At 69.5% G+C, this 57,671-nt stretch carries 40 protein-coding genes and 4 pseudogenes (2 of these 44 only partly in view); 15 read left to right on the top strand and 29 right to left on the bottom strand.

Annotated elements, in window-relative coordinates:
• Positions 1-867 carry the final stretch of an N-methyl-L-proline N-demethylase HpbA gene (gene hpbA / locus JCM7685_RS15870; RefSeq protein WP_074970103.1) on the top strand. 1,170 nt of this gene lie to the left of the window's left edge, so 867 of the gene's 2,037 nt are visible here — the last part of the coding sequence; the start codon falls outside the window, past its left edge; its stop codon occupies positions 865-867.
• 497 nt (positions 868-1,364) lie between these two features.
• Positions 1,365-1,832: pseudogene (locus JCM7685_RS19680) on the top strand (IS21 family transposase); the annotation flags it as partial.
• Here JCM7685_RS19680 and JCM7685_RS15860 read toward each other — a convergent pair.
• The 3 genes and pseudogenes from JCM7685_RS15860 to JCM7685_RS15850 form a co-directional block, all read right to left on the bottom strand.
• Positions 1,826-2,530: pseudogene (locus tag JCM7685_RS15860) on the bottom strand (IS3 family transposase); the annotation flags it as partial. The pseudogenes JCM7685_RS19680 and JCM7685_RS15860 sit on opposite strands and share 7 nt — an antisense overlap.
• A gap of 22 nt (positions 2,531-2,552) precedes the next feature.
• Entirely contained in the window at positions 2,553-3,026 is a 474-nt protein-coding gene (locus JCM7685_RS15855) for a hypothetical protein (protein WP_074967419.1), read from the bottom strand.
• Positions 3,027-3,293: 267 nt separating this feature from the next.
• Positions 3,294-4,922: an acyl-CoA dehydrogenase family protein gene (locus JCM7685_RS15850; protein ID WP_074967421.1), complete on the bottom strand. Its 1,629-nt coding sequence runs from the start codon at positions 4,920-4,922 to the stop codon at positions 3,294-3,296.
• A 537-nt stretch (positions 4,923-5,459) separates the two neighbouring features.
• Here JCM7685_RS15850 and JCM7685_RS15840 point away from each other — a divergent pair.
• The 4 genes from JCM7685_RS15840 to JCM7685_RS15825 all read left to right on the top strand — a co-directional run bounded on the left by JCM7685_RS15840 (position 5,460) and on the right by JCM7685_RS15825 (position 11,198).
• A complete protein-coding gene (locus tag JCM7685_RS15840) occupies positions 5,460-7,745 on the top strand; it encodes a FepA family TonB-dependent siderophore receptor (protein ID WP_074967426.1) in 2,286 nt (761 codons plus the stop codon).
• Between the two features lie 75 nt (positions 7,746-7,820).
• Entirely contained in the window at positions 7,821-8,540 is a 720-nt protein-coding gene (locus JCM7685_RS15835; RefSeq protein WP_074967428.1) for a response regulator, read from the top strand.
• Positions 8,537-9,859, top strand: coding sequence for an ATP-binding protein (locus JCM7685_RS15830; protein ID WP_074967430.1), 1,323 nt, complete (start codon positions 8,537-8,539; stop codon positions 9,857-9,859). Before JCM7685_RS15835 ends, JCM7685_RS15830 begins: the two co-directional genes overlap by 4 nt.
• A gap of 112 nt (positions 9,860-9,971) precedes the next feature.
• A complete protein-coding gene (locus JCM7685_RS15825; protein ID WP_074967528.1) occupies positions 9,972-11,198 on the top strand; it encodes an NAD(P)/FAD-dependent oxidoreductase in 1,227 nt (408 codons plus the stop codon).
• On the opposite strand, the gene JCM7685_RS15820 is transcribed toward JCM7685_RS15825, so the two are convergent.
• The 7 genes from JCM7685_RS15820 to JCM7685_RS15790 form a co-directional block, all read right to left on the bottom strand.
• On the bottom strand, positions 11,195-13,261 hold the full coding sequence (locus tag JCM7685_RS15820) for a 3'-5' exonuclease (RefSeq protein ID WP_074967432.1): 2,067 nt from the start codon (positions 13,259-13,261) through the stop codon (positions 11,195-11,197). The genes JCM7685_RS15825 and JCM7685_RS15820 overlap by 4 nt on opposite strands.
• Positions 13,258-13,623 carry a response regulator transcription factor gene (locus JCM7685_RS15815; protein WP_074967434.1) on the bottom strand — a complete coding sequence of 122 codons (366 nt, stop codon included), beginning with the start codon at positions 13,621-13,623 and terminating at the stop codon, positions 13,258-13,260. Before JCM7685_RS15815 ends, JCM7685_RS15820 begins: the two co-directional genes overlap by 4 nt.
• Positions 13,595-16,306 (bottom strand): sensor histidine kinase, encoded by a 2,712-nt coding sequence (locus JCM7685_RS15810; RefSeq protein WP_074967436.1) that lies wholly within the window; start codon positions 16,304-16,306, stop codon positions 13,595-13,597. Before JCM7685_RS15810 ends, JCM7685_RS15815 begins: the two co-directional genes overlap by 29 nt.
• Positions 16,303-16,512 carry a hypothetical protein gene (locus JCM7685_RS15805; RefSeq protein WP_074967439.1) on the bottom strand — a complete coding sequence of 70 codons (210 nt, stop codon included), beginning with the start codon at positions 16,510-16,512 and terminating at the stop codon, positions 16,303-16,305. The genes JCM7685_RS15810 and JCM7685_RS15805 overlap by 4 nt, the downstream gene beginning before the upstream one ends.
• Positions 16,509-17,957: a putative nucleotidyltransferase substrate binding domain-containing protein gene (locus JCM7685_RS15800; RefSeq protein ID WP_244532096.1), complete on the bottom strand. Its 1,449-nt coding sequence runs from the start codon at positions 17,955-17,957 to the stop codon at positions 16,509-16,511. Before JCM7685_RS15800 ends, JCM7685_RS15805 begins: the two co-directional genes overlap by 4 nt.
• A 108-nt stretch (positions 17,958-18,065) precedes the next feature.
• Positions 18,066-18,311, bottom strand: a complete 246-nt coding sequence (locus tag JCM7685_RS15795; RefSeq protein ID WP_139218081.1) for a hypothetical protein — start codon at positions 18,309-18,311, stop codon at positions 18,066-18,068.
• A gap of 15 nt (positions 18,312-18,326) precedes the next feature.
• Entirely contained in the window at positions 18,327-19,874 is a 1,548-nt protein-coding gene (locus JCM7685_RS15790) for a S8 family serine peptidase (RefSeq protein ID WP_074967442.1), read from the bottom strand.
• Between the two features lie 263 nt (positions 19,875-20,137).
• On the opposite strand from JCM7685_RS15790, the gene minC reads away from it, so the two are divergent.
• From minC to minE, 3 genes are read left to right on the top strand one after another with little or no spacing between them, the layout of a single operon-like run.
• On the top strand, positions 20,138-20,881 hold the full coding sequence (gene minC / locus JCM7685_RS15785) for a septum site-determining protein MinC (protein WP_074967444.1): 744 nt from the start codon (positions 20,138-20,140) through the stop codon (positions 20,879-20,881).
• Positions 20,882-20,903: 22 nt separating this feature from the next.
• Entirely contained in the window at positions 20,904-21,725 is an 822-nt protein-coding gene (minD, locus tag JCM7685_RS15780; protein ID WP_074967446.1) for a septum site-determining protein MinD, read from the top strand.
• 1 nt (position 21,726) lies between these two features.
• Positions 21,727-21,987 (top strand): cell division topological specificity factor MinE, encoded by a 261-nt coding sequence (gene minE / locus JCM7685_RS15775; RefSeq protein WP_074967448.1) that lies wholly within the window; start codon positions 21,727-21,729, stop codon positions 21,985-21,987.
• A gap of 103 nt (positions 21,988-22,090) precedes the next feature.
• Here minE and JCM7685_RS15770 read toward each other — a convergent pair whose 3' ends face one another.
• A complete protein-coding gene (locus JCM7685_RS15770) occupies positions 22,091-23,170 on the bottom strand; it encodes a PLP-dependent cysteine synthase family protein (protein WP_074967532.1) in 1,080 nt (359 codons plus the stop codon).
• A 529-nt stretch (positions 23,171-23,699) separates the two neighbouring features.
• Between JCM7685_RS15770 and JCM7685_RS15765 the strand changes: the two genes are divergently transcribed.
• On the top strand, positions 23,700-24,776 hold the full coding sequence (locus tag JCM7685_RS15765) for a glycosyltransferase family 61 protein (protein WP_074967450.1): 1,077 nt from the start codon (positions 23,700-23,702) through the stop codon (positions 24,774-24,776).
• Between the two features lie 302 nt (positions 24,777-25,078).
• On the opposite strand, the gene JCM7685_RS20570 is transcribed toward JCM7685_RS15765, so the two are convergent.
• The 10 genes and pseudogenes from JCM7685_RS20570 to JCM7685_RS15715 all read right to left on the bottom strand — a co-directional run bounded on the left by JCM7685_RS20570 (position 25,079) and on the right by JCM7685_RS15715 (position 44,829).
• On the bottom strand, positions 25,079-26,980 hold the full coding sequence (locus tag JCM7685_RS20570; RefSeq protein ID WP_074967451.1) for a serine/threonine-protein kinase: 1,902 nt from the start codon (positions 26,978-26,980) through the stop codon (positions 25,079-25,081).
• Positions 26,981-26,982: 2 nt separating this feature from the next.
• The gene (locus tag JCM7685_RS15755) at positions 26,983-27,747 is read right to left on the bottom strand and encodes a PP2C family protein-serine/threonine phosphatase (RefSeq protein WP_074967453.1); all 765 of its coding nucleotides are present in this window, start codon (positions 27,745-27,747) and stop codon (positions 26,983-26,985) included.
• Positions 27,716-28,420 (bottom strand): type VI secretion system-associated protein TagF, encoded by a 705-nt coding sequence (gene tagF, locus JCM7685_RS15750; protein WP_100526136.1) that lies wholly within the window; start codon positions 28,418-28,420, stop codon positions 27,716-27,718. The genes JCM7685_RS15755 and tagF overlap by 32 nt, the downstream gene beginning before the upstream one ends.
• A complete protein-coding gene (tssM, locus tag JCM7685_RS15745; RefSeq protein ID WP_083412689.1) occupies positions 28,399-32,022 on the bottom strand; it encodes a type VI secretion system membrane subunit TssM in 3,624 nt (1,207 codons plus the stop codon). Before tssM ends, tagF begins: the two co-directional genes overlap by 22 nt.
• Positions 32,019-33,695, bottom strand: coding sequence for a type VI secretion system protein TssL, long form (tssL, locus tag JCM7685_RS15740; protein WP_074967457.1), 1,677 nt, complete (start codon positions 33,693-33,695; stop codon positions 32,019-32,021). Before tssL ends, tssM begins: the two co-directional genes overlap by 4 nt.
• Positions 33,695-35,028 (bottom strand): annotated as a pseudogene (tssK, locus tag JCM7685_RS15735) (type VI secretion system baseplate subunit TssK). Before tssK ends, tssL begins: the two are co-directional and overlap by 1 nt.
• Positions 35,029-35,107: 79 nt before the next feature.
• Complete coding sequence (locus tag JCM7685_RS15730; protein WP_139218082.1) at positions 35,108-41,326, bottom strand: hypothetical protein; 6,219 nt, start codon at positions 41,324-41,326, stop codon at positions 35,108-35,110.
• Between the two features lie 112 nt (positions 41,327-41,438).
• Positions 41,439-43,583, bottom strand: coding sequence for a peptidoglycan DD-metalloendopeptidase family protein (locus tag JCM7685_RS15725; protein ID WP_074967463.1), 2,145 nt, complete (start codon positions 43,581-43,583; stop codon positions 41,439-41,441).
• Positions 43,584-43,586: 3 nt separating this feature from the next.
• Positions 43,587-44,339: a hypothetical protein gene (locus tag JCM7685_RS15720; protein WP_100526134.1), complete on the bottom strand. Its 753-nt coding sequence runs from the start codon at positions 44,337-44,339 to the stop codon at positions 43,587-43,589.
• Between the two features lie 7 nt (positions 44,340-44,346).
• Positions 44,347-44,829: a DUF1036 domain-containing protein gene (locus JCM7685_RS15715; protein ID WP_231964732.1), complete on the bottom strand. Its 483-nt coding sequence runs from the start codon at positions 44,827-44,829 to the stop codon at positions 44,347-44,349.
• Here JCM7685_RS15715 and JCM7685_RS15710 point away from each other — a divergent pair.
• From JCM7685_RS15710 to JCM7685_RS15690, 5 genes are read left to right on the top strand one after another with little or no spacing between them, the layout of a single operon-like run.
• The gene (locus tag JCM7685_RS15710; RefSeq protein WP_083412690.1) at positions 44,828-45,322 is read left to right on the top strand and encodes a hypothetical protein; all 495 of its coding nucleotides are present in this window, start codon (positions 44,828-44,830) and stop codon (positions 45,320-45,322) included. The genes JCM7685_RS15715 and JCM7685_RS15710 overlap by 2 nt on opposite strands.
• The gene (locus tag JCM7685_RS15705; protein ID WP_074967467.1) at positions 45,323-45,949 is read left to right on the top strand and encodes a MotA/TolQ/ExbB proton channel family protein; all 627 of its coding nucleotides are present in this window, start codon (positions 45,323-45,325) and stop codon (positions 45,947-45,949) included.
• A gap of 3 nt (positions 45,950-45,952) precedes the next feature.
• The gene (locus tag JCM7685_RS15700; RefSeq protein WP_074967469.1) at positions 45,953-46,435 is read left to right on the top strand and encodes an ExbD/TolR family protein; all 483 of its coding nucleotides are present in this window, start codon (positions 45,953-45,955) and stop codon (positions 46,433-46,435) included.
• Positions 46,432-46,827 carry an ExbD/TolR family protein gene (locus tag JCM7685_RS15695; RefSeq protein ID WP_074967471.1) on the top strand — a complete coding sequence of 132 codons (396 nt, stop codon included), beginning with the start codon at positions 46,432-46,434 and terminating at the stop codon, positions 46,825-46,827. The genes JCM7685_RS15700 and JCM7685_RS15695 overlap by 4 nt, the downstream gene beginning before the upstream one ends.
• On the top strand, positions 46,824-47,834 hold the full coding sequence (locus tag JCM7685_RS15690; RefSeq protein WP_074967473.1) for a hypothetical protein: 1,011 nt from the start codon (positions 46,824-46,826) through the stop codon (positions 47,832-47,834). The genes JCM7685_RS15695 and JCM7685_RS15690 overlap by 4 nt, the downstream gene beginning before the upstream one ends.
• On the opposite strand, the pseudogene tssH reads toward JCM7685_RS15690, so the two are convergent.
• The 8 genes and pseudogenes from tssH to JCM7685_RS15650 all read right to left on the bottom strand — a co-directional run.
• Positions 47,813-50,448: pseudogene (gene tssH, locus JCM7685_RS15685) on the bottom strand (type VI secretion system ATPase TssH). The gene JCM7685_RS15690 and the pseudogene tssH sit on opposite strands and share 22 nt — an antisense overlap.
• Complete coding sequence (gene tssG / locus JCM7685_RS15680; RefSeq protein WP_074967477.1) at positions 50,448-51,428, bottom strand: type VI secretion system baseplate subunit TssG; 981 nt, start codon at positions 51,426-51,428, stop codon at positions 50,448-50,450. The pseudogene tssH and the gene tssG overlap by 1 nt, the downstream one beginning before the upstream one ends.
• Entirely contained in the window at positions 51,425-53,326 is a 1,902-nt protein-coding gene (gene tssF / locus JCM7685_RS15675; protein ID WP_074967479.1) for a type VI secretion system baseplate subunit TssF, read from the bottom strand. The genes tssG and tssF overlap by 4 nt, the downstream gene beginning before the upstream one ends.
• Entirely contained in the window at positions 53,323-53,847 is a 525-nt protein-coding gene (tssE, locus tag JCM7685_RS15670; RefSeq protein WP_074967481.1) for a type VI secretion system baseplate subunit TssE, read from the bottom strand. Before tssE ends, tssF begins: the two co-directional genes overlap by 4 nt.
• A 149-nt stretch (positions 53,848-53,996) precedes the next feature.
• Complete coding sequence (locus tag JCM7685_RS15665) at positions 53,997-54,494, bottom strand: Hcp family type VI secretion system effector (protein WP_074967483.1); 498 nt, start codon at positions 54,492-54,494, stop codon at positions 53,997-53,999.
• Between the two features lie 37 nt (positions 54,495-54,531).
• Positions 54,532-56,016 carry a type VI secretion system contractile sheath large subunit gene (tssC, locus tag JCM7685_RS15660; protein WP_074967485.1) on the bottom strand — a complete coding sequence of 495 codons (1,485 nt, stop codon included), beginning with the start codon at positions 56,014-56,016 and terminating at the stop codon, positions 54,532-54,534.
• Positions 56,016-56,534 (bottom strand): type VI secretion system contractile sheath small subunit, encoded by a 519-nt coding sequence (gene tssB, locus JCM7685_RS15655; RefSeq protein ID WP_018001533.1) that lies wholly within the window; start codon positions 56,532-56,534, stop codon positions 56,016-56,018. Before tssB ends, tssC begins: the two co-directional genes overlap by 1 nt.
• 67 nt (positions 56,535-56,601) lie before the next feature.
• Positions 56,602-57,671, bottom strand: partial view of a type VI secretion system protein TssA gene (locus JCM7685_RS15650; RefSeq protein WP_074967487.1) — the 3' portion only. Its footprint extends 259 nt past the window's final position; the window shows 1,070 of its 1,329 coding nt (coding positions 260-1,329); its start codon lies beyond the right edge, outside the window; it ends in the stop codon at positions 56,602-56,604.

Raw genomic sequence — 57,671 nt, 5'->3', positions numbered from 1 at the left:
GTCGGCGCCGGTCCCGCGGGCATGGAAGCCGCCCGTGTCGCCGCCGAGCGCGGCCACGCGGTGACGGTCTTCGAGGCCGCCGACCAGCCCGGCGGCCAGATCCGCCTGACCGCGCAGGACGAGCGCCGGCGCGAGATGATCTCGATCATCGCCTGGCGCATGGCGCAATGCGAAAAGCATGGCGTGGCGTTCCGCTTCAACACCTTCGCCGATGCGGCCGATGTGCTGGCCACCGATCCCGACGCGGTCATCGTCGCCACCGGCGGCCTGCCGCATGTCGAGGTGCTTGAGCAGGGCAACGATCTGGTCTGCTCGGCCTGGGACATCCTCGCCGGCGACGTGAAGCCGGGCCGCAACGTGCTGATCTTCGACGACGCGGGCGATCATGCGGCGCTGCAGGCCGCCGACCTGATCTCCGCCACCGGCGCCCAGGTCGAGATCGTGACTCCGGACCGCAGCTTCTCGCCCGAGGTGATGGCGATGAACCTGGTGCCCTATATGCGCAACCTGCAAAAGCGCGACACCACCTTCACCGTGACCTGGCGGCTGCAATCGGTAGCGCGCGAGGGCAACCAGCTGCGCGCGACCTTGGGCAGCGATTATGGCGCCTTCACGCGTGAGCGGATCGTGGACCAGGTGGTGGTCAACCACGGCACCCGGCCGCTGGACGAGTTGTATTTCGACCTGAAGCCGCTGTCCTCGAACCTGGGCGAGGTGGATTACGAGGCCCTGACCACCGGCGGGTTGCAAGAGGTCCGCAAGAACCCCGAAGGGCGCTTTTGCCTCTACCGCATCGGCGACGCGGTGGCCGCCCGCAACACCCATGCCGCGATCTACGACGCGCTGCGGCTGGTCAAGGATCTGTAAACCAGTTTGCATGAGGGCGGTAGCGGATGAAGATTGCGCTCTCCGAACCGCAAGCCGAACCATCTCGTCCGGCCCTGTTTCACCGCACGCCTTCAGGCCGAGCTTGCCCTTTCGCCTGCCGAGGTCAGCCGCTGGGTTGCCTGACGGGGATGTCCACGAGCCGGTGCAGAGCGCCGCCGCCGCCACGGCAAGGCGACGGCACGGCCAAGGTCTTCTGCCGTCGGCAGCCCGCTTCTGCTGAAGGGCCTGAAGGGGGATGTCGCGATTATTCTCGATCCGAACGCCTTCGACCGGACCGCTGAGTAAAACTGCAAGAACCGCTCTGTGGCGATGACGCGAGGCTCCCGCAAATTGGTGATCTGCGTGTTGACCGGCGTGGAATAAGGACCCCACCGACCGGGGGTTGGGTCCATTGTGCTTCCGAGGATTATCGGAGGCCGAGCGCGGGATGCTGATCGTGGAGAGTGAGCCAGTGAGGCGCCACTGGTTCGAGCCCACTGGCGAACGCAAAAATCAGGCGGCTGCATTTTACCGAGGGCAAGGGGATCAAGACGATCTGCCGCGACCTGAAGCTGTCGAAGAAGGTGGTGCGCAAGGTGGTCCGCACCGGGATAACGGAGTTCACCTGCAGCCGGACGGTTCAGCCACACCAGAAGCTGGGCGCCTGGCTTGAGGAACTGAGCCGGCTGTTGGCGATCAATGCGGCTCGTGGGCGCCGGGAACGCCTGACGCTGATCCAGATCTACGAGGAACTGCGCGGCCTTGGCTATGAAGGCGGGTATGATGCGGTCCGCCGCTATGCCTCGGTCTGGGCGCGCACTCAAAGCTCCGGTGCCGCGTCCGCCTTCGTGCCGCTGAGTTTTGCCCCCGGCGAAGCCTATCAGTTCGACTGGAGCCACGAGGTTGTCCTGATCGATGGGGCGACCACCACGATCAAGGTGGCGCATGTTCGCCTGTGCCACAGCCACCCCTCGCGGGTCCAGATGTAGCTAATGTCACCTGCCCATTTCTGGTTCGGCCCGGCCGCACGGAAGTCGCGGTCTAGCAGGTTCGGGGCGATGTTGAATGTATGATCGCTGTCTGTGGTCGCCTTGAACTTGCGCGTTCTTTCAACGGCGATCCCGTTTTCGCGCATCAGGCGACCGACGCGCCGGTGCCCCACATCGACACCGGCCTCTTTCAGTTCCTCGGTCATTCGTGGGCGGCCATAGCTGCCCAGGCTCAGGCGCGATTGTTCCTTGATATGCGCCAGAATGACCGTGTCCATGCGCTGCCTGCGGCTGGCAGGTCGGCTGCGGAAGGCCCGCAACCCACGCGGGCTGACATTCATGATCCGACACAGTCGCTCGATGGGAAAGGCCCCAAGTTGCTCTTCGACGAACCTGAGCCTCATGGCTTTTGGCTGGCGAAGAACTGGTGGCTTTTTTAGAATGTCCCTCTCCTCCTTGAGGATGCGGTTCTCGCGCCGAAGCTGTTCGTTCTCCCGCGCAAGCTCGCGATCCTCGGGCGAGACCACATCCGTGTCGCGGTGCGCTGTCACCCACTTGTTCAGCGTCGAAAGCCCAACGCCCAAATCATCCGCAACCTGCCGGCGTGTCAGCCCGCTGGTCAGCGCAATTCGCACTGCATCCTTGCGAAATTCATCCGTTCTTCCCGTGCCCATAGTTCGTCTCCCTTGCTGCACATTATGCTATCAAAGGAGCGGCACCAAACCGCGACAGGTCCAGCGGGAAGGCCGTCGCGGACCGAGCGGCGCAACGATCACCAGACCGATTCCGAGGCCGGGCCGAGCCAGGGAAATTCTCCCTGCACCTGCCCGCGATCTCGTCGGCATGGGCTTCCGAGACGATGCTGACGAGCCGGACACTGCCGTGCAGCTTTTCCAGCTGGGCGCGATCTTCGATCTTCAGGCGGTCGAACCCGCTGATCGCGTTTCGTGCTTCCAGGATGCGCCTGATGCGTCGACGGATCCGATGCCGGTCGACGATACGGATCATCGGCGCGTTCTCTGTCTCCGGCTCTGTGCGCTCCCAGGCTTCATCGGCAAAAGAGTCCATGCCGCGCAGTTTGCCCAGATGCCGGAGGAATCGGTCCTCGAGCGAGGCGAGCGTTTCTGCGGGATCGAAGGTTCGGACGAGAAGGAACGGGATGCGGGACATGGGCGGGGCTTCTTTCGGCAAGGCTCGGCCATCGACCGGGAGTCAGCCGGCCGTGCGGTGAGGCAGGATAGCCGCCGCAGACAGCAGCGTAGTAAGCTGGATACATGGTCGAGGCCAATGGCACCGGCAGCGCCGAGCAGCGGAGGCAGGACGGTCTTGAGGACCACGCCGGACAGTTGGGTTTTCATAGCACCTCACAGGTTTGCAACCATAGCGTGCTTTTGAGTGATAATCGGAGTTATGTTATCAGAAATCCAATCGCGCCTTTCAGGCTTTGCCTGAAAACCCCGCTGCCAACGCACTTTCGGCGGCCCCGAGAGGAAAGGCTCCGGGAAAGCGGCCGCGCTGGCCGGTCAGGCGGGTGCGCACAAAGGCTTCGGCCACTGCAGCCCCACCAGCGCCCAGCAATTCCGCGGCCGCAAGCAGCAGAGCGCTTTGCTCGACAAACCAGCGCGCCTCGGGCTCGGGCACGCTGCCTGGCCAGCGGTCGCGATGTGCCGACAACTCCGCATCGTAAGCGGCATCCAGGCCACGGGCAGCGTCGAGCCTGGCGGCCAGCGCCTCGGCCGCACGCTGTTCGCGGGCCAGCGTGCGCAGCGCGTCCAGGCAGATCACATTGCCCGACCCCTCCCAGATGCCGTTCAGCGGCGCCTCCCGATACAAGAGCGGCAGCGGCGTGTCCTCGACATAGCCCATGCCCCCCAGCACCTCCATCGCCTCGGCGATCACCAGCGGGCACAGCTTGTTCGACAGATACTTGGCCAGCGCCACACCGATGCGGGAGAAGGCGCGATCCTCGTCGCTGTGGCCGTCGAAGGCATGAGCGACGCCGAAACCCAGCGCCAGACAGCCGTGCCAGTCCAGCACCAGATCGGCCAAGACCGCGCGCATCAGCGGCTGGTCGATCAGCCGCCGCTGGAAGGCGCTGCGATGCGCGACCCAGTGATGCGCCTCGCGCAGGGCGGCGCGCATCAGCCCGGCAGGCGCCACCGCCGTGTCCAGCCGGGTGTGATGCACCATCTCGACGATGGTGCGGATGCCGTCGCCTTCGCCGCCCAGCTGCCAGGCCAGGGCGCGGACATATTCGATCTCGGCCGAGGCATTGGCGCGATTGCCCAGCTTGTCCTTGAGCCGCTGGATGCGGATGCCGTTGCGCCCCTCCTCCAGCCAGCGCGGCACCAGGAAGCAGGTCAAGCCACGGTCGGTCTGCGCCAGGGTCAGGAAGCCGTCCGACATCGGCGCCGAGCAGAACCACTTGTGCCCGGTCAGCCGCCAAGCCTCGCCGTCGCGCTGCGCCCGGGTGGTATTCGCGCGCACGTCCGAGCCGCCCTGCTTTTCCGTCATCGCCATGCCCAAGGTGACGCCAGACTTCCGCGCCATGGCCCGGACCGAGGGGTCGTAGTCGCGCGACAGCATCGCCCCGCGCCAGTCCCCCGGCAGTTCGGCGCCGGCGATCACCGGCATCGCCGCATGGGTCATGGTCAGCGGGCAGCAATGACCGGGTTCGACCTGGCTGGCCAGATAGACCATGGCGGCATGGGACTGGTGGCCTCCCGGCTGCCCCTCCCAGGCGATGCAGTGATAGCCCGCGCCGGCCGACAGCCGCATGAAGCGGTGATAGGCGGGATGAAAGCGCACCTCGTCCAGGCGGCGCCCGCCGCTGTCGAACAGGCACAGTTCGGGCGGGTTGCGATTGGCGTCGCGGGCGGCCCCGCGCAGGTCGGCCCGGCCCAGGGCAGCGCCGTAACCGGCAAGCGCCTCCAGCCCCGCGCCGCTGGCCGCCAGAGCCCGGCGCAGCGCAGGATCGTCGCGCCAGAGGTCACGATCGCCCGGCGGTTCGGGCTGGTTCAGCACCTCATGCGTCTCCAGATCGGCGGTAGCCTTCAGCGGCGTCATGGCGGCTCCTCCGTGCTGCCCGGGGGAAAGTGTAGCCGCGACCGAAGACCCGCGCGAGTCTTCTGCACGCACGGCAAAGGGCCGGCGGCCTCCGGCCAAGTCAAAGCCGCATCCAGCAGCCCGAACGTCTCGCCACCCGCCAGGTTGACGACAATGCCGCGGATGGCCCGCCGCAGCGCGGTCCCGCGCCTGCGCCCGGAAGTATGCCGAAAGCCCGCCTGCCCAGCAAAAGCGAACGGCCGCAGCGGTTGAAGCTGCCCCATCTCCGGATCAGGCGTCTCCCGACATGCTTCTTTTGTGTCCAAATATCCCACGGGGGTCCGGGGGTGTGAAACCCCCGGCGCCAAGATCGCCGGCCGACCGACGCGCCAGGCAGCGGCGCAAGGCTGATCCCTGCCCCGCCCGCCCGACGGCTCTGCGACATTTTGCGACAAAAGAATCCCGCCCGTCGCATTGATGGGTCGGTTCACAAATGATTGAAGGACACAGCCCGCGCTCAGCCAGCCATCCCCGATCCCACTCCACAGGAACAATGCGATGGCGACGCCTTTCCCGCGCCCGGCCACGGGCACCGCACTCTGTCTGCTGATGTCGCTGCCGGTCTTTGCCGGCGGGGCGCTGGCCCAGGAAACCCCCACCGACGAGACCGTCGTGCTCGAGACCGTGGTGATCTCGGCCGAGGAACAGGCCAAGCAGGCGCTCGGCACCTCGACCGTGACGGCCGAGGACATCGAGAAATCCCCTCCGGTCAACGACATCTCCGAGATCGTGCGCAAGATGCCCGGCGTGAACCTGACCGGCGCCACCGCCAGCGGCCAGCGGGGCAACCAGCGCCAGATCGACATTCGCGGCATGGGACCGGAAAACACCCTGATCCTGATCGACGGCAAACCGGTCATGTCGCGCAACTCGGTCCGCATGAGCCGCAACGGCGAACGGGATTCGCGCGGCGATTCGAACTGGGTCCCGGCCGAGATGATCGAGCGCATCGAGGTGCTGCGCGGCCCGGCGGCGGCGCGCTATGGCTCGGGCTCGTCGGGCGGGGTGGTCAATATCATCACCAAGCGCCCCGACACCTTCTCGGCCCAGGTGGGCATGCATTACAATTCGCCCGAAAGCCGCAAGGAAGGCGACTCGGTGCGCTCTAACTTCATGCTGGCCGGTCCCGTGGGTGAAAACCTGACCTTCCGGCTGTTCGGCAACTATAACAAGACCGACGGCGACGCCCCCGACATCAACCGCGTTCCGCTGCTGGACGATGCCGGCAACCCGATCCTGGACGACGACGGCAATCCGGAATACGGCAACCTCGCGGGCCGCGAAGGCGTGGTGAACAAGGATCTGGGCGGCTTGCTGAGCTGGCAGGTCGCGCCCGGCCATGTCGTCGACTTCGAGGCGAGCTTCTCGCGCCAGGGCAATATCTACGCCGGCGACACCATGTTCGGCAGCGTGAAAGAGGATCAGGACGGCGTCAACCTGATCGGCACCGAGACCAACCGCATGTATCGCCGCGCCCTGTCCGTGACCCATCGCGGCGAGTATGATTTCGGCGAGTCGTTCAGCTATCTGCAATGGGAAAACACCCGCAACGCCCGGCTTTGCGAAGGCACGGCCGGCTCTGTGGAAGGGTCGATCACCAATTGCGTCGATACCGATGGCGACGGTGAAAACGACGCGATGGCGTTCAGCACCATCACGCTGGACAATATCACCGCCAAGAGCGAATGGATCCTGCCGATGCAACTGGCAGGCCGGGACAGCCGCGTGACCTTCGGCGCCGAATATCGCGGCGAGTTCATGGAGGACGGCGTCTCGATCCGCGGCTCGCTGGACCCGGACCTGGGCGGCGATATCGGTGTCGATCCCGACGGCGCCAACCGCGACCCCAAGACCGACCAGCAGACCATCGGTCTTTATGCCGAGGCGAACATCCAGTGGAACGACAAGCTGACGCTGACCCCCGGCCTGCGCTTCGACTATAACGACAATTTCGGCAGCGCCTGGTCGCCCAGCCTGAACGCGACCTATGCCTTCAACGACGAATGGACGATGAAGCTGGGCATCGCGCGGGCCTTCAAGGCGCCGAACCTGTATCAGCTGAACCCGAACTACGTCTATGTCACCCGCGGCCGCGGCTGCCCCTTCGTGGACGGCGTGCAGCTCACCGGCCCATGCTACGTCCTGGGCAACCCGGATCTGGAGGCCGAGCGCAGCCTGAACAAGGAGATCGGCATCGCCTATCAAGGCCGGAACGACATCGCCGCCAGCCTGACCTGGTTCCACAACGACTACGACAACCGTATTGGTTCCGGCCAGATCCAGCACAACCCCGGTGCCACCGAAAACCGCCTGTTCCGCTGGGAAAACCAGAAGAACGCGATCATCTCGGGGATCGAGGGCAATTTCTCGACCCCGCTGGGCGAACGCTTCGCCTTCAACACCAACTTCACCAAGATGATCAAGTCCGAGGACGAGAACGGCCAGCCGCTGAGCCTGGTGCCGGATTATACGATCAACGCCTCGCTCGACTGGTATGCGACGCCGGATCTGACCCTGACGCTGGGGGCGACCCATTACGGCAAGATCGAGCCGGCGACGATCAGCAACAGCATGGGCGAAGCGATCGAGGATCCCGAAACCCGCGGCGGCTATACGCTGGTCAATCTGGGGGCGAACTGGGCGATGAACGACAAGGTCCGGCTGTCGGCCGGGGTGACCAACCTCTTCGACAAACAGCTGCTTCGCACCAACACCAGCGACGGCACCAACACCTTCAACGAACCCGGCCGCGCCTTCTATATTGGGCTGACCTCGACCTTCTGATAAGGTCTGGCCGATCCGAAAATCCCGGCGGCGGCGCGGATCCCGCGTCGCCGTCTTCCGCATCCACCGAGGCCGATGACCGACGCCATCGAACCCCGCATCCTGATCGTGGACGACGCCCGCGACATCCGCGAACCGCTGGGGCAATACCTGCGCCGCAGCGGCTTCCGCATCCGTCTGGCCGCCGATGCCGCCGAGGCGCGCCGCGCCGTCGAGGATGAGCCGGTGCACCTTGCCATCCTCGACGTGATGATGCCGGGCGAGGACGGGCTCAGCCTCTGCCGCGACCTGGTGCGCAACCGCCGGCTGCCGGTGATCCTGCTGACCGCGCGCGCCGCGCAGGAGGACCGCGTCGAGGGGCTGGACCTCGGTGCCGACGACTATGTCACCAAGCCCTTCGACCCGCGTGAGCTTCTGGCCCGCATCCATGCGGTGCTGCGCCGGGTGCCGCCGGAACGGCCCGCGCCGCCGCAATCGCGCCGCCGCTTCGCCGGGCTGGTGCACGACCCAGGCCGGGCCGCCGTCACCCTGCCCTCGGGGCAGGAGGTGGCGCTGACCTCGGGCGAGAACCGGCTGCTGGCGCTGCTGCTGGACCACCCCGGCCAGGTGCTGTCGCGGATGCGGCTGCTCGACCTGCTCTCGGGACGCGAGGCCCGGGCCTATGACCGCGCGGTGGACAATACCGTCAGCCGGCTGCGCCACAAGATCGAGCCGGACCCGCGCGCGCCCCGGCTGATCGTCACCGAATGGGGCGGCGGCTACCGGCTGGCCGCCGATGTCGAGCCGCCGGCATGACCCGGCTGTGGCCCGGCGGGCTCGCCGCGCGCTTTTCGCTGCTGCTGGTCGCGGCGCTTCTGGGCGCCAACCTGGTCGCGGCCTGGGTGATCGCGCGCGAGGGCTCGGCCTTCGACCGCGCGATCCGGCTGCAGGGCGACGCCCACCGCCTGCACGCCCTGGTCTCGGCGCTGGAGGCCGCCGACCCCGAGACGGTCGAGATGCTGCCGCGCGCCAGCAGCACCGGCTTCACCCGCTTCTCGGTCGACGCCGCGCCGCTGGCCCTGCCCCAGACCACGCGGTTGCCGATGCACGAGACCGACCTCTCCGTGGAACTGCCGGGGCATGAAATCCGCATCCACGAAAGCGGGCACGATCCCGACGACCGGCGGGCGCCGCTGATGCTGGTGTCGGTGCGGCTGGACCGCGGCGCGGCGGCGGGACGCTGGCTGAACGCGCTGGCCTATCCGCTGCCGGTGCAAAGCGCCTGGCAGTGGAAGCAGGGCTTCTTCGCGCCGCTGCTGGCCTCGCTCTTCGGCACGCTGGCGGTGGCGCTGGTCTTCGTGCGCCGGATGACGCGACCCCTGCGCGCCCTGGCCGAGGCGGCGCGGGCGGCCGGACGCGGCGACCGCAGCGCGCGGGTGACCGAATCCGGCGCGGGCGAGTTGCGCGAGGCGGCCCTGGCCTTCAACGACATGCAGCGCCGCATCGGCGGCTTCGAGGCCGAACGCATGCGGATGCTGGCGGCGCTGGCCCATGACATGCGGACCCCGATCACCGGGCTGCGCATCCGCGCCGAGATGCTGGAAGACGACAGCCAGCGCGGCGACATGATCCGGGTGCTGGACGAAATGGCGGTGATGGCGGACGGGCTGATGCATGCGGGTTCGGCCCGGCGCGGGACCGAGCCGATGCAGCCGGTCGATCTGGACGCGGCGCTGGCGCGGCTCTGCGCCGATTGCGGCGCCGGCTACAGCGGCTCCGGGCCGCTGGTCATGCCGCTGCGCCCGGTCGCCATGACCCGCGCGATCCGCAACCTGCTCGAGAATGCCGCCCGCTATGCCGGCCCGGCCCGCCTGACCCTGCGCCGCGACGCCCAGGCCGCGCTGATCCGCGTCGAGGACGACGGCCCCGGCATTCCCGAGGCGCTGCTGGCGCGCGTCACCGAACCTTTCGTGCGCGGCGAGGACAGCCGCAGCGCCCGCACCGGCGGCGCCGGCCTGGGCCTGGCGATCGCCCAGGACGTGATCCATGCCCACGGCGGCACGCTTGCCCTGTGCAACCGTCCCGAGGGCGGGCTGCGCATCGAGATCCGCCTGCCCCTGCACGGCCCCGGCTGAAACCGCCGGCCTGCCGCAAAACCCGCTTGCGGCGGCACATCGAAAGCGCGATCACCACCCTGTCATGGCTTCTTTGCTCTCCCAATACCCCGGGGTCCGGGGCAGCGCCCCGGTGCCAGCCGATGCCACCGTGATCGGCGCCGGCGTGGTCGGACTGTCCATCGCCATCGCCTTGCAGAGGCGCGGCCTCGCGGTTACCGTCCTCGACCGCGAAGGCCCGGCGGCGGGCGCCTCGGCCGGAAATGCCGGCGCCTTCGCCTTCACCGACATCCTGCCGCTGGCCTCGCCCGGCATCCTGCGCAAGGCGCCGCGCTGGCTTCTCGATCCGCTGGGCCCGCTCAGCGTGCCGCCGGCCTATGCGCTGCGGATCGCGCCCTGGATGTTCCGCTTCTGGCGGGCCTGTTCGCCGGCGCGGGTCGCGCATTCCACCGCCGCGCAAACCGCGCTGATGGACCTGTCGCGGGCCGAGCTGGAGCCTTTCCTGCAGGCCACCGGCACCGCCGGCATGCTGCGCAAGGACGGCAATCTCCAGGTCTACGAATCCCTGGCCGAGTTCCGCGCCGCCCTGCCCGGCTGGCAGGCGCGGGCCGATCACGGCATCGCCTTCCAGCACCTGGACCCCGAGGGCATGGCGCAGATCCAGCCCGGCCTGTCGCCGCGTTTCGTCAAGGGCACCTTCACCCCCGGCTGGTATTCCATCGCCGATCCCCGGCTCTACACGCTGGCGCTGGCCGAGCATTTCCGCGCCCGCGGCGGCATCCTGGAACGCGTCGAGGTCCGCAGCCTGCGCCCGACCGGGACGGGCGTGCAGATCGACGACGACCGCCATGCCGGCCATGTCGTCCTAGCCGCCGGCGCCTTCTCGCATCGCCTCGCCCGCACTCTGGGCGAGCGCATCCCGCTGGAAACCGAACGCGGCTACAACACTACCCTGCCGCCCGACGCCTTCGACCTGCGCATGCAGATCACCTTCGGCGGCCATGGTTTCGTCGTCACCCGGCTTGCGACCGGCATCCGCGTCGGCGGCGCGGTCGAGCTGGGCGGGCTGGACCTGCCGCCGAATTTCGCGCGCGCCGAGGCGATGCTGCAAAAGGCCCAGGCCTTCCTGCCCGGCCTGCGGCCGCAGGGCGGCACGCAATGGATGGGCTTCCGCCCCTCGCTGCCCGATTCGCTGCCAGCCATCGGCCGGGCCCGGGCCACGCCGCGGGTGATCCATGCCTTCGGCCACGGCCACCTTGGGTTGACGCAATCGGCCGGCACCGCCCGGCTGGTCGCCGATCTCGTGACCGGGCAAGCGCCGGCCATCGACCCGGCGCCCTTCCTGCCGCAAAGGTTCTAATAGCGCAGCCGGGCGTAATAGGATTGTTCGGCCGCGGCCCGGGCCTCGCCCAGGGTGGCGATGCCGCGCTGGCGCAGCAGCGGCAGCAGGGCCAGGAACACCTGCGCCGTGGCCAAAGCGTCGCCGGCGGCGTTGTGGCGGGCGGCGATCTCGACCCCCAGCCGGGCGGCGATGGCTTCCAGCGACTGGCTGGGCTCGTGCGGCTGGGCGATGCTGGCCAGCAGCAGCGTGTCCAGCACCGGCTGGTCGAAGCGCAGCCCGGTCGCCTGTTCCTTGAGTTGCAGGAAACGCATGTCGAAGGCGACGTTGTGGCCGACCAGCACGGTGTCGGCGGCATAGGCGTGAAAGGCGGGCAGCACCTGGGCGATGCGGGGCTGGCCGCGCACCATCTCGGGGCGGATGCCGTGATAGGGGATCGAGGCCTCGGGGATCGAGCGTCCGGGATCGACAAGCTGGTCGAAACCCTCGCCGCGCAGGATCTTGCCGTTCAGAACCCGGACCGCGCCGATCTGGATGATCTCGTCGCCGCCGGCGGGGTCGAGGCCGGTCGTCTCGGTATCGAAGACGGTATAGGCCAGCGTCTCCAGCGGGCTGTCGTCCAGCGCGTGGCTGGCGGCCCCAGCGGCGAAAAGGTCGAAGTCATAGAACTCGGGCCGCGGATCGCCTGCCGCCTCGCGCTCGCCCGAGGCCAGGGGCAGCAGGAAGCGATAGAAGGACAGCCCGCGCGCGCGGTCGTGTTCTAGCCACAACTCGCCGCCATGGCGCTCGGCCACGGCGCGGGCCGAGGTGCCCGCCTGCCCCTCGGCTGGGGCCGCGCCCATCGGCCATGCCAGGTCCAAATGCGCCCAGCCGGGCGTCGCCGCCGGGGCAAGGCGCAGGGTCAGCGCCGCCGGGCCGCGTTCCGCCGCCATCTCGCCCAGGGCGCGCACCAGCGCGAAACTGTCCACGCTGAGCCACAGCTCGCCCGGCGGGTCCTCGACCGCGACCGACGCCTGCGAATGCGCGCGGATATGGCCGGCAGCGGCGGCCAGCAGGTCGGCGCCCAGCATGTCCTGCAAGGGCCAGCGCGCCCGCATGTCCTGCGCCGCATCCGCCGTCAGCGCCTCCAGCCGCGCCGACATCGCCTGCACCTCGTCGCGCACGATCTGGTGGAAGCTGTCGCGCTCGGCCGGCTCCAGGTCGGGATAATCCAGCATGTCCAGCGCCGTCTGCATGTTCGCGAGCGAGGCGCGGCTGGCCTCGGTCAGCCCCGTCAGCCGCTGGTCGCGGCGCGACCGCGCCGCCTGTTCCCGGGTGATGTCGTCCAGCAGCAGCACATAGCCGGTCAGCGCCGCATCGTTCCGCACCGGCGCCAGCACCACCTGCAACAGGTTGCCCGCGCCCGTGGCGGTGACGAAACGGGCCGAGACGGCGGCCTCGCCGCGCGCGATATGGCGCTCGACCGTCTCGCGCGCGTGGTCGATCAGCGCGCGGTCGATGACGGCATGGATCGAGCGGCCCAGCCCGACCAGATCCGCCCCGCCGGCGATCTGCGGCGCGTCGGAGAGGCGCTGGAACAGCGCCCGAGCGCGTTCGTTGTAAAGCAGGATGCGGCCGTCCAGATTGCAGACCACGACGCTTTGCTGCAATTCCGCCATCAGCGCGCCAAGCTGGTCGCGTTCCTGCGCGACCTTGCGGCTGGCCTCGGCCACCAGCCGCTCCATGTCGGCGCGCAATTCGCGGCCCTGCCCGGCCAGCCGGTTCACCGCCTGCGCCAGCGGGCCGGGATCGTCCAGAAGCGGCGCGGCCGGATTGCCGGCAAGATTCCTGACCGCGTCGGCGATGCGCCGGGGCGCCCGCACCAGCCGCGCATGCAGCCGCGCGGCCAGCCATGCCGCCGCCGCCGCGCCAAGCGCCAGCCAGCCCGCCAGCAGCGCCCCGCCTTGCGCCAAGGCCTGCATCAGCCCCGCGCGCGCCTCGGGCGGCAGGCCGGCGCGCCACAGCAGCAGCCCCAGCCCGGCCCATGCCGCCAGCGCCAGCCCAGGCAGGGCGGCGGCCAGCAACAGGCCCCGGTCGGGCTTCATGCCAGCATCTCGCGGATGCGGGCGATCAACTCGCGGGTGGAAAACGGCTTGGTGACATAGGCGTCGGCCCCCGCGCCCAGGCCGCGCGCGATGTCGGTTTCGCGGCCCTTGGCGGTCAGCATCAGGATCGGCGTGTCGGCGACGGCGGGATCGGCGCGGACCGCCTCGCAGACCTCGAAGCCGGTCATGCCGGGCATGGCGCCGTCCAGCAGCACCAGCGCCGGGCGCTCGGCCCGGATCGCGGCCAGCGCCTGGGTGCCGTCGGGCGCGGTCAGCACCTCGTAGCCCTCGCGCTTGAGCATGAAGGACAGCGTCAGGACGATGTTCGGCTCGTCATCCGCGATCAGCACCCGTGTCACCATCGACCCCCTCCATGTCGCGGCGGACCGGCAGGCTGAAGGCGAAACACGCCCCCTGGCCCGGCGCGGACTCCAGCCACATCCTCCCGCCCAGATTATCCACGATCTGCTTGCTGATAGGAAGCCCGAGGCCGGTGCCCGGCGGCCGCGTGGCCGCGTCGCCGGCCTGGCGGAACTTCTCGAACACCGCCGCCTGCTCACGCGCCGGCACGCCGGGACCGTTGTCGGACACCCGCACCACCAGCGCCCCGCCCTCTTGCCGCAGCGAGACCCGCACCCGTCCGTCCTGCGCCGGCACGAATTTCGCGGCATTGGACAGCAGGTTGACCATGACCTGCACCAGCCGGTCGGGATCGCCCATGATCGGCGGCGCCGTTTCCGGCAGATCCAGATCGACCGCCGCGCCGCGTTCGCGGAACAGGCCCATGCTGCTGTTCACCGCGCCGCGCATCAGCGCCGGCAGGTCCACCTGGGTGTTGTGCCAGTCGGCCATGCCGGCCTCGATCTTGGCCAGGTCGAGGACCTGGTTCACCAGCCGGCTCAGCCGCTCGCTTTCCGACAGGATGATGCCCGTGAACTGCTGCCTCTGGGCCTCGTCCATCTCGGGCGTGTCCAGGATCAGCTCGGCCAGGGCGCGGATCGTGGTCAGCGGCGTGCGCAGCTCATGCGTGACCGAGGACATGAAATCGTCCTTGAGCTGGTCGAGGCTTTTCAGCTTTTCATTGGCCGCGCGCAACTCGGCCGTGGCCTCTTCCAGCTCGCGGGCATAGACGCGGACCTGCGAGGCCTCGTCAAGGATCTCCAGCACGTCGGCGGTGCTGAGCGGTTCCTCCTGCGCGACCGAGGCGACCATGACCCGGGCCGAGGCGGTGCCGATGGCGCCGGCGATCTGGCGCTCGACCCGGTCCACCAGCCGCGCGTCGGGGGTCAGGCCGCCGGTTTCGCGCGCGTGCTCGGCCAGCAGCGCCTCGGCCCGGGCGGGACCGAGGAAGCGGGTGGCAAGGCGGCGCAGGTCCTGGGTCCGCGCCCGGCCGCGCCAGAAGACCGGGCTGTCCTTGCCGCGCTGGAACACGTCCACGAACAGCAGCGCCTGGCTGGCCTCGCGGACCGAGGGGCGGGTGGCCAGCGATACGGCGACGTAAAGCCCGATATTGACCAGCAGGCTCCAGAACAGCGAATGGGTCAACTCGTCGAAGCCGGTCAGGCCGAACAGGTGGTAAGGCGCGAGGAAGGACAGGCCGAAGGGACCGTCCAGGAAGCCTGCCGCGATCCAGCCCGATTTCGCGACCGAGGGCAGCATCAGCGTCCAGGCCCAGACCAGCGCCCCGCCGATCAGCCCGGCAAAGGCCCCGGCCCGGGTGCCGCCCTGCCAATACATCCCGCCCAGCAGCGCCGGCGCGAATTGCGCCACGGCGGCGAAGCTGATCAGGCCGATGGACACCAGCGCATAGGCCTCGCCGGCGATGCGGAAATACAGGTATCCCAGCAGCAGCACGACCAGGATGGCGCCGCGGCGGATGTTCAGCAAGAGCCGGGTCAGGTCCTGCCCCTCGCCCAGCCGGCCCGAGCGCAGCAGCGCCGGCATCACCAGATCGTTGCAGACCATGGTCGAGACCGCGACGGTTTCCACCACGATCATGCCGGTCGCGGCCGAAAGCCCGCCGATATAGACGAACAGCGCCAGCCCGGGCGCGCCCTGCGTCAGCGGGAGGGTCATCACATAGCTTTCCGCCCCGGCGCCGCCGTCGCCCATCAGCAGCATGCCCCCCACGGCGATGGGCAGCACGAAGACGTTGATCGCCAGCAGATAGGCCGGGAATATCCACGAGGCGCGCAGGATATGCCGCTCGTTCACGCATTCGACGACCATTATCTGGAACTGGCGCGGCAGCAGCAGCACCGACAGCGCCGAAAGCAGCGTCAGCGCGAACCATTGCGCGCCGGCAAAGCCGGTGAAGCCCTGCCCGCCCAGGCTGAGCAGCCCGCCGATTTCCGGGTGCGCCTGCGCGCGCGACCAGATGTCGCCCATGCCCGCGAACAGGCCCCAGGTCACGAAGACGCCCACCGCCAGGAAGGCCGCCAGCTTCACCGCCGACTCGAATGCGATGGCCGCGACCATGCCCTCGTGCCGCTCGGACAGGTCCAGGTGGCGGGTGCCGAAGACCACGGCGAAACCCGCCAGCGACAGCGCCATGTAAAGCGTGCCGTCGCGCCACCAGCCGCCGCCCGGACCGCCGGGCTGGCCGGTCAGCACCTCGTATCCGACCGAGACCGCCTTCAGCTGCAAGGCGATATAGGGCAGGATGCCGACCACGGTGATGAGCGTGACCAGCGCGGCCAGCGACGGGCTTTTGCCATAGCGGCTGGCGATGAAATCCGCGATCGAGGTGATGCGATAGCTTTGCGCGATCCGCACCATCTTGCGCAGCACCAGCCAGGCCAGCAGCATGGCCAGCATCGGCCCCAGATAGATCGGCAGGAACCAGACCCCGGCCGAGGCCGCCCGCCCGACGCTGCCGAAATAGGTCCAGGCCGAGCAATAGACGCCCCAGGACAGCGCATAGACCAGCCCGTTCGCGGTCAGCGAGCGGCCCTGCCCCGCCCGCCGGTCGCCATGCGCCGCCACCGCGACCAGCAGCAGCAGGTAGCCGAAGGATACCGCAAGGACGACGGCCGGCGGGATCATTCGTCCTTGCCTCCGCCGCGCGAGGCCAGGGCCAGCGCCGCGATCAGCGCCGCCCAGACCCCGAACAGCGCCACCGGCAACAGCGGCAGGCCCAGCACGGTCAGCGGCTTGTCGAGGACCAGCAGCAGCGGAAAGTTCAAGGCCAGCACGCCCGCGCCGCAAAGCGCGACCAGCAGCTGCGCGGGCGGACCGTCGCGGCGTCTCATAGCGCGTCCAGCCGGTAATGCTGTGCCAGCCAGCGCTTGAAATCGCGCACGATGTTCAGGGAATCGCGCAGCGCCTGCCGGTCCAGCGTGCCCAGATCGACCGGCCGGATGCTGTTGTCCGGCGCCCGCCCCGCCGCGATCTGGGACAGGTTCGAGGCAAGCTTCAGCCCCATCATGCAATGCAGCGCATCGGTCAGGTCGCGCGCCAGACCCGCGTCGATGCGGCCGGCACCCGCAAGCAGCCGCAGCCGCTCGGCCGTGGGCTGCGCGGGGATGCCGTATTGCAGCGCCAGCGCGCGGGTGCCGTGGACGACCGGGAAGATGCCCAGCTTCTTGAGGTCGATCTCGGCCGCCTCGGGGCCGCGCAGCCCCGGCAGCCGGCGCCACCAGCCGCCTTCCGAGCCGCTGCCGAACTGCTGGATCGCGGCGGCGAAGCGGGCGTAATAGCTATCCCCGCCGGTCAGGACGCGGCGCAGCCGGTCTTGCACCTGGCCGAGCAGCGCCTCGTCCCCTGCCACCGACGCGGCGTCAAGGAAGATCGCCAGGTTCATCGGCCCCTCGGGGTCGCTGCCGTGGACCCAGTCGTAAAGCACGGCGCCGAAACCCTCGACGCTTTGGCACCATAGCGGCCGGCTCAGCATGATGCCGCCGGGACAGGGCGGGTAGCCGAAGCCGATCAGCGCCTCGGTGAAGGCCGCGGTGATGCGGTCGAGGCCGGGGAAGTCGAAGCCGTCGCGCAGGATCAGCGCATTGTCCTGGTCGGTGCGGATGATCTGTTCCGAGCGCCCTTCGCTGCCCATGACGATCAGGCAGGAATTGGCGCGCAGCGGCTCGGGCGCCAGCAAGTCCCACAGCCGGCGAAAGATCTGCCGGTTCAGCCCGCCGACCAGCCCGGCGATGATCTCGATGCGCACGCCGTCGCCGTGCAGGACACGGATCAGCCCCTCGACCTGACCGGCGGGCCGCGCCAGTTCCACGACCGTGCCGGCCTGCGCCACCTCGGCCGAGATCAGATGCGAATGGTTCGCCACGAACCCCATCAGGTCGAGCTGGCTGAGGATGCCCACCACCTGCCCGCCGTCCCGCACCAGCACCCGGTGGATGCGATGGCGCAGCATCAAGAGCATGGCGTCGTAAAGCGCGTCGTCGGCCCCGACCGACCAGGGCTCGAAATGCGTGAACTCGCCCACCGTCAGCGCCGAGGGCGGCCGGTCGCGGGTCAGCGCGCCGACAAGGTCGGTGGCGGTGAAGATGCCCAGCCGTGCGCCGTCGCGGACCAGCGCATCGGTGATGCCCTGCGCGGACAGGTCGCGGCACAGCGTAACCAGATCGGTTCCGGCATCGGTGAAATGCGGCTTGCGCAGCACCGCGTCGCGCACCCGCGCGGCCATCAGCGACACCATTTCCCGCTGCGCGCGCGGCGGCGCGCTGTCGGCACTCGTCACTTTCGCCCCCTCCCGTCACCGAACGGTCCGGCCGATGTTAGGCGGGGGAATGGCCGTGCGGCAAGCGTCGGGATGACGCGGGGGTTTCCGGCGCGGCGGGGCGCGCGGTCAGCGCATCGCCTTGTAGGGCGGGTTCAGGCGGAACACCTTTTCGCGTGACAGCCGCCAATGCGCCAGGGCGCCGGTGCATTTCTCGACCTCGCGCCGGGGGCCTGTGACGCGAATCGTGCCGGGAATCACCTCCTCGGCCGGAAGCGGCTTCAACTGGTCGAGGACCTGGGCCGTTTCCTCGCGCGAGGGGTCGCGGTCGTCGGAATAGACCAGCACGAAGCATTCATTCCGTTTGCGTTCCATGTTCATCGCCAAAACCTATTCGATCAGTCCAGCGCCTTCATAGTCCTTGCCGAATCCGATCGGCTTCGCATGTTCACTCGCCATCCGTATGATGTCGTCCGAGCGTTGCTGGTTCCGTTCGGCCGACATCAGCGCCGGGTTTCGCGACAGCAGCCGGGCGATCAGCCCGCTCACCGCCGGGCAGGCCATCGAGGTGCCGTCCATCACCCCCTGCGCATTGGCATCGACCCAAGATATAATACCGACGCCCGGCCCGATAAAGTCCACTTCGGGGCCGATATTGCTGAATCGGGCAAAGAAGCGCTCGCCGACCGGCCTGGGCTTGGCGGCGACGTTGCGCCCGGTGATCGCCCCTTCGGGCCAGGCGTCCAGCACGCCCCCGGCCGAAACGCCCAGCACCGCCGCCGAGCGCGCCGGATAGGACACCGGCGCCATGCCGTCGTTGCCCGTCGCCGCCACGCAGACCACGCCCATGGCCCGCGCCCGCCGCACCTCGCGCGAGATCGAGATCGGTTCCGAGGACTGGCCCAGGCTCATGTTGACGATGTCGCAGCCGTCCTCGACCGCCTGGCGGATGGCGCGGGCGATGGCGAATTCGCTGGCGCCGCCGTCGCCCTTTTCGAAGACGCGATAGGCGTGCAGCCGGACCTCGGGCGCGATGCGGGCGACGATGCCGGCGACATGGGTGCCGTGGCCGGTGCCGTTGCCGAACCATTCGTCCGCCGGCTCGGTCCCGGTGGTGTTCAGCCCGCCGGCCAGGTCCAGCCCGGGGGCGGGGTCGGTGCCGGTGTCGATCACCGCCACCCGGACCCCCTTGCCGTCGCCCCGGCGGGCAGGCGCCACCATGCGCGCCAGCGCATCGGGGAAATCGGCGGCGATGGGGGTCAGGGACAGCACCACCTCGGTCTCGCCCTCGGCCGCGACCGGCACGTCCTCGACGCCTCCGGGCCAATAGCCGGCCAGCGGCGCGCAGATGATAGCGTCGATGCTGGCCTGCCCGGCCGGTAGCGCGGTGCTGAATCGGCCCTGCGCGTCGGTCCTGACCTCGGAAATGCCGAAGCCCCGGCGCCGGTTCAGAACCACGACCACCGGCGCATCCGCCACCGGCCGGCCGCTTTCGACATCGACGCAGCGCAGCGCCAGCGTTTTCTCCGACCGGAAGGCCGCGGGCTTGGCCTGCTGGCGGATGATGTTCACCTGGCCGAAACGCAGCGGATACAACCGCAGCTCGGGCCGGATGCGGAGCCCGGGATAGGCGCGTTGCAGCACGAAGGCCTGTTCGGGCGTCATCCTGACCAGCGAGGCCTCGTCCTCGCCGATGGAATCGAGCAGCCGGATGCGGCCTGCCTCGGTCTCCAGGATGCGCAGCGGCGGCCGGGTCGGCGACAGGTCGCCCCGTTCCGCACCATGGGCGGCGCTGCTGGCGACGGCGCGGCCGCCGCCGCGGCCGCCGAAAAGCCGGCGGTGCATGCTGCGGAACAGCCGGAAGCTCGAAGTCTCCATGCCGTCGTTGAAGACGTTGTCCTCGGGGACGACGACGTATTTCCTGGTCTTTCTTGGCATGGCGCCGATTCCCCTTCCTGCCCGCGCGCGGACCCGCACCGGTTCAGGGTGACGGCACAAGCGCGGCCGAGGCAAGGGGGAAGAGCGGCCCGGCCCTGCCGGATTCCCGCCCAGACCCGTGCCCGGCCGGCGTGTCTCTGCCGAAATCGGGCGGCGCGGCAGAACCTGCATGGACGCAGGCGCCGCGACGTATTAGGAAGGCAGCTCTAAGCGCCCCGGACTAAGGGCGCAGCCAGAATCGACCAGAAACCGAGCAGATCAGAATGCACCCCGGCAAGAGCGCGACGCAGAAGGTCGCGACCCTGAAGCCTTTACAGATCCGCGGCCGCTCGTTCACGGCGGTGGCGCTGCATCTGGTCGGCCGGCCGGATGCCGGCTTCTTCGACGCGCTGGATGCGCGGCTGGCGCAGGTGCCGCTGTTCTTCGACAACGCGCCGCTGGTCATCGACCTGGAACAGGCCGAGGGGCTGGACGGCGTGGACGCGATCCTGCGGCTGGCGGACGGCCTGCGCGCGCGCAACCTGTCGGTCTTCGGCGTGCAAAGCGGCACGGCGGCGCAGGCCGAGGCCGCGGCGGCTGCGGGGCTGATCTCGCTGCCTGGCGGGCGCGACGCGGCACTGGAGCGCGTCTCGCGCCAGGGCAGCCGGCCGGAACCGCCGCCGGTGCGCGAGGTCCCGCAGGCCACGAAAATGGTGACGCAGCCGGTGCGCTCGGGACAGATGATCTTCGCCGACCGCGGCGACCTGGTGGTCGTCGGCTCGGTCAGCTCGGGCGCCGAGGTCATCGCCACCGGCAACATCCACATCTACGGCCGGCTGCGCGGCCGGGCGCTGGCCGGCGTCAACGGCGACACCTCGGCCCGCATCTTCTGCCACGCGCTCGACGCCGAGCTGCTGGCCATCGCCGGCCTCTATCGCACCAGCGAGAATCTGGGCCCCGACACCCCCCGCGACAATGTGCAGGTCTGGCTGGACGGCGAGAAACTGTGCATCGAATCGCTGAAATGACCCTGATCGAAAGGAAACGCTCGTGAGCAAGGTTATCGTTGTCACCTCGGGCAAGGGCGGCGTCGGCAAGACGACCTCCTCGGCCGCCATCGCGGCGGGCCTCGCCATGCGTGGACACAAGACGGTCGTGATCGATTTCGACGTGGGCCTGCGCAACCTCGACATGATCATGGGCTGCGAACGCCGGGTGGTCTTCGACTTCATCAACGTGATCCAGGGCGACGCCAAGCTGAAGCAGGCGCTGATCAAGGACCGGCGGCTGGAGAATCTCCACGTCCTGCCGACCTCGCAGACCCGCGACAAGGACGCGCTGACCACCGAGGGCGTCAAGGCGGTGCTGGACGAGCTGCGCGAGGAATTCGACTATATCGTCTGCGACAGCCCGGCAGGGATCGAGCGCGGCGCGCATCTGGCGATGTATTACGCCGACGAGGCGGTGGTGGTCACCAACCCCGAAGTGTCCTCGGTGCGCGACAGCGACCGGGTGCTGGGGCTGTTGAACTCCAAGACCTTCCTCGCCGAAAAGGGCGACGGCAGCGCGGTCAAGGCGCAGCTTCTGCTGACCCGCTTCGACCAGGCCCGCTCGGCCAATGGCGAGATGATGGGCGTGCAGGACGTGCTGGAAATCCTCGCCATCCCGCTGCTGGGCATCATCCCGGAAAGCAGCTCGGTGCTGAAGGCCTCGAACGAGGGCACGCCGGTGTCGCTGGACGAGAGATCGCCCGCCGGCAAGGCCTATATGGACGCCGTCGGCCGGCTGGTCGGCGAACAGATCGAGATGCGGGTCAACCCCGGAGAACAGCGGCGCGGCTTCTTCCAGCGGCTGCTGGGACGGACGGCCTGAGATGTTCGGTTTCTCGCTCCGCCCGCGCAAACCCAGTTCGGCGCAGACCGCCAAGGAGCGGCTGCAGATCCTGCTCGCGCATGAACGCACCAGCAACTCCGGCCCGGACTTCCTGCCGCTCCTGCAGCGCGACATCCTCGAGGTGGTGCGCCGCCACATGGACGTCGATCGCGATGCCGTCGACATCAAGCTGGAACGCAGCGACGACCTGTCGAGCCTGGAAATCAACATCGAGTTTCCCGGCGCCCGCAAGGCGTCCTGAGTCCAGGGCTTCTTTTGTGCCCAAATATCCTGGGGGGAGCGCCTGACGCACCCCGTCGAGGGGTGCATCAGGCGCGGGGGGCAAAGCCCCCCGTCCCGCCGCCTCAACCCATCCGATAGCCCGGCGTCGAATGCGACAGCGCCGTCTCGGCCTCGTCCATGCCCTCGGGAATGTCCTGAAACAGCGGTGTCGACAGGTACCGCTCGCCGGTATCGGGCAGCATGGCCAGGATCACCGTGCCCGGTCCGGCCTGTTCGGCGATCCGCATCGCCACCGCGAAGGTCGAGCCGCCCGAGATCCCGGTCAGGATGCCCTCGCGCGCGGCCAGCTTGCGCGCCCATTCCATGCCCTCGGCGCCCGGCACCGGGATCAGCTGGTCATAACCGCCACTGTCCAGCGCCTCCTGCAGCACCAGCGGGATGAAGTCCGGAGTCCAGCCCTGGATCGGATGCGGCTCGAAGGCTGGGTGACTGACGGCGGGCGAGCCGTCGGCCGTCCGCTCCTGCGCGATGCCGCTCGCCACCAGCGCGGCATTGGCCGGCTCGGTCAGGACGATCTTCGTATCGGGCCGCTCACGGCGCAACACGCGGGCCAGCCCGGCCGCAGTGCCGCCGGTGCCATAGCCGGTCACCACGTAATCCAGCCTATCGCCCTGGAAATCGCCCAGGATCTCCTGCGCGGTGGTGGCTTCGTGGATGTCGGCATTGGCCGGGGTCTCGAACTGATGCGCCAGGAACCAGCCGTGCTGTTTCGCCAGCTCCACCGCCTTGTTGTACATGCCCACGCCCTTTTCGGCCTTGGGCGTCAGCACCACCTTGGCGCCCAGCATCCGCATCAGCCGCCGCCGCTCGACCGAAAAGCTCTCGGCCATGGTCACCACCAGCGGATAGCCCTTCTGCGCACAGACCATCGCCAGGCCGATGCCGGTGTTGCCGCTGGTCGCCTCGACCACGGTCTGGCCGGGCTTCAAGGCGCCCGAGCGCTCCGCCGCCTCGATGATGTTCAGCGCCAGCCGGTCCTTGACAGAGGCGGCGGGGTTGAAGAACTCGGCCTTGACGTAAATCCGCACCCCCTCGGGCCCGAGGTGGTTGATGCGGACGACCGGCGTGTCGCCGACCGTGTCGAGGATGCTGTCGTAAAGCCGGCCGCGTCCGGCGGTCCTGCGGATACCCTGTTCTGCCATGTCCATGCCCTCCATCTGCGACCCAGGCGTCTGATGCGGTCAGCCTAGCGCAATCGGAACCCGATGCGACCCCGGAATCGCCGGCGCCGCCCCGGCGACGTCCAGGGACGCCGGCCATGGGTCCATGCCGGATCCAGGGAAAACATCCCGCACCGGCCGCCGCCCGCGGAAAGCCGACCCGGCCCACGACCCGCAGCAAGATCAAGGCCGGGTCCGGCGATTCCGAAGCTCAAGGAAATGTGAGCAGAGAGCCGCCACCGTAACCGCGGGGACACGGAACGGCCCCGCGCCGGGAAAACAGGAATCCTGGTTACCCGGCCGGCGCGCCGGGCGGGATGCGGGTTTCGTTCCTGATTTGTGCTGCCCGGCGGAACCATTTCCCGACCTTGCCGCTATTCCGGTTCCCGGACGGAACATTGGTCACCGCCGCCCAAGCCCGTGATGCACCGCTGCCGGCCGCTGTGGCTTGCCAGACGCGGGGCGCGCATGGTCAGACGAAAGGGAAAGGTTACAGATCAACGAGTTCACCATGATCAGCGCCCCCCTTCCCGACAGCGGATGGTCCCGTGACATCCTGCATCTGCGCGAGGCCACCGTCTGCCCGGCCGAGACGCATCAGGACAGCCCCGGCCTCTGGTGCGGCGGCGACGTGCCTCAGGCGGCGACCTGGCGCGACGGCCTGCGGGTCACGCAACCGCTGGCCGCCGCCCCCGTCCCCACCGCGCGCCTGCCGGGACGACACCTGTGGGGCGGGGTCTATTTCGGCCATTTCGGGCATTTCCTGGTCGAGACGCTGTCCCGTCTCTGGGCCGCGAAAACCTCCGGCGCCGAAAGCGTGATCTTCACTCCCCGACACAGCCGGCTACGCGATTTCGTCGCTTACCAGCAAGAGCTGATCGCGCTGACGCTGCCCGACCTGCCGGTCCGGATCCTGCGCGCGCCGACCGAGGTCGAAGACCTTCTGGTCCCCGGCCAGGGCTTCGGGCTGGGCGAAATCTCGGCCGGGACGCCGGCGTTCCGCGCCTTCATCCGCGAGGCGTTCCGCGACATCCCGGCGGGCGGCATCGAGAACGTCTACATCTCGCGCACCCGCTTCAGCGGCAAGGGCGGCATCATCAACGAGCAGCTGGTCGAGGACAACCTCGCCGCCCAGGGCTATACCGCCATCTACCCGGAAAAGCTGTCGATCCGCGAACAGCTGTCGATCTTCAAGGGCGCCCGCCGCATCGTCGGGCTGGACAGCTCGGCCTTCCACATGCTGGGCTTCGTCGCCGCGCCCTGGCAGCAGGCCTGCATCCTGCTGCGGCGCAACCACCCGGCCTGGCAGCATATCGCCGCCCATCTGGCCGGTTTCACCGGCCGCGCGCCCGAGGTCGTGGACGCGCTCGTCGCCGACTGGATGCCCGAGCGCCAGAAGACCCCCAATCACACCACCTGGGGCGAGATCGACCAGCCGCGCCTGGCCAGGCGCCTGGCCGAACTGGGCTTCATCGCCGACGAGACGCGGTGGCGTGACGCCGATGCCGACGCACTCGCCGACGCCTTGCAGCGGGCCGAACAGCGCAGCCAGGAACCGCTGGTGCGCCGGCCCGTGGTCCGGGGCTGAAGCGATCTGCATCTGACTATAATCGCGTCGGGCAGCCATGAAGACGTTCCAGCATTTGGCGGGGAAGAGATCCCATGCGATCCTCGGACGGGCAGGATCGCAATCAGGCAGGTCAGGGAAACACCTACGATTCCCAATTCACGCAAATGCCTGGGCAGGTTGCTAAAAAACGCCGCGCATCCATTCGGGACAGGAAAAAGAAAGATCCGCCTTCGGCCGATCTGTCCCCTTTTCCAACCGAATTCGTTCGGATCCAGAGCGACCTCCGCCACTAGGTCCAGCGGCCTTCCCGCCGGACCCGCTCAGGGTGCGGCGATGGGCAAGACTGCCGCCGCGGGCGCCGCGCCCGAAGCGCGCAATTCGTCCAGCACCGCCGGCAGGATCTGCGCCGCCGGCACGCCCGAGGGCGAGGCCGCCGCCGCCGCCAGCGGCGTATCCGTGGCCAGGGCGATCAGCAGATAGGGGTGCTGCCCCTGCCCGTCCTGCGCCAGCGCAAAGCCGAAGCGCCGCACCGGTTCCGCCGCCGCATCCAGCTGCGAGGACAGGTCGTAGACCTCGCCCGAGGGCGGCACGATCAGCAGCCACAGGTTGCGGCCCTGGCCCGCATCGACCGTGCCGCGGACCTGCAGCTGCGCATCGGCGGCATTGGCCGCGGCTTCCAGCAGAACCGGCGGTGCCGGGCGGCCCGCGATCTCGCGCAGGAAGTCGAGGACCGGGCATTGCGCCGCGCCGACCTCGCTGTGCTGGACCGAGGGGCTGACCCCGAAGCGCGTGCCATAGGCCGCAACCACCGAGTCCGGGCGCAGGTCGTCGCGGCCGAGAAACTGGAGCTGACCGGCGTTCGGACCTGCCGCGATGCGCTCGGCCAAGGCGCAGCCCGGCAGCGGCTGCTCGGCCAGGAAGCCCTCGCGGGTCGAGGTGTCGCGAGGCGGCAACTCGGCACGGGCCGGTTCGGCGGCGGCCGAGGGCTCGGCCGCGGGCGGGCCCGGGTTCATCAGCACCCAACCGAGGACCGCGATCCCCGCCGACAGCACCGCCGCACCGCCGATCAGCGGCCAGTGCCGCCGCACCGGGGCGGTCTCGGCCGGCGCAGCGGGGGCCGGCGACGGCGCCGGGCCACCGAAGGGGCTGGCCGATTCCCCCGGCCCGGCCAGGCCCGAGCCGATGCCGAAACTGCCGGTGGGGCCCTCTTCGGCCGGCGCATCCGGCACCGCCTGCTGCCACAGCGGCAGCCGATAGCGCGACGGGATCAGCGAGGGGTCGTCCAGCATCCGCAGCACCGCGCCCATGTCCGGCGGCCTCCGGGCCGGATCGGGCTCGAGCATGTGCTGCAACAGCGGGAACAGCCGGTGCGAAATGCCGTCCAGGTCCGGGATCTGCTGCCGCGCCGCCGAAGCCGAGACCACGGAATCGCCCATGTCCAGCGCCTTGCCGCGCGCCACCGCCGCGATCAGCAGCCCCAGCCCATAGACATCGGTGGGCGGCCCGATCTCGCCGCCCCAATGGCCCAGCTGCTCGGGGGCGATATACTTGAACTTGCCGGCGAAACGCCCCGCCAGCCCGTCGCCCAGCTCGGTCGAGCGGGCGATGCCGAAATCGATCAGCACCGCTTCGTCGATGCGGTCGTCGCGCAGGATGACGTTGTCGGGGGACAGGTCGCGATGGGTCACCCCGCGCTCATGCGCGCGCATCAGCCCGGCGCCGACGCGGCGCATCAGGGCCAGTGTTTCGGCCTCGGGCAGCGGACCGCCGCATTTCAGCCGCTCGCCCAGGTGCCGGCCCTCGACGAATTCCATGATCAGGCAATAGCGGCCCAGGCCGGGGTCGAGGATGAAATTGTGATAGCGCACGATCGAATCGTCGCGCAGCTGCACCAGAACGCGGGCCTCGCGCCGGAACATGTCCAGCACCGCCTGATCGCCCGCCAGCCCGGGCAGGATGACCTTGACCGCCACCGGGTCGCCGGTGAAGACGTTCTCGGCGCGATAGACCTCGCCCATGCCGCCGGCGCTGACGAGGTCGAGGATGCGGTAATTGTTGTTGATCAGCGTGCCGCGCTCGACCAGCAGCAGCTCGGGGGCGGCAGCGCCCGCGCCGGCGACGACGGTCGGGTCGGCTGGCGCCATCACCGTCGGTTCGGGCGCAGCCTCGCCCTGCGCGGCCCGTGGCGTCGGCGTTTCGGGGCCTGGTTCGGTGTCCGGCATGGTCAGCCCATGTCCTCGGCCGGGGCCGGAACCGCGGCGCAATCGACCACCACCACGCTGACATTGTCGCGCGCGCCCCGGGCCAGCGTCTCGCCGATCAGCCCCGAGGCGACGCTGGCGGCGCGGCCGGCCTGGCCCAGGAACTGCGCGATCTCGCCGTCCTGGAAATGTTCGGTCAACCCGTCCGAGCAGATCAGGAAGCGGTCGCGGTCCTGGGCCAGGCCGGTCACCACCTCGGGTTCGGCATGGTCGCCGACGCCGATGGCGCGGGTGATGACATTGCGGCGCGACGAGGCGCGGGCCTCGGCCTCGGTCATGCGGCCGGCGGCGATCAGCAGCGCCACCTCGCTGTGGTCGCGGGTCAGCCGCGTCAGCCGGCCGTCGCGCAGCAGATAGACTCGGCTGTCGCCGGCCCAGACGCAGGCCAGTTCGGTTTCGTGCAGCAGCAGCGCCGCCACCGTCGAGCCGGCGCCGCGGGCGCCGTTGCGGCCTGCGTGGTCCAGGATGCGGCGATTGGCGCGGTCGATGCGGGCGATGACGCGGGCGCGCTGGTCCTGGGCGCTGACCGCGACGCCGGTCGAGGCCAGTTCCTCGACGATGATGCCGCTGGCGACCTCGCCCGCCGCATGGCCGCCCATGCCGTCGGCAACGGCCCAGAGCCCGAACTCGGGCAGGGCGATGACGCTGTCCTCGTTCTGGTCGCGCAGGCGACCGCAGTCGGTCAGCGCCGCGAAATCATAGTGAAAGCCGGGCCGGTCGCCGTTCATGCCTCGACCTCGCGGGCGGCGCCATGGGCGATGAGCCAGCCCAGCTCGGCGGGGTGGGCCAGCCCTGGCAGCAGAGCACGCCCGAGGGTCCGGCCTCGCCCTCGCCGAACCACCAATAGCTGCGCGCGGCCGTGGCGTGGGCGTGGTCGGCGACAGCCAGCTGCCCCAGCAATTGCTGGGGCGGCAGCGCCGGGTTGCCGGCCCAGAAGCCGGGCCAGTCCGGCGCCGGCGTGCCGGGCGCGGGCAGGTCCAGCGCCTGCGCCGCCTCGCGCGGCTCGAAACCGTCCGCCGCCAGCAGCGCGGCCAGCGCCTGCCCCGCGGCGCGGTGGAAATCCTGCGCCGTGTCCAGAACCGGCGGCGTCCCGCCCGCCTGCGCCAGGGCCAGCGGAAAGCGCCGGCCGCTGCGGTCGCGCGACGGCGCCATGACGCCGCGCAGCGCCTGGCCCGCCCCGATCAGCGCCGGGCCGATCCAGAACCCCACCACAGGCGCCGCGTCGAAGCGTGCCTGCCAGTCCGGCCCGGCCGCGTCGCGCCATAGCCCCAGACTCGCCTGCGCCCAGTCCGCAAAGGCGGGCCATGCCTCGGCCAGTCCGGCCGAAATGAAATCGCCGAAGCCCGGATGCTTGCCGTAAAGCCCTGCCGCGCCGGCACTCAGTCGATGCTCTGCGGGCATTGGAAATCCTTGATCTCGGCCATGGTGAAGGGGTTCGCCACCGCGTTGATGGTGAAGTCGTAGGTGATGTTGCGCCCGCCCAGCATGAAGGTGGCGCGCAGCGTGTCGCCGCGCTGCTCCTTGTAGCGGGCGGCGGCCAGGAACTGCATGAAGGTCCAGGAGCTGCCCTCGAACCGCAGCACCGAGTCGCGTTCCAACGGCGGCGACAGTTGCAGGATCGTGGACTTGCCCGCCCCCGGCCAGACCACGGTGCGCGGCATCGAGCCGGTCGCGGTCTCGACCACGGTGTCGTTGATCGCCAGGATCGCCGAGCGCACGGTCGGATGCGCATCGACCTGGGCTACGGTGATCTCGACCGAAGGGCTGGTGCCGCCGCCGGCGAAAAAGGCGCGGCGGATGCGCTCGGCCCGCTCGAACTGGCGCAGGGTGGCGGTCGAAAGGCGCTGCGTGATCTCCTTGTCGGCGCGCCAGGTCAGGCCCTCGGGCGTGCGCTCGACATAGGGCTCCAGGTATTCGGTGAAATACTTGTCCATCTCGCCCCCCGGGCCGAAGAAGCGGGCGAAATTGTCGATGGACAGGCTGCGCGCGCCGCTGCCGAAGGGATAGGCCGGCGCGATGGTGTCGCGGCACATGAAGGTAATGCGGTCGGTCAGCGCCCGGTTCATCACCTCGATGGAGGCATCCGAGGCGCCCGAGCGAAAATCGCCCTCGGCCTTGGTCACCATGCGCGCCAGCGGGTCGGGCAGCTGCGAATTGTACTGCGTCAGCGAATTCAGCAGTGTCGGCAGCGCGGCCGCCGACTGGTCGGGGTTGTGCTCGGCCAGGCGCAGGTTTTCCCAGACCGCGCCCAGGTTGCCCAGCAGCGTGTCGATGGGCCGCTTGCCCGGCTCGCCCGCAACCAGAAGCTGCCAGTTCTCGAAGGCTTTCGCGATGGCCTCGATGGGGGCGGTGACGCTGTTCTGCTTCTCTTCGGCCGCGGCCCCGGCACGGCGCGCGCCCTTGCCCTGCTTCTGCATCGCGGCGTCCATCAGGATGCGCTGCACGCCCGTGCTGCGCGACTGCGCGCGCGAGGCGATCTGCTTGCCGATGGCATCGGCCATGCCGCCGCCGCCGCTGTCGCCGGCCGCCGCATCAGATGCCGGCAACTCGCCGTCCAGCTGCTCGTATTCGCGGGTCAGCTGGGTCTGGTCGGCGATCGACTTGACCAGTTCCAGGATGGGCGAGTTCTGCGCCTGCGCCGCCGTCCCCAGCGCCGCATATTGCGGCTTGTCCGCCACCATCGAGGCCAGTGTCAGGTTGTCCAGAACCGTGTTCCAGGCGGCGATGAATTCGCCGCGGTAACGATCCAGCAGGTCGCGGTCCAGCCGCGCCAGCCGGCCCTCGATCTCGTTGGAATTGGCGTAATCGCCCAGCACCCACTGGTCGCGGCGCAATTCCTCGCCCACCACGGCGAGCTGGTCGTAGAAATAGCTCCAGAAACCTTCGTAGGTATAAAGCCCCGGCACGGTCATGGCCGCGATGTCGCTGCCGTCGCGGGCGGCAAAGACCTGCGTCGCGGCATTGCCGCCCGCCGCCTGCACCAGCGCCCAGTCGGTCAGGCCGGCGGCGACGGCGCCGTCCTTGATGATGGCATAGGCCTGTTCGTCCAGCGGCAGCTGCGAGATCGCCGCCCGCGCCTTCTCCACCGTGGTCTGGTCCAGCGTCACCAGCAGGTCGCGGCGGTCGTCCAGCGCCAGCATGGCCTTCAGGTGCCCGGAAAGCTGGTCGATCATCTCAAGGCCCGCGCGGCCCGGATAATCCTGTCGCCAGCTTTGCGCGAACCAGGCCTCGATGGCCGGGTCGTCGGTCGTCTCGCCCTGCTTGCCGAGCAGCAGATAGACCTTCAGCGCGCGATAGATCTCGGTCATCTCGCCCGAGGCGATGATCTCGGGCATCCGCCGTTCCAGGTCCAGGATCAGCCGCGGGCGCAGCATCCGTTCCAGCGCGTTCGAGTAGCTGTCGGTCGCGACCTTGTTCAGCCGGTCGCGCTGGGACAGGCCGAAGCCTTCCCACAGACTGGGTTCCTCGCTGTCGCCATAGCCGGCGGGCATCGAGGCAAGGTCGTTCAGCAGCGGCAGCACCGGCGTCAGGTCCGGGTCGTCGATCACGTCGCGCTGCAATTCCTCGGCGGCGGCGCGGCGCCAGTTGGTGGTCTCGGCCTCGGCGGTGCGGACCAGTTCGCGATTCTTCCAGTAGCTGACGCCGATGGCGGTGCCGGCGCCCAGCGTCAGAACCGCGATGGCCGCCAGGGCCACGCTGCGCAGCACGAAGGCGCGGCGCACCGCCTTGCGGTCATGCGAGACCCAGCCCTGTTCCGGGAACACCACCCCGCGCAGCAGGTCGTGGATGAAGAAGCTTTTGCCGCGCCCCGACATGAAGCCCGAGCCGATGCCCATGCCCGGCTCTTGGATCGCGCCCAGCACCTGGTCGATGGGCGTGCCCTCTTGCGTGCCCGAGGTGAAGTAGAAGCCGCGCAGGATGGCGTTGGTCTTGTAGCGTGTCGGCTCGAACACCTTGCGCAGGAAGGCGGCGACGCTGTCGCGCAACAGGGCCATCTGTCCCGGCAAGCCGAAGATGGCGATGCGGGCGACGCCGTCGGGTTCCTCGGACAGCCGGTCGATGATCTCGTCCGACAGGCGCGAGACCAGGCGGTCGAACTCGGCCGGCACGGCTTCGTGGGTGATCGCCTTGCGGTCGGCGGTCTGGAAGGTCACGCCCCAGACCAGCTTGCGGCGGTTCAGGCTGAAGCTGCTGAAATATTCGCGGAAACCGGCGATCAGGTCGGCCTTGGTGAACATCACATAGACCGGGAAGTCGATCTTCAGATGCTCATGCAGTTCCGCCAGCCGGGCGCGCACCGTCTCGGCATGGGATTGCAGCGTGGCGGCGTCCTGCTGCATCATGTCCTCGACCGAGAAGGACAGGATCACGCCGTTGATCGGCCGGTTCGGGCGGGTGCGCTTCAAGAGGTCCAGGAAGGCGTCCCAGCTGGCCTTGTCGGCCACCTTGTCGCTGTCCTGCGTGGTATAGCGCCCGGCGGTATCGATCAGTACCGCATCCTCGGCAAACCAGAAATCCATGTTCCTTGTGCCGCCGAAGCCGCTGATCGCCTGGGTCTGCGCCAGCGGGAAATCCAGGCCGGAATTCGCCAGCGCCGTGGTCTTGCCGGCGCCGGGCGGGCCGATGATGACATACCAGGGCAGGTCGTAAAGCGAGGCCGCGCCGCCGGATTTCTTCAGCACCGCCAGGGCTTCGGACATCTTCTCGGCCAGCGCCTTGCCGTCGCCCTCGGGCTCGGGCGGGACCAGCGCCTGCTCGATGGCGCGGGCGGCGCGAACGCGGCGGCGCCAGCGCACCAGCAGCACCGTCAGCGTCGCGGCCAGGATCAGCCCGACGACCAGACCCCGCCAGAAGACCGAGGCCAAGGGCCCCCAGCCGGTCATCGGCCCGCCGATCCAGACCGCCGCGCACAGCGCCGCGATGCCCAGCAGGGTGACGGTCCAGCGCCACCAGCCATGCTTGCTCCAGCGCGGGGTCGGGACATAGATGCCTAGCAGTCTCAATTCGCGGCCTCCTGCGGGGCGGGGGCATCATAGGTGCCTTCGCGCGCCAGCATGATCTCGACCCGGCGGTTGGCGTCCCGGCCCTCGGGCTTGGCATTGTCGGCGACAGGATCGTCCTCGCCCCTTCCCTCGGTCGTCACGCGGGCTGGGTCTTTCAGCAGAGGTTTCAGCACCTCGGCCACGCCCTCGGCCCGGGCGGCCGAGATCTGGTAATTGTCCTTGAACCGGCCCCGGCCCGAAACGGGCACGTTGTCGGTATGGCCCTCGATCAGGATCGGGCCGGGTTCGGCATTCAGCACCTCGGCGATGCGGGTGGCCAGGTCGGCGAAGCCCGGTTTCACCGTGACCGAGCCCAGGTCGAACAGCTGCAGATTGCCGACGCGGATGGCGATATAGTCGCCCTTGGCCTCGACGCCGACGCGGCCGTCCGCGATCTCGGCCGCGAAGGCGTCGCGGATGCGTTGCAGCTGCGGGATCTCGGCGACATAGACCGCGCCCGGGGTGCGGTCGATCTGGATCGCCGGCGCGTCCAGCGCCACGCCGCGCAGATCCTCGGCCGCGACGGCGGCGTCGCGGTTGATCAGCGTCAGCAGCGTGGCAAAGGCGGCGACCAGCGCCACGGCGGCGATGCCCGCCACCGCCGGCACCGGGATGGCGCCGAAGCGGCGCGCCCTGCCCTGCACCACCGGCGTCCACATCACGGAAATATCCTCGTCCGGGCGCGGATTCACGCGGCGCAGGCTTTCATAGATGGCGCTGCGGATGCGCGACAGCTCGGCCGCGCCGTTCGGCATGGTGCGGAACTGGCCCTCGAAGCCCAGGGACAGGCAGACCAGCATCAGCTCTAGCAGGTTGTAGTTCTGCGCCGAGGCGTAAAGCGCCTTCTCGGCCTCTTGAAAGAAACCGACGCCGGAATCGCGCTTGTGGAAGAAACGCGCCACCATGGAATATTGCTGCCAGTTGCCGCGGTCGGCGCCGGGCAGGTTCTGCACGATGTCGTCCGCCGTGCCGGACAGCGCGTATTTCGCCACCAGCGCCTCATGCGGGTTGACGCCGTGCGACAGCGCATTGCGCTCGAACCGGTCGATCTCGCGCGTGACATGCTCCATCAGCGGCGCGACCTGCAATTCGACCAGGCCGGTGCGCAGCCGGCCCAGCAGGATCAGCAGCGGCGCGGCCGAGGCGATCAGCGGGTTCGCCGAACTGGCCGCGCCCAGGTCGCGCACCTGCATCGCCTGCGCCTGCGGGATGCGCGGGGCGACGCGGTTCTGCGGCGCCTGCTGCGTGGCGATGTCGGGAAAGAAGCCGCGCTGGTCCGGCCCCGCCGCCCGCCCGATCTGCGAGGGGTCGGCCGGACCGAAGGGGCTGTGTCCGCCCTGCCCCGGCGGCTGCCAGCCGCCCGGATAGCCCTGATGGCCCTGCGGCGCCGGCGGCTGGGACGGGCGCGCGGGGCCGCCGATCCAGGTCTGGCCCTCGGCCGGCGGGCTGCCCCAGCCCGGATTGCCGCCCGGCGGCTGACCGAAGGGCGAGGCCGAGCCACCCTGCACCGGCCCGCCGATGGCGGTGCGGCCGTCGTCGGGACCCGGCGCCGGCCGCGCCCAGTCCTGCGGCCTCTGACCGGGCAGAGGGCCGCCGAAGACCGTCTTGTCGCCGTCGTCGTCCTTGCCCGCCATCACGACCTCTCGGGCACCGCCCACAGTTCCAGTTTCAGGTTCGGCCAGTCACCGGCGAAATGCATGCCGATGGCCGTCGCGGTCGAGAACTCGCGCCACAGCGGCGAGTTGCGCTCTAGCCGGAAATAGACGTTCGAGGACAGCACCCGGATCTGCCGCGGCGGGTTCGGCAGGTGCTGCAGCGCGATGCCGGGCAGGTTGTTGTTGACGATTTCCGACATGCGGGTGTTCGGCCCGACCTTGCACAGTTCGGGGAACTGCATCTGCACCTGCGACAGCGGCTTGGCGCTTTCCACCTCGATGATGAATGTGGCCTCGCGGAACAGGTTGCGGTCGGCGACGGCCGCCAGGTAGGAGTTCTGCCGCACCTGCTGCAAGGGCAGCCGGATCGCCCGGCCGACGTCGCGCGACAGCAGGCGCTGGATGTCGGCCACGATCTCGCCGAAACTTTCCTTGGGGTTTTCGTGGTCATAGGCCGGGTAATCCGGCGCATGGCGGCTGGCGCTGTCGAAGCTGGCCAACTCGCCCGCCAGCGAGACCAGCTCGCGGTAAAGCTGCTCGGGATGCACGGCCAGCGTCCGCGACAGGTGGCGCAACACGCCGATCTGGCGGTTCAGCGCCATCAGCATCAGATAGTCGCTGGCCTGCAAGCCCCCCCGGCCGAGGGGTCGGTGGCATAGCGCGACAGGCTTTCCAGCCGCGCCTCGATCCAGCCGATGACGCGGGTCAGATAGCCCATGACCTGCGGATGCGCGCCGATGACCAGCGAAGGTGGCGGAAAGGTCTCGTCCAGCGTCACCACGCCGTCGCGCACCTCGGCCACGCGGGCCAGGCGGATGTTCTGGTAGCCGGGGCGCGGGGTCTTGCGGATCGCGATCTCAAGCCGCGGCACGGCCAGTTCCAGCACCTGCTCGATCCGCGCCGAGGAGGCGCTGTCGCTGACCGTCTCGGTGACGATGCCCCAGCGGGTCGTCGCGCCCTCGTCCTCATAGGGGGCGGCGTCGCGCATGTTGGGGCTGCTGTCGGGCAGGGTCAGCCAGACGAATTGCCCGGCCGCGTCGTCCGGCACGCGCACCGGCACCGGCAGCGGCCCGGTGCCCGGCGCGTCGAAGGGCGTGCCGTCGGGCATGATCCCGGCCACGGCGCGCAGCGCGATCATGCCCTGCTGCGCCTGGTCGCGGTCCAGCACCAGCTCGCCCACGCCCCAGGGATAGGGGGTGATCAGCCGGGTTCGGGCCTGGACCAGATGCTCGTGATAGCGGTCGGCCTGCTGCAGATGCTGGGGCTGCAGGAACAGCCCCTCTTTCCAGGCGACCTTGCTGAACCAGGACATGCGTCAGCGAACTCCCGTTCCTTGTTGTCTTGCTTGCGGCGGCGCGGCCAAGCTAGCCGCGCGCCCGGCCCGAGGCCAGTCAGAATTGCCAGCGGAACTGACCCGAGACGCCCACGCTGTCCAGCTGGTCGCCGAAACGGGCGTCGATCCGCGCGCCGGTGCTGACCTGGCGCCCGCGCGCTTTCGGTCCCAGCACCTTGATCCAGTTCGCGCCGACGCTGATCTCGCCGTAGGAGCCCAGGTTCTCGGTGGTCAGCGTCTCGGTGTTTTCCTCGGAGGCGAAGAGCGAGATCGTCGGATCGGCGAAATCCTTGTACCAGGTGCCGGTCGCAAAGGCGTAGAGCGCCGAATTGCGTCCGTTGTCGACAAAGGTCTTGGCCAGGGTGGCGCCGGCGAAGCCGATCTTGCGCGTGCTGTCCTTGAAGACCAGGGTATAATCCTCGTCGAAGCGGATCGAATCCGTGGACAGCTTGGACCAGGCGAAGCCCATGGTCGGCAAGACCGCCCAACCGCTGTCGCCGATCGGGATGCCGTAGCTGATCGAACCGCTGAGCGTCTGCGCGTCGCTGGAGAAATCGGTCTCGTCCAGGCCCAGCCCGGTATAGCCGGGCAGCGGGTCGTTCGAGATGGTGAAATCCGTCCGCTCCAGCCGGTATTGCAGGTCGGCCTGGAACCGGCCCTTGGTGGCGGTGGCATAGATGCCGGCGTAGCGCTGCTCGAAATCGGTCGAGGTGTAGGAGGTCAGGATCGAGGTCAGGTCCAGCGCGTTCCTGGGGTCGATGGCATAGACCGGCTGGCTGGTCGAGCCGCGGTTGATGCCCCCCAGCGCCCCGAAGGCCATGTTCCAGCCGCCGAAACGGTCGTCGAAACAGGCCAGGTCGGTGCCGACCTGGACGCCGTAGTAATCGGCATGGACCTCGGTCTCGACATTGCTGACGCCGTTGTCGGTCTTGCCGCTGGCATTGGCATGACCGCCGATGACGCGGCCCCAGCTGCCGATGCCGCAGGGCTTTTCCGGGTCGTCATAGGCCAGCGAGGTGACGAAGGGGCTGGTCGGACGGTTCACCACCGAGCCGATCAGCGACTGCACCAGCGCCACGTTGCCGAAGATCGCGCCCATGGCCGGGTTCAGCTGGCTGACCAGTTCCAGGTCGCCGGTGCCGTTGTTGGGATCGGCGCGCTGGACCGAATAGACGATGCGTTCGGACCCGGCCGGCAGATCGCTGCGGGTATAGCGGAAATCGTTCTGGCTGCCGAAGCTTTCGTCCACGTCGATCAGCGTCACCCGCGCCCCGCGCTGGGGCAGGGTGTCGCGGTCGGCCAGGTCGAACTCCAGATGATAGATGCCGCGCGCCGCGCCGCCCAGCACCGTGATGCGGTCCGCGGTCATGGTGCGCAGGTTCAGGTCCAGCCGATAGGTGCCCTCGCCTTCAAGACCGCCCACGCGCAGCACGCCCGAGGTGCGGCCGTCGCCCATGTCCACGGTGCCGTTGTTGGTGACGGTGCCGGTGACCCGGGCCTGGTCGCCCGCGACATCGACCCGGCCGTGGTTCAGCATCGCGCCGTCCAGCATGCCGGCCAGGGCCAGGGTGGTGCCCTGGGTCACCACGGTGCGGCCGGCCGTAACCTGGCTGCCGGCACCCAGCGCATAATCGGTGTTCAACCGGAAATCCCGGCCGATGCGGGCGCCGTCGCGCAGCTCCAGCGTGCCGCCGTCATAGATCAGGTCGCCGGTCACGGTCCCGCCCAGCACCGTTTGCCCGTTGCTCAGCAGCGAGCCTTCCAGCGTTCCCGCCTGGCTCAGGGCGCCACGGTTTTCCATGTCGCCTTGCAGCACGCCGTTCAGGAAGAAGCGGCCCCCCGCCCGGTTCAGAACGCCGCCGGCCGCGACAAGCCGGCTGCCGGCCACCAGCCGGGCGGTGGCGCCGGATTCGTTGCGCAGCCCGCCCTCGACCGCGGCGGTGCCGCGGCTGACGAAATCGCCCGATTCGTTGATCAGCCCGCCGGCGATGGTGCCGCCGCCCGCCAGCGTCAGGTCGGCGCGGTTGGTGACGGTGCCGCCGATGCGGCCCGCCCAGTTGGCGCTGCCGGTGTTCAGGACGCCGCCCGTGATGGTCCCGGTCCCGCGCAGCGTGCCGGCATTGACCAGCGCACCGCCCAGCATGCCATCCACCTGCAGGTCGCCGGTTTCCAGGTTCTGCGCGGCGGCCGGGGCGCCGTCGGGATCGGCCATGTTCAGCCGGGTCCCGGCGCCGATGGCGGCGGTGCCGGCGTTCAGGAACTCATGCACCGCCAGCCTGCCGTCCACGGCCAGCGTGCCGCCTTCGAAGTTGCGCAGCGAGTCGACGCTGCCGCCCAAGGTGACGATGCCCTGGTTCTCCAGCGTGCCGGCGATACTGCCTTGCCCGGTCAGCGTGCCGAGGTTGCCGATATCGCCGTTCACCCGGCCGCGGTCCAGCGCGACCCGGCCCGAGGCGCGGTTCAGCAGATCGGCCTCCAGACGGCCGGCAAGCGCCAGCCGCGCCTCGTTCTGCACGGTCGAGTCCGAGCGCAGCACGCCTCTCCTTTCGTCGATGCTGATCAGATCGCGGTTGATGAGCTGGCCGATGCTCAGGTCGCGGCGGGTAGTGATGGTGCCGGTATTGACCAGTTGCCCGGTCACCCGGCCGCCGCCGTTCAGCGTGCCGGCATTGGCGATGTTGCCCTCGACCACCCCGCCGTCCAGCGTGATGCTGGCCGAGTCGCGGTTGTCCAGATCGCCCGCCAGCGTGCCCGCGATGACTAGGCGGCCGGCGTTGTTGAGCAGGGCGCTGTCCGTGGTCAGCCGTTGGCCCGAGGCGACGACCGCCAGCGCGTCATTGACCAGCGCGCCGACGCGCAAATCGCCCCGCAGACCCAGCGAGCCGGTGTTCTCCAGCCGGTCGACCCGGCCGGCGATGACCACATTGCCGGCATTGGCCAGGGTGCCCTCGATGGTGCCGGTCCCGGTCAGCAGGCCGCTGTTCGCCAGCCGTCCCGCCAGCGTGCCGCCCTCCAGCGTGGTCTTGCCGGCATTGGTCAGCGTGCCCTCGATCCGCCCGGCCAGCGTCGCGCGGTCGTTGTTGACGATGGTGCCGTCGCCTTGCAGCGTGCTGCCCGCCGCCACGTCCAGCACCTCGTCGTTGACCAGCCCGCCCACGCGCAGGGTGCCGCTGCTGGTCAGCGTGCCCGTGTTGGTGACGCTGCCCGTCACCCGGCCGCCCAGGCTGGCGGTGCCGGCGTTCGCAAGCGTGCCGTCGATGGTGCCGCTGCCGGTCAGCCGGCCGGCGCTGGTGACCGCGCCGGCGACGGTGCCGCCCGACAGGGTGGTGGTGCCGGTGTTGTCCAGCCCGCCCTCCAGCCGGCCGGCGACCAGAAGCTGGTTGGCGTTCCGCACCGCCGTATCCGATTGCAGGGTGCTGCCCGAGGCGACCTCGACCCGGCCCGCGTTCGTCAGCGAGGCGGTGCTGAGCGTGCCCTGCGACACCAGCCGCCCGCCGGCGGCATTGGTCGCGCCCGCCGCCAGCCGGCCGCCCAGCGTGGCGGTGCCGCTGTTGGTCAGCGCGCCCGAGATGGTGCCGCTGCCGGTGATCTCTCCGGCATTGGCGACCGCGCCGGTCACCGTGCCGCCGTTCAGCGTCAGCCGCCCCGGCGCATTGTTCTGAAGCGCGGCGTCCAGCTGGCCCGCGACCGCGATGCGGTCGTTGTTCTGCACCGTCGCGGTCGAGCGCAGCACGCCGCCCGCGGCGATGTCGACGATCTCGTCATTGGTCAGCCCGGCCACGGTCAGCGTGCCGCTCTGGTTGATGGTGCCGGTATTGGCGACCGTCCCCGCCACCTGCCCGGTCATCGCCAGGGTGCCGCTGTTCGCCACCGCGCCGGTGACGGTGCCGTTGCCCTGCAACCCGCCGCTGTTGGTCACCGACCCGGCCAGCGTGCCGCCCGACAGCACCGTGGTGCCCGAATTGTCCAGATCCGCCGCCACCTGGCCCGAGACGTTCAGCGTCGCCTCGTTCTCGACCGCGGTGGCCGAGGTCAGGGTGCCGGCGACGGTCATCACGCCGTCGTCCCGGTTCGCCACGCGCTGCGCCGTGGCCGAGGTGCCGGCGTCGATGGTGAAGTCGCCCTCGTTGGTCAGCGCGCCGACATTGTTCAGCGCCCCGCTGGAATCGGCGTCGGTGGTGATGTGGAAATCGCCGCGGTTGCCGATGTCGTGCCCGCGCACGTCCAGCGCGGCCGAGACCGTCACATCGCCGCTGGTGTCGTTGGTCAGGTTGCCGTCCAGGAAGGAATCCTGGTCATAGGTCAGCGTCGTGCGGTTCAGCAGGTCGCCGATCACGTTGACGTTGTTCATCACGCCGCCCTCGTTGGCGAACAGATCGGCGACGATGGTCATGGCCGAGGGGTTGCCGCTGGTATTGGTGCCGTCCAGCCGGCCCGAGTTGGTGAAGATGCCGTCCACGGTCAGCGTCACGTCGCCGGCACTGCCGTCGAGCGTCAGCTGGTTGCGGTTGGTCAGGTCTCCGTTCACCTGCGACGAGGAATTGACCAGCAAGGTGCCGAGATTGGTCAGGTTGGCGTTCACCTGGGCCCCGTCCAGCGTCACCGTGCCGCCGGCATCGTTCTGGATGCCCGCCGCGCCGTTCACCGTCACCGTCCCGGCGACGTTCAGCGCACCGCTGTTGTCGATCCGCTCTTCCGCGGTCAGCTGTTCGCCGGCGCCGACATCGGCGGTGCCGCCGTTCTCCAGCCGGCCGACCGCCAGGTCTCCGGTCAGGTTCAGCGTGCGGCTGTTGACCAGCGCACCGCCCACGGTGCCGTTGGCGTTCAGGATGCCGTTGTTCTGCAGCGAGCCGGTGACGGTGCCGCCGTCCAGGGCGGTGGTGCCGCCGACACCGTTGAGCATGTTGCCGTCCAGCGTGCCGTTGATGGTGGCATTGCCGCGGTTCACCAGCCGCTGCGCGGCGGTCATGGTATGGCCGGCGCCGATGGTCATGCTGCCGCCATAGGTGGTGGTGAACTGGTCCACGCGCACGTCGCCCGCCGTGGTGACGGACCCGCTGTTGTCGAAGACGCCCGCGACCTGCCCGGCGATCGCCATGCCGCCGGCGTTGGTGACACCGCCCGCGATGGCGCCGTTCGCCCCCATCGTCACTGTGCCGCTGGCCGCGTTGTCCAGCCCGCCCTCGAGCCGGCCGTTCACGCCCAGCTGGCTGTTGTTCACCAGCGGGCCGTCGGTGCTGCGCAGCCGGTCGCCGGCATTCACCGTGACCCGGTTGTCGTTGATCAGCGTGCCGACGGTCAGATCGCCGCCGGTGAGGACGCGGCCGGTGTTCCGGATCTCGCCCGAGACCGTGCCGCTGCCCCGAAGCGTGCCCGCGTTCGCGACGTCGCCGTCCAGCGTGCCGCCGACCATGGTCAGGGTGGCACTGGCGGCGTTGTCCACGTTTCCGCGCAGCTCGCCCAAGAGTTCGATGCTGCCCTGGTTTGCCACATTGTTGGTGACGTCCAGCCTATTGCCCTGCCGCACCACAACACCGGCATCAAGATGGTTGGTGAGGTCGCGCACGGCGCTGTCCCCCACGATCTGGGTGTTTCCGTGGTTGTCAAGCAGACCCCGCACCTGACCGTACAAGCCCAGGTAGCTGTTGTTGGTCAAGGTGCCTTCCAGCACACCGCCAAGGCCGAGCGTCCCGTTGTTGACGATATTGCCGGTCCGGGCGCCGTTGTGGAACACCAACCCCTCATTGATCAGGTCGCCCGTCGCGGTGGCGTTCCAGCGCAGCCGCAGCGTGGCGCTTTCGGCGACTGCGACGGCGCCGGCGTGATGGCGCGACAGCGAGACCTCGCCCTGCCCCTGGATTTCGAGATCGCCGTCGATGGCCGAGTCGATGGTGAACAGCAGCCCGTTTTCGGCCGCCAGCCGCAGCGTCGTGGATCCGGCGCTCAGCGTGTTTCCATAGAGCCGGAAATTGCCGCCGCTCAGCCTCAATTCGCCCGCCATGACGGTGCCGTAGATGCGAAGCTGATGCGTCTCATCCGCGTCGCCCTCGATGATCCCGGTCTCGGTCCCGGGCAGCGCGCCGTGATCGCCGTCCTCGTCCAGCCAGATGGGACTCGACGAGGACCAGCCCATGCCGAGACGGTCGACGTCCAGGGTCATGTCGGCCCTGGCCCCGCCGGGCAGCATCGGCACACCCGCCAGCGAGATCAGCGCGGTGGTGGCGAAAAGGCGGGATCTGGCGAAACGCCGCATCGGCAAGAGGAAAACTGGCAGCATCTGAATTCACTTTTGCAAAGGGCTGGAAAACGCGAAACCTATGCCGACAGGGTTACTTTGGCCCACCGGTGCTATACAAGTCCCCAGCGTCCGCGCCGGCCGTTTTTCGCGCTCAACCCCGGCTTTCGCGCCGCATCCGGTCCATTTCGGCGACGAAGGCGCGCAGTTCGGCGGTCAGCGGACGCTCGGGCATCGCCAGCATCGGTGCGCCGCCGCCCGGGCCGGTCATCTTGCGCTCGGCCCAGTCGCAGAGCTGCGCCACCGACCAGCGCCGCAGGAAGGGGTTGGCCGAGACCACCGCTCCGCCCATGACCGCCTCGACCGATTGCGCGGGATCCGACCGCAGCGCCAGATCGGCGCCGGCCGGACCCAGGAAATGCGCCAGATACAGCCGCCCGGCTGAAATCCGGTGGCCGCGGGCGCGCAGGAAGGCCTCGTTTTCCTGCGCCAGGTGCCGGACCATCTGCCGCGACAGCGCCGCGTCCAGCCGCAGGTCCAGCAGTTCGCGCGACGACAGGGCCGCCACCAGGTCGGGACGATAGCTGCGCATCATCCGCAGCCAGGTGCCTTCGATGAACTGCCCCAGCCCGGTCGCGGTCGAGCGCGGGTTCCTGGCCGCCGCGTCGCCGCCGCTTTCGACCCGGATGATATGGCCGATCAGCGTCTCGATGGATTCCGAGGCCAGCACCTCGCCCCCGCCGCCAAGCATGGGCAGCGGATCGACCGGCTTGCCGTCCTGCAAAAGCTGGAAGGCCAGTCCCGGCTCGCTGCGGCCGGGGGGCAGGCCGGCCCGGCCGATGACCGCGCCGCGGACCACGTCCCCGCCCCGGACGAGATCGGCCGCGACCGGCCCGAGGCCCAGGTAGCGGCTGACGAGACCGCCCGCATGGGTGATCTCCACCGTGTCCTTTTCCAGCGCCGTCACCCGGCCCGGGGCCACGGCCAGCACCGGGCTGCCCTGCGGCGCGGTCCAGGCCACCTGGCCACGCCCGGCACCGGCATCGCCCGGCACGAAGCGCTGCGACAAAACGCCGCCCACCGGCTGCAGCAGCCCCGCCGCATCGGCCTGCCGCACCCGCGCGCCAGGGGCGTGGCACGCGAACCCCTCGGGCGCCGGCACGACATAGCAGGGCTTGTCGCCGGAAGGGCCGCTGACGCCGACGAACAGGACCGCCCCCGGGCGGGCGGCGGCGGCATCGGCATAGATCAAGGTCAGGCGGTCCTGGGGATCGGCGAAACTGTCCAGGTCGAAGACCTGCGCCATCAGCGCCAGCGCCTCGCCGATGACCTCGGGCGGTACGTCGCTGCGCAGGGCCGCGGAATAGATCACGTCCAGAAGCCGCTGCCGGCCCTGCGGCGCCGCGCCCTCGGCTCGGGCGATGGCATCCTGCATCAGCGGCTGGTCGGCCCAGGCGTCGGCCGCGGACACCAGCTGCCCCGCCGCCGACAGCGCCAGCGAACCCAGATAGCCCTTGGGACCATAGAGCGACAGCTGGATCACCTCGCGCCCGCCATCGCGCGCCCGCCAGCGCAGCGCCAGCACCGTGCCGCGCGGCAGGGTCGCGGGCAGCGACAGCTGGCTCTGCAACCGCTCGTCCAGCCGGGCGGCGGTCGCGGCGTCGAAGCCGTTCTCGGCCAGCAGCGCCTTGGCGCCGATGTCGCGGGCGGTCTCGAGCACCATCTCGCGCCACAGCGGCGGGCGCGTCGCGGCATCGCGCAGGAACAGCACGCCCGCATCGGCTTGCGCGGCCTCGGCGGGCGCGGTCAGGCTGGCATTCATCAGCCGCTCGCGCCCGCGCTCGGCCTGGAACAGCGCGAACTCTTCGCGCGTCGAGGGCAACGCCGCCACCAGCTGCCGGTCCTGCGGCACCAGCGGGCTGTCCAGAAGCCGCAGCTGCGCCGCGCGCCCCGGCACCCGCCCCGAGGCCGCCAGGGCCGGCGGCGCGGGCAGTTGCCGCTGGCCGGCGCCAGCGCCGTCCTCGGGCGGCGGGATGATGATGGGATCGCCGGGAATGTCGGTGAAGGTGTCGCCGGACACCATCGGCGCGATGTCGAATTGCGATTCGACCTGCACCATGGCCGGCTCGGCTTCGGGCGCCCACAGCGCCGAAAGACGCGGTTGCAGGCTGGGCCACAGCCATGCCCCCAGACCCGCCAGGGCCAGCGCCGCCAGGCCGCCGCGCAGGGCCAGACCGCGGCGCCGGCGCCGGCGCGCGCCCTGGCCCATCTGCCGGAAACGGGGGTCGATGCCGGTCATGGCCTAGCGGAACAGGCCCGAACCCATCAGCGACGGGTTGATCTGGCGGCCGGTCGAGGGCTGTTCCCGCACCGCCGGCTGGCGCGGCGGCGCCGGCTGCTGCACCGTGCGGCCGGCCGCGGGCGCCGAGCGGCTTTCGCGCGCCGGCGCCGCCCGGGCGGTGCCGCTGCGCGGGGTCGCCGCCGGGGCGACCGGAACCGCTACCGCCGCTGCGCAGCGCAGGTCGGCGCTGCGGGCGATGGCGCGGAACAGCGGCACTTCGGGGTCGTCGCCGACTTCGGTCTTGGCCGCCTGCGACCAGCGCTGCACCGCGCGCACCGAACCGCCGCCCCAGGCGCCGTCGATCCCGCCGCCATAGCAGTCCAGGCGCCGCAGCTCGGTCTGGATCGCCTCGGCCAGCCGGCCCCGGTCGGGATCGAAGGCCCCGCGCCCCAGCAGCCGCTCGAACAGCGCCGCGTCGCGCTGGCGGATCGCCTCGCGCACGGCGAAAGGCAGGCCCAGCGGGCCGCGCGGATCGAAGCCGGCCAGCACCGCCAGGTCGCCGATGACGATCGAGGGCCGGGGCAGGCCGGCGCGGGCGGGCGGCTCGGGCTCGGACAGGGGCAGGATCGGGACGGCGGCGGGCGGTTCGGCCGCGGGGATCACCTGATCCGAGGGCAAGGGCGTGATCACCAGCCCCTGCGCAGCGGCAATCCCGGCGCCCAGCCAGCTGGCCAGCACCGCGATTCCCGCCAGATATGCGCCCCTTTGCCTCATTCCCGCCTCAATTCGGCCTTGGCGTCGCGAAAACGGTCCAGTCGGGCCGGTCCTGGGTGTCCACCTCGGCAAAGCGCGCGTCCAGATAGCCGCGCAGCAGGCAGTCCCGCTGGCCCGCGATCTGGAAGCGGCGCGGCGCCACGCACATCGGAATCGAGCCCGCCAGCACCTCATTACCGAAAACATCGGCCGCGAAGACGTAATAATAGCGTGACCGCAAGGGCTCGCGCTGCAAGGTCGCGCATTGGTTCGGCGCCACCCGCCACCAGCCCCGGGTGGCGAAATCCTGGCCCGCGGGCTCGGCCAGGGCCACGTTCAGCACGTCGAAGGACTGGTTGCACAGCCGCAACTCGGCCCGCGCGGCCGCAGGCCATGGCATTGCCAGCAAGGCCGGAACCAGCCAATTCAATGCAGGGTTGATCGAGCGCCGATTGAGCACCGCTTTCAGCCATGTTACAGCCCCGACAGGGCAAAGGAGTTTCAACAGCATGAAACCGATCCTGACAGCGCGCGCAACCTTTCCGCGAGACCTGGCCCCTGCCTTGTGCGCGGGTGCGCTGCTGCTGGCGACCCTGGCGGCGCCGGTCGCGCCCGCGCAGGCTCAACCCACTCAAGCCGCGGCCGCCGAAGGACAGGTCACGCTGGAACTGAAAGCGGCCGCCGACGCCGGGGGTGCCTGCCAGCTGACCCTGGTGGTGACCAATACGCTGGAGACCGGGCTGAAGCGCGCGGCCTGGCAGGTGGCGGTCTTCGACAAGGCCGGCACGGTGCAGGGGCTGCCGATCCTGGACTTCGGCACGCTTTTGCCGGGCAAGACCCGGGTGGTGCAATTCGCCCTGCCCGACCGGGATTGCGGCGGGATCGGCCGCATCGTCGTCAACGACGTGGCGGAATGCACCGGCCAGGACGGTTCGGACCAGCGCATGGCCTGCCTGACCGGGCTGGCCACCCGCAACCGCAGCGACATCGAGTTCGGTCTTTAGATGTTCGCCGACCTGCCGCTCGTCACCTGGATCGTCTTCGCCGCGCTGGCGGGGCTGTCGGTGCTGACCCTGACCGTCGTGATCTTCAAGCTGATGCAGTTCCGGCGCATGGGCGTCGGCGGCCACCGCCTGGCCGAGGCGATCCTGGACGACTGGCTGAACGGCCGCCCGGACGAGGCGCAGCGCAAGGCCCAGGCCGGCCGCACCGTGCTGGCGCGCGTCCTGGGCGCCACCATGTCGGGCCTGCGCGCCCGGCCTGCGGAACCCGGCTATGGCGAGGAACTGGCCCGTCAGGTCGCGCTGGCCGAGCTGGTGCAGATGGGCGCCCGCATGCGCCTTTTGGAGGCCGTGGTGCAGATGGCGCCGATGCTGGGCCTTCTGGGCACGGTCATCGGCATGATCGACGCCTTCGGCAACCTGGCGCTGAGCCAGCAGACCTCGGACCCGCGGCTGCTGGCCGGAGGCATCTGGACGGCGCTGACCACGACCGCCGCTGGGCTGGCCATCGCGCTGGTGGCCTATTTCGTCTCGGCCTGGCTGGAAGGCCGGATCGAGGACGAGCGGCAGGGGATCGAGCTGGCGGTTTCGGCCGCGATCCACGGCCGGATCGCGCGGCCCGGGCGCTAGGCCATGCAGCTGGCGCGGCCCCTGATCCGCCCGCCGGGCCTGGACCTGCCCCGCCGCCCGCGCAGGCGCGGGGTGTTTTCCATGACCGCGCTGGCGGACGTGCTGTTCCAGCTGCTGATCTTCTTCATGCTCTCGGCCAACCTGCTGAGCTATTCGATGCTGCCGCTGCGCAGCGGCGCCATCCGCGACACCGGCGGGCCGGGCGGCACAGCGGCCGCGCCCCAGGCCGGCATCACCGTCACCGAGGCCCGCGCCACCGCCGTCTGGACGCTGAATCCGGACGGCATCACCGCCTCGGGCCAGCAATTCGCGCTGCCCCGCGCGGCGGCGCTGGCGGATGCGCTGGCGGCGCAGGGCACCCGCAACGTGCTGATCGTGCTGCGCCCCGAGGTGCCGGTCCAGGACGTGGTCACCGTGCTGGAAATGCTGTCGGCGCGCGGCATCGACTCGGTCCAGATCGCCGAGGCGCCGGGGGGCCGGACATGAGCCTGAACCTGCCCTCGCGCGATGGCCGGCGGGTGCAGGTCGATACCTCGCTGGCAATCGTGAACATCGTGCTGCTGCTGATCTTCTATTTCCTGATCGCCGGGCAGGCGCCGCGCGTCCAGACGCCGCTGGACCTGTCCAGCACCGCGACGCTGTCGCCGGAAAACCTGCCCTCGCCCGTGCTCGAGGTGCGCGGGCCCGAGGATTGGCTGCTGGACGGCGACCCCGTCCGCCCCGAGATGCTGCCCGCCGCGCTGGCATCCGTGCCGGGGCCGGTGCATCTGCTGATGGACCGCAGAGCGCCGTCGGGCCTGCTGGTGCAGGTGCTGCGCCGGCCGGAACTGGCGGGACACGACATCAGGCTGGTGACGCTGAAGGATTTCGCGCCGTGATCGGCCAGCGGCCGGCGGGCGGCAGCTGGGCCTTGGCGGCGGGGCTGTCGCTGGCGTTCCACGCGGCCGCCGCCGGGGTGCTGCTCTGGCGTCCGGCGCTGCCGGGGACCGCCGAGCCGCCGCCCCAGCCGATCCAGATCACCGCAATGCCCCTGTCCGCCGCCTTGCCCCAGGCCGAGGTGCTGCGGCCCGTCACCGCCCCGGTGCCGGCCGATCCCGAGGGCGGCGCCGGAACCGCAGCACAGGAAACCGCTCCGGAGACGCTGCCGCAAGCCGCCTCGCCGGTGCTGACCGGCAACGAGTTGCCGACCGCCGGCGCCGACGTGCCGCAGCTTCCCGCCCCGGCCGAAGACGGAGGGGCGGTCGAAATGGCGGCGGAAGCCGATCCCCGTCTGGTCGAACTGTTCGACCGCATCCGCAGCCGGCTGGCCGCACCCTGCCTGCTGGCGCTGCCGGCGCTGGATGCCGAGGGCGGTATCCGGCTGAACCTGCTGGCCGCGGACGACGCGCAGATCCCCAGGCTTCTGCGCGACTTGACGCAGGGACTGGAGACCGAGGTCACCGGCCAGGCCGTGCTGCTGGACCCGCGGCAATGCCCCGGCCTGGCCTTCGCGCGGCGCGATGCCCGCTATCCGGTATTCCCGCTGGGCATCAGCCTGCAATCGCAGGACGTGGCCAGCGGCGACAGCCTGCGCGGCACCGTCTCGGGCGGGACCGGGCGCTATGTCACGCTGCTGCTGGTCGACGACAACGGCGTCACCCACGATCTGCGCCGCTTCCTGGTGAACGCGGGCGGGCGCATCCGCTTCGACGTGCCGGTGGCCCGCGACGGCGCCGGGCGCGACACGCATCAGCTGCTGCTGGCCGTCGCCACGCCCCGCCGCCCCGAGACCGTCGGCGCGGCGGCGGGCGAACTGGCCGAGACCTTTTTCGACCGCCTGTCGCGCGAGATCGGCCCCGAGGCGCTGGTCGGCGTCAGCAGCGTCTATGTGCGAGCGAAATCATAGGCGAAACCGCCCTCTGCCACGCGAATGGTCACGTCCGACATCGCCTGACCCGAGACCATCCGCGACAGCACCTGCCGCGACAGGTCGGGCAGGATCGAGTTGGTAATGATGTTGTCGATCATCCGGCCGCCGCTGTCCGGATCGCGGCAGGCGGCGACGATATGGTCGATCACCGCACCGTCCCAGGTCAGGCTTGCGCCGTGGCTGTCGCGCATCCGCCGCGCGACCGAACCCAGTTTGAGGCGGCTGATCCCGGCCAGCACCTCGGCCGAAAGCGGCACATAGGGGACAGTCACGATCCGGCCCAGCAGCGCCGGCGGGAAGGTGCCCAGCAGCTCTTCCTTCAGGCTCGCGTCCAGGGTTTCCTCGTCGGTGATGGTGCCCTCGGGGGCCATGGCCATGATCGTCCCGGTTCCGACGTTCGAGGTCATCAGGATCAGCGTGTTGCGGAAGTTGATCGGGCGGCCGTTGCCATCCTCCATCCTGCCCTTGTCGAAGACCTGGAAGAACAGCTCGTGCACGTCCGGGTGGGCCTTTTCCATCTCGTCCAGCAGCACGACGGAATAGGGCTTGCGGCGCACCGCCTCGGTCAGCCGGCCACCCTCGCCATAGCCGACATAGCCGGGGGGGCGCCTTTCAGCAGGGAAACGGAATGCGCCTCCTGGAATTCGGACATGTTGATGGTGATGACGTTCTGCTCGCCGCCATACAGCGCCTCGGCCAGCGCCAGCGCGGTCTCGGTCTTGCCGACGCCCGAGGGGCCGCAGAGCATGAAGACGCCGATGGGCTTTTCCGGGTTGCCAAGGCCGGCGCGGGCGGTCTCGACCCGGCGCGCGATCATCTGCAAGCCCTGGTCCTGTCCGATCACCCGCGCGCGCAACAGGTCCGAGAGGCCCAGCACCACCTGCAATTCGTCGGCGACCATGCGGCCGGCCGGGATGCCGGTCCAGTCGCTGATGACGCTGGCCACCGCCTGCTCGTCGACATGCGGCCAGATCATCCGCTCATCGGCATGGATCTGGCCCAGCTGGTCCATGGCGCCAGTGAGCTCAGTGCGGAGCGTTTCCTCGTCGAAATCCTCGCCCTCGCGTGCCGCCAGCGCCTTGCGCAGGGCCAGGATCTGCTCGACCAGCGTTTTCTCGTCGGCAAAGGCGGCTTCCAGATCGGTCAGCTTGGCGCGGGAATCGTCCAGCCGCGCGCGGGCCTCGCCCAGCCGGGCGGCATCACCGTCGCCCAGGTCGCGCTCGGCCTCGCGGGCGGCGATCTCGGTTTCCAGCCCGGCGATTTCGGCCCGCAGGTCGGCGATGCGGGCGGGGACGGCGCTTTGGCTGACCGCGACGCGGGCGCAGGCGGTATCCAAGAGCGACACCGCCTTGTCGGGCAATTGCCGCGCCGGCAGGTAGCGCGCCGACAGCTTCACCGCCGCCTCCAGCGCCGCGTCCGAGATGCGGACCTTGTGATGCGCCTCCATCGGCGCCAGCAGACCGCGCATCATCGCGCAGGCGACCTCGACCGAGGGCTCATCGACCGAGATCGGCTGGAAGCGCCGGGTCAGCGCCGGGTCCTTCTCGAAATAATTGCGGTATTCGGCCCAGGTCGTCGCGCCGATGGTGCGCAGGGTGCCGCGCGCCAAGGCCGGTTTCAGCAGGTTCGCGGCGTCGCCGGTCCCGGCCGCGCCGCCGGCGCCGACCAGCGTATGCGCCTCGTCGATGAACAGGATGATCGGCGTGGCTGAGCTTTGCACCTCATCGATGACCGAGCGCAGGCGCTGCTCGAATTCGCCCTTCATGCTGGCGCCGGCCTGCATGGCGCCGATGTCGAGCATGTGCAGCCGCATCCCACGCAGCGCCGGCGGCACCTCGCCGGATGCCAGCTTCTGCGCAAAGCCCTCGACCACGGCGGTCTTGCCGACGCCGGCCTCGCCGGTCAGGATCGGGTTGTTCTGACGCCGGCGCATCAGCACGTCGACGATCTGACGGATTTCATCGTCGCGGCCGACGACCGGGTCCATCTTGCCATCGGCGGCCTGCGCGGTCATGTCGACCGAGAACCGCCCCAGCGCGGTCGCCGCCCCCTGCCCCTCGCGGCCCGGCGCGCTGGCGCCGATGCCGGTGCCGTCCATCGGGCGCAGGTTTTCCTCTTCGGACTCCTTCCACAGGGTCCGCGCCTCGGACCCGATGCGTTCGGCGGACAACTCGGCGAAAAGGGGCGAATATTGCTCGATCTCGCGCCGCAGGACCGGATCATTGAGCAGCGCGACCAGCAGGTGGCCGGTCCTGATCTGCGCCTCGCCGAAGAACAGCGTGGCATAGGTCCAGGCGTGGTTCAGCCCATCCGCCAGCCGTTCCGAGATGCCGGGGGTCTCGGTCACGTTCTTCTGCAACCCGTCCATCGCCCGGCCCAGGTCCTTGAGCATCCGGCCCCGGTCCATCCCCAACCCGCGCAGGGTGACGGAAATGTCGCCGTCCTGTTGCGAGACGGCGTGGAACAGCCAATGCGACAGTTCCACATTGCGGTTGCCGTCGCCGCGCGCCTGCCGCATCGCCTGAAGGAAGGCCTCATAGCCCAGCCGGTTCATCTTGCCGGCGAATTTCTCGATGGTGATCGCGGTCATCAATGGCCTTTCGCGGAATGCTGGCCCGCATCGCGGCCAAGCGCGAAACGGGCGACTTCAATCGGGGCGCCGCTCTGGGGCAGGCCCTCGGGGCGCATGGCAGCAAGCCAGCCGATGGCGGCATCGCCGCCCAGGGTGGCGGCGGGAATGCGGTCGGCCGGCAGCGCCAGCGCCAGGTCGACGTCCAGGCATTTGCCCAGATACCAATAGACCAGCGCCGCCAGCTGGCCATGGCGCGGCTGTCCGGGAAGGAAGCTGCGATAGGTCGGGGCATCGGGCAGGTCCAGCCGGATGCAGATCTTTTCGTTCACCGATTGCAGCCGCGCGCCCAGATAGCTGTCGCGCCCCAGCGCCCCGCCGCGGCCCAGGCCGCGCAGCTCGTCCGGCTCGAATTCTAGCCAGCTGGCGACATGTTCCTGCACCGTCACCGGAAAGCCGAAATAGCCGTCGAGCAATTGCCGCAGCCGCACGCCGCTGCGCACCCGGCCGCCAAAGACCGGCACCAGCGGCAGCCGCGCGATGTCGGGGAAATCGTCGTGCTGGCGGAAGGCGGGCGAGCCGATCCCCGCCACCGCGCCGACATAGGACTGGAAACGGTCCTGGTCGGGGCGGTCGTGCTGGGTGATGGCATGGGCGTCGGACCAGGCGCGAAAGAACAGCTGGTAGAACCGCGCCGACAGCATGTCGGCGAAGGCGACGAAGGCATCCTCGCCCGCGTCCTGCCAGCGCAGTACCTCCTCGGTCGTGTTCAGCGGCAGCGCGCCTTGCGGGCCGAAAAAGCCCATGAACTGCGCACGGATGCGCGGGCGGGGGCCTTCGGTCTGGACGTCGGCCAGATCCTCGGCCGGGAAGGCCAGCCGCGGGTCCTGGCCGATATCGGCGATGTCCTGCGCGCGCCTTGTGCTGCGGCCGATGCGCGGCTTGGCTTCGGCCTCGCGCTCCAGCCGGCGCAGAAGGGCAAGAAAGCCCGGCGCGGTCATATCAGCGGCCCCATGCCGGTGCGGGGCGGGAAGCGCTTGAGGATGCCGCGCTGGCGGCTGGCGATCACCGTCTGGGTGAAGCTGTTGATGCTGGCATATTCGGCCATAAAACGGTCCAGCACGGCGCCCAGCAGGATGATGCCGCTGCCCTCGAAGGCGGTTTCGTCGAAGCTCAGCACCAGCTCCAGCCCGCGGGCCGGAAAGATCCCCTCGGGCCGGCGGATCGAGCGGGTGATGGGCCGTACCGCCAGCCCGGTCAGCCCGGCGATCTGCACCTCGGTCACATGGTCCGAGGCATCCGCGAACAGCGTCAGGATCTCGCGCAGGCTGGCGGCGCCGTCGCGGCCGAAACGGTCGTCGAGGCCGAAATGGTTGAGCGACAGATAGGAAATCAGCCGCCAATAGACGTCGCCCTGGCGCATGCGGTGCGGGCCGCCGCGCTCGACCTCGGTCATCGCCTCGCGCGGCGGCGTCGGGCCGTTCACGCAGGTCAGGGACAGCGCCTGGTCCGAGACCATGGCGAAATCGTCCGAGCCGGCCAGCGGCAGCACCGCCGGCAGGTGCCGGTTCGAGCACAGCGCCCGGATATGCAGCCGCTGCGCGCGGCGGCCGACGACCGACTCGGGCGGCTCATAGATGGCGATGAAGGTCTCGGTGCCGCGATAGTCGTGACGCTGGCCGGTGCGGCGCTCGGTCTCGGTCAGGCGGCGCGGCTTGCGGCGGGTGGTGTGGTAATAGGCCGCGCGCGGCGCCCCGCCCTGCGGCAGGGCGTAAAGCGGATGCACATCGACGCGGTCATGCGCGGTGCCATAGCTGGCCTGCACGCGCAGGATGCGCTGGATCTCGTAATGGGTGATAGGGCTGGAATCCGGGGTCACGACATATTCGTGGCGCTTGTCGTCCAGCCGCACCTGGTTCGAGCTTTCCTCGAACAAGTTGATCGCCGGCGCGCAGTTCAGCCGGATGTCGCGCGGCTGGATCTGGCGCGCCAACTCGTCATTGGCGCGGTCGAATTCCAGGATCAGCTGCACCTCGCCCGCCGGGATGCGCGACAGCGCGCTGCGCATGTCGGTAAGGCGGAAGCCCATGAACTTGCGCGGAAAGGCGAAGAAATCGCGCAGGATGGCGAACCCCTCGAACAGCCGGCCGTCGCGGTCGAAAAGCAGTTCCTCGCGGGTGAAGCCGATCTGCTCGACCTGGCCCTCGCGCAGGCGCAGGAAGGCCGGGTCGCCGTTCGGCATCAGCCAGCGCAGCGAGACGCGGGTCAGATTGCAATGGATCTGCTCATAGGCGGCGATGGCGCGGACATGGTCGGCGGTCAAGTGAAAGGTCAGCGCGTCGGGCGCGTTCAGCCCCATCGCCTCGCCATCGGTGCGGGCAAGGTCGATCTGCAGGCCGGCGCGGGTCGCCGGGTCGGGGTCCTGGCCCAGACCGCCCAGCGTCGTGGTCTGGTCGTGATAGGTCAGGCCCGCGACCGCCAGCGGCAGCACCACCAGGTCCGAGGTCAGGCTGAAGCGGCAGGCCACCCGCTTTTCGGCATCGCGAAAGCGCGCGTCCAGGTATTCGCCGCGCTTGAAGACCTGCGGCCCCTCGTTCCGGCGCGACAGCGGCGCGGCCTCGACGATCATGCAGCTAGGGATCGGCGCCAGCGCGTCGGGAAAGATCTGCTCCAGCAGCTCGGTGGTGAAGTCGCGGAACTCTTCGTCCAGCTTCAGCTGCACCCGGGCGGCCAGGAAGGCCGAGCCCTCCAGCAGGCCGGCGATGGTCGGGTCGATGTTTTCGCGCAGGACGCCGCCCAGGCGTTCGGCGAGGCCGGGGAATTCCTCGGCGAATTCGGCCGAGCGCTCGTAGAGCATGTCCAGTTCGCGCTCATAGGCGTCGCGGAAGGCTTTTCTCATGGCTCGGCCTGCGTGCGTTTCATGGCGATCTTGCCGGCGGCGGGGTCGACCTCGGCATGGAACTGCACCGCGATGTCGGTCGGGTCCGAGATCATCTCGGCCAGGATCTCGAAGGTGACGCGCTGGTCGGGGCCGGGGTCCAGATCCTCGACCCGCACCTCCAGCGTCTCGGCGCGCAGGCGCGGCTCGTTGCGGATCAGCGCCTCGCGGATGGCCTGGGCCAGGTCCATCGGCGTGCGGTGGTCGCGCCACAGCGTGTCCATGTCGGGCAGGCCGTGATTGATGACGGAATCGCGCACGCGCGGCGTGTCGGACAGGTCGGTGCAGACGTCCAGCCGGATGGTGTTCATCAGGCTGGCCAGGTCCAAGACCAGGTTGCGGCGCAGCGATTCCTCGCTCGCGCCCTCGCGATGTTTCTGGCTCATCAGGGTCAGGTCGCGCTCGCCCTCGGTATAGCGGCGGCCGGGGTCGCGCGAATCGCGCCGGCGGGCGGAATCGCGAAAGATATGCATCAGGGACATTTCGCGCAGGCCCCTGCGCCCGGTCTCTGCATCAGAGCGACGCGCCATCATCGGCCCCCGGTTGCGGCGCACCCCGGCCCGAGGTCCGGCGCGCAAAGGAACAGGGCCGGCTTGGCCGACCCTGTCCCCGATTGCTGGCAAGGGGGCGCTTAGGCGCTCCACTCCTTGTTCTCGGCGATGTCCCAGCCGGCCAGGGTCTCGGCGCCGGCGGCACCGGTATCCTCTTGCAGCGTATAGGACACCTCGAACTGGCGGAAGTTCAGGGTCAGGGTTTCCTGGATGCGGTCAAGACCGTCCTTGGCGCCACCAGTCGAATAGCTGGTGATCATGATCTTGCCCATCTTGATGCGGAAATATTCGACCGGCGCCGCGCCGCCCGACTTGCGCACGATCAGCTCGCCGTTCTCGATGTGCTCGCCGTTGGTGCAGCGCTTGATCAGGTCGTTGGTCGCCAGGTCGACGTATTTCGTCAGGGTAATATCCTGCACGTTGACCTTGCCGCCGCCGCCGCCCGAGCCGACATGCGTGGTGCCCGACTGGGTCAGGCCCCAGTTCCAGGCCAGCACGTCGATTTCGTCGCGGTGGGTGTCGTCCTGGGACTCGCCCTTGATGTTGTTGGAAAGTTTCAGAAAGATATCGACAGCCATTCGATCACTCCTTGGCTATAATAATCAACTCAATGGGTTATTTGCCTTTGGGCAGCTTGGACACCAGCGACATGCCGACATCCATGCCTTCCAGCTGGAAGTGCGGTTTCAGATAGAACTTCCCCATGTAGTAGCCGGGGTTCTCTTCGTCCTCCACCACTTCCACCTTCGCACCGGCCAAGGGTTTCTTGGCCTTTTCGCGCTCGGTCGCGCTCTCGGGGTTGCCCGAGACGTATTTGTTGATCCAGGTCTGCAACTGGGTCTGCAGCTGCAGCCGGTCCGGGCTTTGCCCGATCTTGTCGCGCACCATGCACTTCAGATAGTGACTGAAGCGTGACACCGCGAAGATATAGGGCAGCCGCGACGACATGTTGTCCGAGGCCGTCGCCTGGTCGTCCACGTATTTCTTGGGCCGATACAGCGTCTGCGCGCCGATGAACGCCGCCTTGTCGGTGTGCTTGCGATGGATCAACCCGATCATGCCGGCCTTGGACAGCTCGGCCTCGCGCCGGTCGGTGATCGACACCTCGGTCGGGCATTTCAGGTCCTTGGAGCCGTCGCCGGTGTCGAAGTTGTGCGTGGGCAGGTTCAGCACCTCGCCGCCCGACTGCACGCCGCGGATCTGCACGGTCCAGCCGTGTTCCTTGTGCGCGCGGTTGATGTTCACCGCCAGCGCATGGGCGGCGTTCATCCAGGAATACTTCTGACCGGCGTGGCCGTCGGTCTCTTCCTCGAAATTGAACTCCTCGACCACGGAATTCGAGTTCTGGCTGTAGGGCTCGCGCGCCAGAACGCGCGGCATGGTCAGCGCGACATAGCGCGAATTCTCGCTGTCGCGCAGCCCGTTCCAGGCGGCGTAATCCGGCGTGTCGAAGATTTCCGACAGGTCGGGGGGCGTGCCGAGCTCGGTCCAGCTGTCCATGCCCAGAAGCTCGGGCGCGGCGGCCGAGATGAAGGGCGCATGGGCCGCGGCGGCGATCTTGGACATGTCGCGCAGCAGCGCCACATCGGCGGTGCCGTGGTCGAAGTAGAAATCTCCGATCAGCGCGCCGAAGGGCTTGCCGCCCAGCGTGCCGAACTCGGCCTCGTAGACGCGCATGTTCAGCGGCGACTTGTCCCATTTGGCGCCGGGATAGCGCCGGAACATCTGCTGCAGTTCCTTCTTCGAGACGTTCATCACCTTCACGCGCAGCGAGGCGTCGGTCTCGGAGTGGTTGATCGTATAGGCCAGCCCGCGCCAGGACGATTCCAGCTTCTGGAATTCCTCGTTGTGGATGACCTCGTTCAGCTGTTCGGTCAGCTTCTGGTCCAGCTTCGACAGCATCGCGTCGATGGTGTCGATCACGTCCTCGGCGATCAGGGTCTCGTCGTCCAGCGCCTCGCGCACCAGCGCGACCACGGCATTGTCGACCTCTTTCGCGGCGACGTCGGTGCGCGGCTTGATGGTCTGCTTCAGGATGTCCGAGAACTCGTCAAGGCCGGTCAGGCTGCCCGCGGCCTCGGCCTGCTGTTTCTGCGCCATCAGTTATCCTCTTCCTCGGCCGATTTGGACGTCTCGCGCTCGGCCAGGGCGGCCATCAGTTCGGGGTCGTTCAGAAGCTTGCGGATCTGCTCCTGCGCCTTGGGCTTCGAGTTCATGTAGCGCTGCAGGTTCGCCAGGTGCTGGCGCGCCTCCAGAAGCTTCTTCAGCGCCGGGATCTGGCGCGCGACGGCGGCCGGGTTGAAATCGTCCATGCTTTCGAAGGTCAGCGAGACGCCCAGCCGGCCCTCGCCGCCCAGCTTGTTCTGGACGTTGAAGCTGGCGCCGGGGGCCACGCTCTTCATGTAGTCGTCCAGCGTGGCGGCGGTCACGTCGACGAAGTCGCGCTCTTCCATCTCGGGCTTCTCGACCTCGGAGGCATTGCCCGACAGGTCGGCCATGACGCCCATGACAAAGGGCAGCTCGACCATCTTCTCGCTGTCATAGGGGTCTTCGTAGGAAATATTCACCCGAGGCGGGCGGTTGCGCTTGATAAAATCGGTCGCCTTGTCCGAAGCCATCAGATCAATCCTCCATTGCGCAAGGCAAACTGTAAAATAACCACCGAGTCAATTCCGCAAAACTGCCCTAGGATTCGCCCGAAGGCGGCGCTGGGGCAAGCAGTTCGGCAACGATGGCGTCGAAACGCTTCGACAACATGTCACGGGCCCTGGCCAGAAGCAACGGCACCGGACTGGCCGGTTCATGCGTCGCGAAATAGCCCTCGACCCCGACCAGGGCCGCGATCATCTCGGCCCGCCGGGTGATCGGCGGCAGGGCGGCGGGCGGGGCGGTTTTCTCGGGCTGGCCTTCCAGCCCGACCTGGGTCAGCGCCTTCAGCCGCTCCATCGGCAGGGCGAAGGGCGTGCCCTGGCCGATGCGCAGCACGGCGGCGCCGGCCTGCTGCGGCATCAGCATTTCCAGCGCCTCGACCAGCGGCCGGCCAATCAGCTGCCGCGCCTGCGCCGCCAGCATCAGCGCGGGGGAAGAGGGCTCGTGCCGGGCCAGCCAGGCGCAGGCCGCGTCCAGCGCAGCCTCGGCCGTGGCGCGGTCGGAAACCGGGCGGTCCGGGGCCGTGGCCGGCTGAGGCCGGGCCGTTTCGGCGGGCGCGGCCAGGTCCTGCGCCAGATCCCCGGCCGGGGGCTCGGGCGCAGGGGCCGCGGGTTCCCAGGGGCGAAGTTCGGGGCGCGCCGCGGCGATCATCGCCTGCATGTCGGCCAGAGCGGCGGTCAGCGCGCCGAAGTCCGGGCGGAAAGGCGCCTCGGGCAGAGCCGCCGCCTGGCGCGACAGCCGATGCAGCGCATCCGACAGCCGCAGCAGCCGATCATGCGTGGCGGTCAGGGCGCGCAGATTGGCCTCGGCCCGCAGCGGCGCCAGCAGGTCGGCGCCGGCCAGATCCTGCTCCGAGGCGCGCGGCGTCGCCTTGCCGGTCGCGACCATGTAGCGACGCAACGTCACATCGGTGTTCGACACAACCGGAAGGTGCGCAAGCGCCATCACCACCGTCGGCTGGCCGTTCAGCGATTCGACCGCCGCCCGGCGTTCGGACCCGTGCGGATGCAGCGCCTCGGGCCATTGCGCCAGCGCCGCGGCCATGTCCTCGACCGTGGCGGCGAAGGCTTCGAGTTGGCCGGCCAGGATCTGGAACCGCGCCAGCA

It is taken from the genome of Paracoccus aminovorans (genome assembly GCF_900005615.1).
Lineage (GTDB): Bacteria > Pseudomonadota > Alphaproteobacteria > Rhodobacterales > Rhodobacteraceae > Paracoccus > Paracoccus aminovorans.
This window is presented reverse-complemented; position numbering and strand designations above follow the sequence as displayed.

Coding starts and splice junctions, on each gene's coding strand:
- JCM7685_RS15855 (WP_074967419.1), bottom strand. CDS start 3,026: ATGTCCCGCATCCCGTTCCTTCTCGTCCGAACCTTCGATCCCGCAGAA.
- JCM7685_RS15850 (WP_074967421.1), bottom strand. CDS start 4,922: ATGACGCCGCTGAAGGCTACCGCCGATCTGGAGACGCATGAGGTGCTG.
- JCM7685_RS15840 (WP_074967426.1), top strand. CDS start 5,460: ATGGCGACGCCTTTCCCGCGCCCGGCCACGGGCACCGCACTCTGTCTG.
- JCM7685_RS15835 (WP_074967428.1), top strand. CDS start 7,821: ATGACCGACGCCATCGAACCCCGCATCCTGATCGTGGACGACGCCCGC.
- JCM7685_RS15830 (WP_074967430.1), top strand. CDS start 8,537: ATGACCCGGCTGTGGCCCGGCGGGCTCGCCGCGCGCTTTTCGCTGCTG.
- JCM7685_RS15820 (WP_074967432.1), bottom strand. CDS start 13,261: ATGAAGCCCGACCGGGGCCTGTTGCTGGCCGCCGCCCTGCCTGGGCTG.
- JCM7685_RS15815 (WP_074967434.1), bottom strand. CDS start 13,623: ATGGTGACACGGGTGCTGATCGCGGATGACGAGCCGAACATCGTCCTG.
- JCM7685_RS15810 (WP_074967436.1), bottom strand. CDS start 16,306: ATGATCCCGCCGGCCGTCGTCCTTGCGGTATCCTTCGGCTACCTGCTG.
- JCM7685_RS15805 (WP_074967439.1), bottom strand. CDS start 16,512: ATGAGACGCCGCGACGGTCCGCCCGCGCAGCTGCTGGTCGCGCTTTGC.
- JCM7685_RS15795 (WP_139218081.1), bottom strand. CDS start 18,311: ATGGAACGCAAACGGAATGAATGCTTCGTGCTGGTCTATTCCGACGAC.
- JCM7685_RS15790 (WP_074967442.1), bottom strand. CDS start 19,874: ATGCCAAGAAAGACCAGGAAATACGTCGTCGTCCCCGAGGACAACGTC.
- minC (WP_074967444.1), top strand. CDS start 20,138: ATGCACCCCGGCAAGAGCGCGACGCAGAAGGTCGCGACCCTGAAGCCT.
- minE (WP_074967448.1), top strand. CDS start 21,727: ATGTTCGGTTTCTCGCTCCGCCCGCGCAAACCCAGTTCGGCGCAGACC.
- JCM7685_RS15770 (WP_074967532.1), bottom strand. CDS start 23,170: ATGGCAGAACAGGGTATCCGCAGGACCGCCGGACGCGGCCGGCTTTAC.
- JCM7685_RS15765 (WP_074967450.1), top strand. CDS start 23,700: ATGATCAGCGCCCCCCTTCCCGACAGCGGATGGTCCCGTGACATCCTG.
- JCM7685_RS20570 (WP_074967451.1), bottom strand. CDS start 26,980: ATGCCGGACACCGAACCAGGCCCCGAAACGCCGACGCCACGGGCCGCG.
- JCM7685_RS15755 (WP_074967453.1), bottom strand. CDS start 27,747: ATGAACGGCGACCGGCCCGGCTTTCACTATGATTTCGCGGCGCTGACC.
- tagF (WP_100526136.1), bottom strand. CDS start 28,420: ATGCCCGCAGAGCATCGACTGAGTGCCGGCGCGGCAGGGCTTTACGGC.
- tssL (WP_074967457.1), bottom strand. CDS start 33,695: ATGGCGGGCAAGGACGACGACGGCGACAAGACGGTCTTCGGCGGCCCT.
- JCM7685_RS15730 (WP_139218082.1), bottom strand. CDS start 41,326: ATGCTGCCAGTTTTCCTCTTGCCGATGCGGCGTTTCGCCAGATCCCGC.
- JCM7685_RS15725 (WP_074967463.1), bottom strand. CDS start 43,583: ATGACCGGCATCGACCCCCGTTTCCGGCAGATGGGCCAGGGCGCGCGC.
- JCM7685_RS15720 (WP_100526134.1), bottom strand. CDS start 44,339: ATGAGGCAAAGGGGCGCATATCTGGCGGGAATCGCGGTGCTGGCCAGC.
- JCM7685_RS15710 (WP_083412690.1), top strand. CDS start 44,828: ATGAAACCGATCCTGACAGCGCGCGCAACCTTTCCGCGAGACCTGGCC.
- JCM7685_RS15715 (WP_231964732.1), bottom strand. CDS start 44,829: ATGCTGTTGAAACTCCTTTGCCCTGTCGGGGCTGTAACATGGCTGAAA.
- JCM7685_RS15705 (WP_074967467.1), top strand. CDS start 45,323: ATGTTCGCCGACCTGCCGCTCGTCACCTGGATCGTCTTCGCCGCGCTG.
- JCM7685_RS15700 (WP_074967469.1), top strand. CDS start 45,953: ATGCAGCTGGCGCGGCCCCTGATCCGCCCGCCGGGCCTGGACCTGCCC.
- JCM7685_RS15695 (WP_074967471.1), top strand. CDS start 46,432: ATGAGCCTGAACCTGCCCTCGCGCGATGGCCGGCGGGTGCAGGTCGAT.
- tssG (WP_074967477.1), bottom strand. CDS start 51,428: ATGACCGCGCCGGGCTTTCTTGCCCTTCTGCGCCGGCTGGAGCGCGAG.
- tssF (WP_074967479.1), bottom strand. CDS start 53,326: ATGAGAAAAGCCTTCCGCGACGCCTATGAGCGCGAACTGGACATGCTC.
- tssE (WP_074967481.1), bottom strand. CDS start 53,847: ATGTCCCTGATGCATATCTTTCGCGATTCCGCCCGCCGGCGCGATTCG.
- JCM7685_RS15665 (WP_074967483.1), bottom strand. CDS start 54,494: ATGGCTGTCGATATCTTTCTGAAACTTTCCAACAACATCAAGGGCGAG.
- tssC (WP_074967485.1), bottom strand. CDS start 56,016: ATGGCGCAGAAACAGCAGGCCGAGGCCGCGGGCAGCCTGACCGGCCTT.
- tssB (WP_018001533.1), bottom strand. CDS start 56,534: ATGGCTTCGGACAAGGCGACCGATTTTATCAAGCGCAACCGCCCGCCT.